At 73.1% G+C, this 57671-nt stretch carries 40 protein-coding genes and 3 pseudogenes (1 of these 43 running past the window's edge); 20 read left to right on the top strand and 23 right to left on the bottom strand.

Annotated features, from left to right (window positions below; genetic code table 11):
- Positions 1-448 precede the first annotated feature (448 nt).
- Positions 449-2089: a GAF domain-containing protein gene (locus ACH427_RS11345; protein WP_398869195.1), complete on the top strand. Its 1641-nt coding sequence runs from the start codon at positions 449-451 to the stop codon at positions 2087-2089.
- Between the two features lie 11 nt (positions 2090-2100).
- Here ACH427_RS11345 and ACH427_RS11350 read toward each other — a convergent pair whose 3' ends face one another.
- Positions 2101-2790, bottom strand: coding sequence for a response regulator (locus tag ACH427_RS11350; RefSeq protein ID WP_398869196.1), 690 nt, complete (start codon positions 2788-2790; stop codon positions 2101-2103).
- 245 nt (positions 2791-3035) lie between these two features.
- Between ACH427_RS11350 and ACH427_RS11355 the strand changes: the two genes are divergently transcribed.
- The 3 genes from ACH427_RS11355 to ACH427_RS11365 all read left to right on the top strand — a co-directional run bounded on the left by ACH427_RS11355 (position 3036) and on the right by ACH427_RS11365 (position 8470).
- Entirely contained in the window at positions 3036-4304 is a 1269-nt protein-coding gene (locus ACH427_RS11355) for a globin domain-containing protein (RefSeq protein WP_398869197.1), read from the top strand.
- A 159-nt stretch (positions 4305-4463) separates the two neighbouring features.
- On the top strand, positions 4464-6521 hold the full coding sequence (locus ACH427_RS11360) for a phosphocholine-specific phospholipase C (RefSeq protein WP_398869199.1): 2058 nt from the start codon (positions 4464-4466) through the stop codon (positions 6519-6521).
- Positions 6522-7090: 569 nt separating this feature from the next.
- Complete coding sequence (locus tag ACH427_RS11365; RefSeq protein ID WP_398869200.1) at positions 7091-8470, top strand: condensation domain-containing protein; 1380 nt, start codon at positions 7091-7093, stop codon at positions 8468-8470.
- Positions 8471-8843: 373 nt separating this feature from the next.
- On the opposite strand, the gene ACH427_RS11370 is transcribed toward ACH427_RS11365, so the two are convergent.
- The gene (locus ACH427_RS11370; protein WP_398869201.1) at positions 8844-10058 is read right to left on the bottom strand and encodes a DUF418 domain-containing protein; all 1215 of its coding nucleotides are present in this window, start codon (positions 10056-10058) and stop codon (positions 8844-8846) included.
- A 1196-nt stretch (positions 10059-11254) separates the two neighbouring features.
- On the opposite strand from ACH427_RS11370, the gene ACH427_RS11375 reads away from it, so the two are divergent.
- From ACH427_RS11375 to ACH427_RS11390, 4 genes are all read left to right on the top strand, one after another.
- Positions 11255-15202 carry a Pls/PosA family non-ribosomal peptide synthetase gene (locus ACH427_RS11375; protein ID WP_398869202.1) on the top strand — a complete coding sequence of 1316 codons (3948 nt, stop codon included), beginning with the start codon at positions 11255-11257 and terminating at the stop codon, positions 15200-15202.
- Positions 15203-15260: 58 nt separating this feature from the next.
- Positions 15261-16625, top strand: a complete 1365-nt coding sequence (locus tag ACH427_RS11380; protein WP_398869204.1) for an aspartate aminotransferase family protein — start codon at positions 15261-15263, stop codon at positions 16623-16625.
- A gap of 88 nt (positions 16626-16713) precedes the next feature.
- The gene (locus tag ACH427_RS11385; RefSeq protein ID WP_398869205.1) at positions 16714-17964 is read left to right on the top strand and encodes an aspartate kinase; all 1251 of its coding nucleotides are present in this window, start codon (positions 16714-16716) and stop codon (positions 17962-17964) included.
- Complete coding sequence (locus ACH427_RS11390) at positions 17961-19220, top strand: GNAT family N-acetyltransferase (protein WP_398869206.1); 1260 nt, start codon at positions 17961-17963, stop codon at positions 19218-19220. The genes ACH427_RS11385 and ACH427_RS11390 overlap by 4 nt, the downstream gene beginning before the upstream one ends.
- A 36-nt stretch (positions 19221-19256) precedes the next feature.
- Here ACH427_RS11390 and ACH427_RS11395 read toward each other — a convergent pair whose 3' ends face one another.
- The 5 genes and pseudogenes from ACH427_RS11395 to ACH427_RS11415 form a co-directional block, all read right to left on the bottom strand.
- Entirely contained in the window at positions 19257-20297 is a 1041-nt protein-coding gene (locus tag ACH427_RS11395) for a YncE family protein (RefSeq protein ID WP_398869452.1), read from the bottom strand.
- Between the two features lie 36 nt (positions 20298-20333).
- Positions 20334-21734: pseudogene (locus ACH427_RS11400) on the bottom strand (alkaline phosphatase family protein); the annotation flags it as partial.
- A gap of 267 nt (positions 21735-22001) precedes the next feature.
- Positions 22002-22232 (bottom strand): annotated as a pseudogene (locus ACH427_RS11405) (nuclear transport factor 2 family protein); the annotation flags it as partial.
- Between the two features lie 67 nt (positions 22233-22299).
- Complete coding sequence (locus ACH427_RS11410; protein ID WP_398869207.1) at positions 22300-23055, bottom strand: SDR family oxidoreductase; 756 nt, start codon at positions 23053-23055, stop codon at positions 22300-22302.
- A 101-nt stretch (positions 23056-23156) separates the two neighbouring features.
- Complete coding sequence (locus tag ACH427_RS11415) at positions 23157-25028, bottom strand: glycoside hydrolase family 15 protein (RefSeq protein ID WP_398869208.1); 1872 nt, start codon at positions 25026-25028, stop codon at positions 23157-23159.
- Between the two features lie 218 nt (positions 25029-25246).
- Between ACH427_RS11415 and ACH427_RS11420 the strand changes: the two genes are divergently transcribed.
- On the top strand, positions 25247-25432 hold the full coding sequence (locus ACH427_RS11420; RefSeq protein WP_398869209.1) for a hypothetical protein: 186 nt from the start codon (positions 25247-25249) through the stop codon (positions 25430-25432).
- Positions 25433-25490: 58 nt separating this feature from the next.
- Here the strand turns inward: ACH427_RS11420 and ACH427_RS11425 are convergent, their stop codons facing one another.
- Positions 25491-26087: a GNAT family N-acetyltransferase gene (locus tag ACH427_RS11425; RefSeq protein ID WP_398869210.1), complete on the bottom strand. Its 597-nt coding sequence runs from the start codon at positions 26085-26087 to the stop codon at positions 25491-25493.
- Positions 26080-28134, bottom strand: a complete 2055-nt coding sequence (locus ACH427_RS11430) for a penicillin acylase family protein (protein ID WP_398869211.1) — start codon at positions 28132-28134, stop codon at positions 26080-26082. The genes ACH427_RS11425 and ACH427_RS11430 overlap by 8 nt, the downstream gene beginning before the upstream one ends.
- Positions 28135-28352: 218 nt before the next feature.
- Between ACH427_RS11430 and ACH427_RS11435 the strand changes: the two genes are divergently transcribed.
- The 5 genes from ACH427_RS11435 to ACH427_RS11455 are packed head-to-tail and all read left to right on the top strand — an operon-like array spanning position 28353 to position 35110.
- Positions 28353-29933 (top strand): pyridoxal phosphate-dependent decarboxylase family protein, encoded by a 1581-nt coding sequence (locus ACH427_RS11435; protein ID WP_398869212.1) that lies wholly within the window; start codon positions 28353-28355, stop codon positions 29931-29933.
- A 38-nt stretch (positions 29934-29971) separates the two neighbouring features.
- A complete protein-coding gene (locus tag ACH427_RS11440) occupies positions 29972-31273 on the top strand; it encodes a lysine N(6)-hydroxylase/L-ornithine N(5)-oxygenase family protein (RefSeq protein ID WP_398869213.1) in 1302 nt (433 codons plus the stop codon).
- The gene (locus ACH427_RS11445; protein ID WP_398869214.1) at positions 31270-31851 is read left to right on the top strand and encodes a GNAT family N-acetyltransferase; all 582 of its coding nucleotides are present in this window, start codon (positions 31270-31272) and stop codon (positions 31849-31851) included. The genes ACH427_RS11440 and ACH427_RS11445 overlap by 4 nt, the downstream gene beginning before the upstream one ends.
- Positions 31848-33632 carry an IucA/IucC family protein gene (locus ACH427_RS11450; protein WP_398869215.1) on the top strand — a complete coding sequence of 595 codons (1785 nt, stop codon included), beginning with the start codon at positions 31848-31850 and terminating at the stop codon, positions 33630-33632. The genes ACH427_RS11445 and ACH427_RS11450 overlap by 4 nt, the downstream gene beginning before the upstream one ends.
- Positions 33629-35110, top strand: a complete 1482-nt coding sequence (locus tag ACH427_RS11455) for an MFS transporter (RefSeq protein WP_398869216.1) — start codon at positions 33629-33631, stop codon at positions 35108-35110. Before ACH427_RS11450 ends, ACH427_RS11455 begins: the two co-directional genes overlap by 4 nt.
- A gap of 33 nt (positions 35111-35143) precedes the next feature.
- Here ACH427_RS11455 and ACH427_RS11460 read toward each other — a convergent pair whose 3' ends face one another.
- Both ACH427_RS11460 and ACH427_RS11465 read right to left on the bottom strand, forming a co-directional pair.
- Positions 35144-36262: a DUF5954 family protein gene (locus tag ACH427_RS11460; RefSeq protein WP_398869217.1), complete on the bottom strand. Its 1119-nt coding sequence runs from the start codon at positions 36260-36262 to the stop codon at positions 35144-35146.
- A 90-nt stretch (positions 36263-36352) separates the two neighbouring features.
- The gene (locus tag ACH427_RS11465) at positions 36353-36883 is read right to left on the bottom strand and encodes a secondary thiamine-phosphate synthase enzyme YjbQ (RefSeq protein ID WP_398869218.1); all 531 of its coding nucleotides are present in this window, start codon (positions 36881-36883) and stop codon (positions 36353-36355) included.
- A gap of 235 nt (positions 36884-37118) precedes the next feature.
- On the opposite strand from ACH427_RS11465, the gene ACH427_RS11470 reads away from it, so the two are divergent.
- Positions 37119-38522, top strand: coding sequence for an amino acid permease (locus ACH427_RS11470; RefSeq protein WP_398869219.1), 1404 nt, complete (start codon positions 37119-37121; stop codon positions 38520-38522).
- Between the two features lie 62 nt (positions 38523-38584).
- Here ACH427_RS11470 and ACH427_RS11475 read toward each other — a convergent pair whose 3' ends face one another.
- Positions 38585-39760, bottom strand: coding sequence for an MFS transporter (locus tag ACH427_RS11475; RefSeq protein ID WP_398869220.1), 1176 nt, complete (start codon positions 39758-39760; stop codon positions 38585-38587).
- An 81-nt stretch (positions 39761-39841) separates the two neighbouring features.
- On the opposite strand from ACH427_RS11475, the gene ACH427_RS11480 reads away from it, so the two are divergent.
- The 3 genes from ACH427_RS11480 (at position 39842) to ACH427_RS11490 (ending at position 41973) form a co-directional block, all read left to right on the top strand.
- Positions 39842-40369: a GNAT family N-acetyltransferase gene (locus ACH427_RS11480; RefSeq protein WP_398869221.1), complete on the top strand. Its 528-nt coding sequence runs from the start codon at positions 39842-39844 to the stop codon at positions 40367-40369.
- 106 nt (positions 40370-40475) lie between these two features.
- Complete coding sequence (locus ACH427_RS11485) at positions 40476-40952, top strand: luciferase family protein (RefSeq protein ID WP_398869222.1); 477 nt, start codon at positions 40476-40478, stop codon at positions 40950-40952.
- 115 nt (positions 40953-41067) lie between these two features.
- Positions 41068-41973, top strand: coding sequence for a DMT family transporter (locus ACH427_RS11490; protein WP_398869223.1), 906 nt, complete (start codon positions 41068-41070; stop codon positions 41971-41973).
- 18 nt (positions 41974-41991) lie between these two features.
- Here the strand turns inward: ACH427_RS11490 and ACH427_RS11495 are convergent, their stop codons facing one another.
- The 3 genes from ACH427_RS11495 to ACH427_RS11505 all read right to left on the bottom strand — a co-directional run bounded on the left by ACH427_RS11495 (position 41992) and on the right by ACH427_RS11505 (position 47314).
- Positions 41992-44475: a KR domain-containing protein gene (locus tag ACH427_RS11495; protein ID WP_398869224.1), complete on the bottom strand. Its 2484-nt coding sequence runs from the start codon at positions 44473-44475 to the stop codon at positions 41992-41994.
- A 302-nt stretch (positions 44476-44777) separates the two neighbouring features.
- On the bottom strand, positions 44778-45887 hold the full coding sequence (locus ACH427_RS11500) for a S1 family peptidase (RefSeq protein ID WP_398869225.1): 1110 nt from the start codon (positions 45885-45887) through the stop codon (positions 44778-44780).
- 653 nt (positions 45888-46540) lie between these two features.
- Positions 46541-47314: a nucleotidyltransferase domain-containing protein gene (locus tag ACH427_RS11505; RefSeq protein ID WP_398869226.1), complete on the bottom strand. Its 774-nt coding sequence runs from the start codon at positions 47312-47314 to the stop codon at positions 46541-46543.
- Between the two features lie 71 nt (positions 47315-47385).
- Here ACH427_RS11505 and ACH427_RS11510 point away from each other — a divergent pair.
- Positions 47386-47601, top strand: a pseudogene (locus ACH427_RS11510) (nuclear transport factor 2 family protein); the annotation flags it as partial.
- A 3-nt stretch (positions 47602-47604) separates the two neighbouring features.
- Here ACH427_RS11510 and ACH427_RS11515 read toward each other — a convergent pair.
- Both ACH427_RS11515 and ACH427_RS11520 read right to left on the bottom strand, forming a co-directional pair.
- Positions 47605-48294, bottom strand: coding sequence for an alpha/beta hydrolase (locus tag ACH427_RS11515; protein ID WP_398869227.1), 690 nt, complete (start codon positions 48292-48294; stop codon positions 47605-47607).
- Between the two features lie 109 nt (positions 48295-48403).
- Positions 48404-49990, bottom strand: a complete 1587-nt coding sequence (locus tag ACH427_RS11520) for an MFS transporter (RefSeq protein WP_398869228.1) — start codon at positions 49988-49990, stop codon at positions 48404-48406.
- A gap of 150 nt (positions 49991-50140) precedes the next feature.
- Here ACH427_RS11520 and ACH427_RS11525 point away from each other — a divergent pair, with 150 nt between their 5' ends.
- The gene (locus ACH427_RS11525) at positions 50141-51175 is read left to right on the top strand and encodes an Lrp/AsnC family transcriptional regulator (RefSeq protein WP_398869229.1); all 1035 of its coding nucleotides are present in this window, start codon (positions 50141-50143) and stop codon (positions 51173-51175) included.
- An 8-nt stretch (positions 51176-51183) separates the two neighbouring features.
- On the opposite strand, the gene ACH427_RS11530 is transcribed toward ACH427_RS11525, so the two are convergent.
- The 6 genes from ACH427_RS11530 to ACH427_RS11555 all read right to left on the bottom strand — a co-directional run.
- Positions 51184-52242, bottom strand: a complete 1059-nt coding sequence (locus ACH427_RS11530; protein ID WP_398869230.1) for an aldo/keto reductase — start codon at positions 52240-52242, stop codon at positions 51184-51186.
- A 73-nt stretch (positions 52243-52315) separates the two neighbouring features.
- Complete coding sequence (locus ACH427_RS11535; protein ID WP_398869231.1) at positions 52316-53308, bottom strand: hypothetical protein; 993 nt, start codon at positions 53306-53308, stop codon at positions 52316-52318.
- Between the two features lie 182 nt (positions 53309-53490).
- Complete coding sequence (locus ACH427_RS11540) at positions 53491-54012, bottom strand: SixA phosphatase family protein (protein WP_398869232.1); 522 nt, start codon at positions 54010-54012, stop codon at positions 53491-53493.
- Positions 54009-54836 (bottom strand): hypothetical protein, encoded by an 828-nt coding sequence (locus ACH427_RS11545; protein ID WP_398869233.1) that lies wholly within the window; start codon positions 54834-54836, stop codon positions 54009-54011. Before ACH427_RS11545 ends, ACH427_RS11540 begins: the two co-directional genes overlap by 4 nt.
- Positions 54837-55036: 200 nt before the next feature.
- Positions 55037-56038 (bottom strand): alpha/beta hydrolase, encoded by a 1002-nt coding sequence (locus ACH427_RS11550; protein ID WP_398869234.1) that lies wholly within the window; start codon positions 56036-56038, stop codon positions 55037-55039.
- Positions 56039-56303: 265 nt separating this feature from the next.
- Positions 56304-57671, bottom strand: the 3' portion of a protein-coding gene (locus tag ACH427_RS11555; protein WP_398869453.1) for a serine/threonine-protein kinase. It continues 24 nt past the right edge of the window; the window shows 1368 of its 1392 coding nt (coding positions 25-1392); the start codon falls outside the window, past its right edge — the gene reads right to left on this strand; its stop codon occupies positions 56304-56306.

The following is a 57671-nucleotide window of genomic DNA, read 5'->3' on the forward strand; positions in this document are numbered from 1 at the left end:
CCGTCAGGCCACCCCCTTGCGGATACCTCATGGCCCTTGACGTACAGCGGCAGGCAACACATGTCAGCCGCGACAACACGCCAACAAAGTCAGTAGCGGCGGCGAAAGACGCTGGCAAAGGTGTGACGTACTACGGAGACTCGTTGCCCGGGGGTCCCCGCAGGCGGCCGGAAGGCCCGGTTCACGCCTTCGCGGGGGTACTAGCGGACGTCGTAAGTGATCTGGGCCCTATGCGCGGCCTCACACGGAGGGGCATTCCGGATCACACGGAGTGAGCGCGTATGTACGCACCGGCCACTGTCTGCACGCCTTTCCGGCACCGCGGCCGAAGAGAGGCTCCGCCCCCGCGACAGGCCCCGCACATCCCCGCACGACAGGGTCCCCGCACATCCGCTCACACGCCCTGACGTACGCTTCTGACCAGGCAACTTGGTTCCCGGGAGCAGTCATGTCCACCACCGCAGACGGCCGACTGACGGCACGTCAGCCCCAACTCCGCGAACCCGACAGGATCCGAGGGCTGCTCGACGCGGTCATGAGCATGGGGCACGGCCTCGAACTCCCCCAGGTGCTGCGGAGCATCGTCGAAGCGGCGGTCACGCTCACCGACGCCGAGTACGGGGCGCTCGGCGTGGTCGGCGACGGGCAGCGGCTGTCGGAGTTCCTGCCCGTCGGCATGTCCGACGAGCTCACGGCCCGCATCGGCCGCACCCCCTGCGGCCGGGGCATCCTCGGCGAGCTCATCCGCAACCCCGAGCCGCTCCGGCTCACCGATCTGTCCCGGCACCCGCACAGCTACGGCTTTCCCGAGCACCACCCGCCGATGCGCAGCTTCCTGGGCGTGCCGGTCCGCGTCCGTGACGAGGTCTTCGGCAACCTCTATCTCACCGAGAAGCGCGCCGGTGTCTTCGACGAGGACGACGAGGCCGTACTGACCACGCTGTCCATCGCGGCGGGCGTGGCCATCGACAACGCCCGCATGTATCACGAGAGCCGCCGCCGGGAGCGCTGGCTGGAGGCGCTCGGCGAGATCACCCGGAGCCTGCTCTCCGGCACCGAGGCCGACCGGGCGCTGGGGCCGGTCGCCGAGCGCGCGATGGAGGTCGCGGACGCCGACCGCGCCGCCGTGCTCCTCCCGGCCCCGGCGGCCGCGCCGGGCGAGCTGACGGTGGAGGTGGCCCACGGCCTCGACGCGGACCGGCTGCGCGGGCGTACGGTCCCGGCGGAGGGTTCACCGTCCGGGGCCGCCGCGCGCACCGGAAAGCCCGTGGCCGCCGCGGACGCCTCCTTCGGCGGGGCGGTCACCGGGCCCGCCATCGCCGTTCCCCTGCAGACGGGCTCCGGTGACCGCGGCGCGCTGTGGCTGGGCCGGCTGAGCGGTCGGCCCGCGTTCGACGACACCGAGGTGCGGCTGATCTCCGGCTTCGCCGACCAGGCCGCGATCGCCCTCGAACTCGCCCAGCGGCGCGCCGAGTCGGAGGAGCTGGCCGTGCTCCACGACCGGGACAGGATCGCCCGGGATCTGCACGACCTGGCGATCCAGCGGCTCTTCGCCACGGGCATGACCCTGCAGAGCGCGACCCGGCTCATCGAACGCCCCGAGGCCGCCGAGCGCGTCGGCCGCGCGGTGGACGACCTGGACACCACCATCCGCATCATCCGGTCCACCATCTTCGGGCTCCGCACGGCCGGTGACAGCGGCGGCGGTACGGGGCTGCGCCGGCGCATGACCGAGACCGTCCAGGCCGCCTCCCGCACCCTGGGCTTCCCGCCCGCGCTGCGGATCGACGGCCCGGCGGACACCGACGTGCCGGACGAACTGGCCGCGCAGATCCTGGCCGTGGCCGCCGAGGCCCTCAGCAACGCCGCGCGGCACGCGCGCGCCCGGCACGTGGACATCGTGCTGACCGTGGCCGGCCAGGTGACCTTGACGGTGGCCGACGACGGTGTGGGCATCGGCACCGGCCCGCACACGGGGGGCCTGGCCAACATGCGGTCCCGTGCCGAACTGCACGGCGGCGCGCTGTCGGTGGAGTCACCGGAGTCCGGCGGGACCAGGATCGTATGGCGCGTTCCGCTGCCGGGGTGACCGGGCGCCCGTCAGACGACGCCCCGCCCCTGCGACTGGCCGCGCGCCCGCCCGGCGATCTCCGCCGCCTGGACGCGGCGGCCCACGCCCAGCTTGGCGAGGAGGGAGGAGACGCGGTTCTTGACGGTCTTCTCCGCGAGGAACAGCCGGTCGGCTATCTGACGGTTGGTCAGCCCGTCGCCGATCAGCTCCAGGATCTGCCGCTCCCGGGGCGAGAGCCGGTCCAGCTCCGATCCCTCCGGCTCCTGCCGGGGAGCACGCAGCCGGGCCATGACGCGTGAGGCGGTGCGCGGGTCCAGCGTCGACCGGCCCGCGGCCACCGTACGGACCGCCGTCACCAGGTCCGAACCGTTGATCTGCTTGAGGACGTAGCCCGCCGCTCCGGCCATGATGGCGTCGAAGAGGGCCTCGTCGTCGTCGAAGGACGTCAGCATCAGGCAGGCGAGGTCCGGCATCCGCGCCCGCAACTCGCGGCAGACCTCGATGCCTTCGTGGTCGCCGCCGCTCTCACCGAGCCGGACGTCCAGGATCGCCACATTCGGCCGGGTGGCCGGCACCCTGGTGAAGGCGTCCTTGCCGGTGGCGGCCTCCCCCACCACCTCGATGTCCCCCTCCGCTTCGAGGAGGTCGCGCACGCCGCGGCGCACCACTTCATGGTCGTCGAGGATGAAGACGCGCAGGGGCGCGGCGTGGTTGTCCATACGTTGCTCACTCCGTGGGGCGGGATGTACGGAATCGACGCTTCACTGTAGGTGGGGGCGAGTGGGGTGGCGGCGAGCGGGGCACCCCCGGTCCAGGTGCGCGCACCCCACAGCCCACCACGCCCCCACCAGGGCCGTTCGGCCCTACCCGATAGGGCCGGACGGGCCCCGGCCCGGGTTGCCATACTGACGCCGCCCACCCGCCGTACGGCGGGCGTCGCGCCCCCTATAAGGAGTCCCCGCCCGTGACCCCCGTCAACGCCGACTACCACGCGCTGCTCGCCCGGCACGACGCCATGCGGCTGCGTCAACGGCTGCTGTCCCCCGGGCGGCAGCAGGAGGAGGGCGGTGCCGCGTACGAGGCGGACCTGTTCCACGACGGCGAGGCCGACCAGCGGGTGATCGTGCGTCACCTCGGTCTCGTGCTGCCCCTCGACACCCTGATCGCCCACCTCTACGACGCGATGTTCGCTCAGCGGCCCTTCCTGCGTTCGCTCTTCCCCCACTCGATGGAGTTCCAGCGCAGGCACCTGGAAGCGATCCTGCGGTATCTGATCGAGAACCTGCACCAGCCGGAGGAGGTGCGGTCGGTCTTCGGCCGGCTCGGGCGCGAGCACCGCAAACTCGGGGTGCGGCCCGCGCACTTCGCGACGTTCGAGGCCGCCCTGCGCGAGGCCCTGCGCCGCACGGCGGGCGTGCGGTGGAACCAGGCCATGGAGGAGGCGTGGCTGCGCATGCTGCGCTTCGCCGTCACGGCCATGGTCGAGGGCGCGGACGCCGCACTCGCCGAACCGCCCTCCTGGCAGGCCACGGTGGTCGCGCACGAGCTGCGCCGCGAGGGCCTCGCCGTCCTGCGGGTGCGGCCCCACGAGCCCTATCCGTACCAAGCCGGGCAGTACGCGTCCGTGGCGTCCCCGCTGCTGCCGCAGGCATGGCGGCAGTATTCCCTCGCCCGCGCGCCGCGGCCGGACGGCGAGCTGGAGTTCCATGTGCGGCTCACCGGCACGGGCGGCGTGAGCGAGGCCCTGGTGCTGGGCACCCGCGTCGGGGACACGCTGCGCCTGGGCCCCGCGGGCGGGACCATGACGCTCGACGACGACGTCACCCACGACCTGCTGCTCGTGGCGGGCGACGTCGGCTGGGCCGCCGCCAAGGCGCTGCTGGAGGAGCTGACGTCCCGTCGGAAGGCGGGCCGTCGCGTGCATCTCTTCCTCGGCGCCCACGATCCCTCGGGGCTCTACGGCGAGGAGCCGCCGGAGGAGCTGGGGCGCCGCCGCCCGTGGCTGCGCGTGGTCCCCGTCATCGGCGAGGGCCCCGCCACCGACCCGTACCGGCCGCTGGCCGAGGCCGTGGCGCGCCGCGGTGACTGGGCCGGGCACCTCGCCTTCGTCAGCGGCCCGCCCGCCATGGTGCGTGCCACCGTGGCGGGCCTCGCCGGTGCGCACCTGCCCGCCGGGCACATCCGGCACGACCCCCTCCCCTACGGCGGCGACGGGGTGCCGGTGATGCGCTGACGAGATGGCCGGAACCCTGGTGCACTGCCGGACCGTCCGCTACGTTCGCCTCACGTACGGCGCCGCTTCACTTCGGCGACACCTTCCCCTCGCCGGCACTCGCTGCTCTTGGATCGCACCGCAGGCTCCGACTCACTCACCCCAAGGGGTCCCCGACTCATGTCCGAACTCAATCGGCGGCGCTTCCTCCAGATCGCCGGCGCGACCGCCGGTTTCGCCGCCCTGTCGAGCAGCATCGAGCGCGCCGCCGCGATCCCCGCCAAGCGCCGTTCCGGCACGATCGAGGACGTCGAGCACATCGTCGTCCTGATGCAGGAGAACCGTTCCTTCGACCACTATTTCGGTTCGATGAAGGGGGTGCGCGGATTCGGTGACCCCCGTCCGGCCTCGCCCTCGGCGGGCAGGTCGGTGTGGCACCAGTCGGACGGCACCAAGGACGTGCTGCCGTACCACCCGGATGCCAAGGACCTCGGGATGCAGTTCATCGAGGGCCTCAACCACGACTGGGCGGGCGGCCACCAGGCGTGGAACGAGGGCAGGTACGACAAGTGGATCCCGGCCAAGGGTCCGGGCACGATGGCGTATCTCACGCGGGAGGACATCCCCTTCCACTACGCGCTCGCCGACGCGTTCACCGTGTGCGACGCCTATCACTGCTCCTTCATCGGGGCGACCGACCCGAACCGCTACTACATGTGGACGGGCCACACCGGCAACGACGGCAAGGGCGGCGGCCCGGTCCTCGGGAACGAGGAGGCCGGTTACGACTGGACGACGTACCCGGAGCGGCTGGAGGCGGCCGGGGTCTCCTGGAAGGTCTACCAGGACACGGGCGACGGCCTGGACGCCGCCGGGCACTGGGGCTGGCTCGACGACGCCTACCGCGGCAACTACGGCGACAACTCACTCCTCTACTTCAACCGCTTCCGCGAGGCCAAGCCCGGTGACCCGCTCCACGAGAAGGCGCGCACCGGCACCAGCGTCAAGAACGGCGACGGCTACTTCGACGTCCTGCGGGCCGACGTGCGGGCCGGGAAGCTGCCGAAGATCTCCTGGATAGCCGCGCCCGAGGCGTTCTCCGAGCACCCCAACTGGCCGGCGAACTACGGCGCCTGGTACATCTCCCAGGTGCTGGACGCCCTCACCTCCGACCCCGAGGTGTGGAGCAGGACAGCGCTGTTCATCACGTACGACGAGAACGACGGCTACTTCGACCACGTGCTGCCGCCGTTCCCGCCCGCCTCCGCGGCCCGGGGCGCCTCCACCGTGGACACGAAGCCCGACCTCTTCGCCGGCAACGGCCACTACGCCGCCGGGCCCTACGGCCTCGGCCAGCGCGTGCCCATGCTCGTGGTCTCCCCCTGGAGCACCGGCGGCTTCGTCTGCTCGGAGGTCTTCGACCACACCTCGATCATCCGCTTCATGGAGCGCCGCTTCGGGGTGCACGAGCCCCATGTGTCTCCCTGGCGCCGGGCCATCTGCGGCGACCTCACGTCGGCCTTCGACTTCCGGCTCCGCCACGACTCGCCCGCCGCGCTCCCGGACACCCGCGCGTACGCGCCGAAGGACCGGCTCCGGCACCCCAGCTATGTGCCCAAGCCGCCCGCCCACCCCTCGCTGCCGAAGCAGGAGCGGGGCTCCCGGCCCGCGCGCCCGCTGCCCTACGCCCCGGTCGTGGACGCGGCCGTCGCCCCCCGGACCGGGCGCGTCACGCTCGAGTTCAGCGGAGGCCCGAAGGCGGGTGTGTGCTTCACGGTGACATCCGCGAACCGCACGGACGGCCCGTGGACATACACCACCGCGGCCGGTGCCAAGCTCTCCGACACCTGGAACACGGCGTATTCACACGGCTCGTACGACCTGTCGGTGCACGGCCCGAACGGCTTCCTGCGGGCCTTCAAGGGCTCCGGCACGGCTGCCGGCCCCGAGGTGACCGCACGGCACGACGCCCGCGGCGGCCGGGTCGAGCTGACCTTCACCAACCACGGCAAGGCCGACTGCCACCTCACCGTCACCAACGCGTACGGCGGGCACGGCGAGACGATCCGGGTGCGCGCGGGCAAGCGGGTCGTGCGCGAGCTGGACCTGCGGCACACCAAGCGCTGGTACGACCTGTCCGTGGTCAGCGACACGGACAGCGCCTTCCTGCGCCGCTTCGCCGGCCACGTGGAAACGGGCGAGACGGGCGTGAGCGACCCGGCGATCATCACGGCGTGATCCGCAGGGGGCCCGGCACGTCACGATGGTGTTGGTAGACGCCGGGCCCTCGTTCGCCCCGTCGGCGTCGAACGACGGGACGGAGTCGTTCGAAACGGGAGAAGGGGTACTTCCCGGCCAACCGGGCGCTCGGGATGGTAATCCCGCGCGGGCGGTTGGCGGACGGCACCGCGCTCCGCATGAGGGCGGCGGACGCGACAGCCTCCCGAGATCTCCCGTGGCTGCGTGGGCGGTTGCGCGGTGAGCTCTTCCCGCATGGTCGTGCGCCGCAAACGGCCCTCCCGCATGGTGCGACAGCACACCGCGGCGCTCGCACCACCGCGCGCCGCGAGGGGGCGTTCACGCTCCGCCGGACCGGACCCGTCAATTCCCGCCATTCTCGGCGCCAGTACGGACATGCCGCGCCATACCGGGCGGGGGCGATGGGAGGCATTCGGTGACCTATCACCCGATATGACCCCCGTCTTGATCCGCACCGTCGTCAACCCGGGCCCACACCACACCTGCTCGCCGGTGGACATGATGTCGATCAAGGCCGTCCGCCGGAGCCCACGAGGAGAACCGACGTCATGTCACAGCAGCAGCCCGGGAAGACCGCACTCCGCCGCGAGCTCAGCCCGGTGGAGCGGTGGTACTGGACGGCCGACCGGACCTCGCCGCTCAGCGGCCTCGTCCGGACCCGGGTCCACGGATCCCTGCCGCTGCCGCTGCTGCGCCGCGCGCTGGACGTCCTCCAGGCCCGGCACCCGCTCCTGCGCGTCGCGATCACCTGCGACGAGAAGGGCGAACGGCCCGCCTTCCGGCCGGTGGACGGCGTTCCGGTCCCGCTCCGCCAGGTCGAGGTGGCGCCCGGGGACCCCGAGGCCGACACCCGGTGGGAACGCGAGGCGAATGAGCACGAGTTGGCCGAGCCCGTCGACTGGCGCACCGGTCCGCTGCTGCGCGCCGTCGTCGTCACCCGGGCCGCGGACGCCGAGCGGCCGGAGGACGTGCACGACCTGATTCTCACCGCCTCGCACTGCGTCGCCGACGGCATGACGGGCCTGTCCGTGCTCAGGGAATGGATCGAGATCGCGGCTCAGCTGGACGCGGGCGAGGAGCCGGAGCGGACGTCGCGCGAGGCGCTGCCCGCCGCGGAGGACCTGCTCCCCCGCCGGCACCGGGGCGCCGAGGGCGCCCTCGCGCTCAAGGAGCTGATGGAACGTGACGCGCGGGAGGCCGAGCGGCTGCGGCCGCGGCGCATCCTGCCCAGCGGGCCGGTCCCCTTCGAGGAGCGGCGCACCCGGATGGTGCGCCGGTCGCTCACCGCCGCGCAGGTGAAGTCGCTCGGGGACGCCTGCAAGCGGCACGGCACCACCGTGCACGGGGCCCTCGCCGCCGCGATGGTGACGGCCGTCGCCCAGGAGGCGGGGACGGCGGAGCCGGCGTACTTCTCGATCGGCACGCCGGTCGACTTCCGCCACGAGCTGGAGACCGCCGTCTCCTACGGCGATGCCGGAAGCTACGCCTCCACCCTCGCCTCCCGCGTCCGCTACGAGCCCGGCTCGGACCTGTGGCCCATGGCGCGTGCCATCAGCCAGGACCTGACCGGCCGCCGGGAGCGCGAGGAACATCTCACCATGCTCAACCTGATGGATCAGGCGGGCCCGAAGTCACTGGCCGACAGCGGGGCGTTCATGCGGTACATGGACGAGCAGGGGCCGCTCAACCTCTGCCTCTCCAACCTCGGCCGCCACGACTTCCCCGACCGGGTGGGCTCCTGGCGCGTCTCGGGCACCCAGCTCGTCGCGGCCGTCTCGGTGACGGGCGCCGTCGTGGCGACCGCCAACACCAGCCACGGCGTGCTCGCTTGGAACTTCAGCCACGTCGACGGCCTGGTCCCGGCGCCGCGCGCACGGCGGATCGCCGACGAGTCGGTGCGCATCGTGCTGTCCGCCCTCTCCGGCTGACCGCGGGGCTCCTTCCTCACTCATCTCGCTACAGGAACAACCCTGGCTGCTCAGGGCTTCTCCCGTCTCCGGCCGGACCGGCGGTCACGGAGGAGGGCGGGTCACAGTGCCTCCGGTGCCACACGGGGGGCGGCACCGATCGCCGAGAGAGGCAGAGCACGCGAACATCCACAGGAAGCTGTCCTTCGCCAACGCCGTCCCGGCCCTGGCCGCCGCCCTCCTCCTGCCACCGGCGGCGCCCGCCCCCGCCCCGGCCTCACAGCACGGCGACGCGGCGTGCGACGGCGGCCGGGCCGCGGTGAAGGCGCGGGCGACCGGCGGCACGATGTCCGAGCCGTGCCCGGCGGTGGGATCCGCCTGGGACCGCTCCTGCCTACCGCACAAGCCGCGCCGCCTTCGTCGCGCCGTTGAGCAGGTACTCCAGCGGACCCCTCCGGAAGCGGCGTGACCAGGTCAGTGCCAGAAGGGCCGCGGCCGCGATGAAGCCGAGCAGTACGGGCAGCGGCGAGCCGGGGACGTCCTTGATCCCCAGGGCCCAGATGCCGACGATGTTGAGCACATAGGCCGTCAGCGACATCGCGCCGACCGCGGTGACCGGCCTGGCCAGCCGCCGGACGCGGGGCAGTCCGTCCGCGGCGGCGACGCAGACGGCGAGGACGGCGACGGCGACGCCGGTGTTGCCCAGGATGGACAGGGTCGTCTCGCTGTGCGGGGAGGCCACCAGCAGCCACGCGGGCGTCGTGCCCGACGGGTCGCCGGCGGTGTCGGACCACCAGAGGGAGAGCGCGGAGCCGGTGCTCCCGGTCGCCTCGATGGCGGCGACGGCGCGGGGGAACAGGTGCAGCGCCAGCCAGGACCCCCCGTATCCGAGGATCGCGAGCGCGCCTCCGGTGAGGGCCAGCCGGAGCCGGACGGTGGCGGAGGCCAGGTCGAGCCGGGCGACGGCCATGCCCGCGATGACGAACGGCATCCAGGTGAGTACCGGATAGGCGCCGGTGAAGAGGAGTTCGAGGAAGCCGCCCGTGCCGCTGATCCGCGCGAGCGGGTCGTCATGGATCACGGCCGGCGCCCAGCCGCCCGTCCTGATCGACCGCTGTATCGGATAGAGGAGTTGCGGCAGGACGAGTGCGGCGACGGCGGCGATGACGGCGAGCGTCCTGGCGCGCAGCCGGCGCAGCGGGAGGGCGAGTACGAAATAGAGCGCGTAGAAGGCCAGGATCACATCGACCGGGGTGCCGGTCATCGTGAGCGCGGTGCCCAGCGGGAGCAGGACGGCGGAGCGGATCAGGATCCTGACGACGGCCTGCCGGCCCGCGCGTCCGGTCCTGGGCGTGCGGCGGCCGGTGACGAGCAGGAGCGAGAAGCCGGCGAGGAAGGCGAAGAGCGCCGAGGCCCGGCCGTGGGACAGCTCCATGAGGAAGCCGACGGGGCCGCCGTCGGCCGGGTCGGGTCCGACGTGCGCGGCGTACATGCCGAGGACCGCCAGGCCGCGTGCGAGGTCCACCCCGATCAGCCGGCCCGTGGGCGGCGACGCGGCACCGGCGAGGTCCCGGTCCGTCCGTCCGGCGAGGGAAGCGTTCTGCGTCATGGCTCCAGCGTCGGCTGTGCGGGGGCCCGGGCGGTAACGCTTCCCGGTTGTTTTGACGGCAAGTTGAGGGAAAAACGGCCCCCTCGTGGACCGGCCCTCGCGGCATCGTGGCGGCGTCCTCGGGGAGCGTGCTCCGGAGGCCCCATTGACAAGGGAACAGCAAGGTACGGGAAAGCATAGAGGTAATCGAGAGCCAGACTTTGCACGGCTGAAACGCCCCACGAAGGCATCGGGCGAGGCCGCGCCCAAGAGGAACGGCCGGATTTCCGGCTTGACTTGGCGCACCATCGATGTGTTCGCAGCGCCGCGCGGCCCCTGCCCGGTCGGTGGTGCGGCACCCGTACGCACCCCCAGGGCGATCACCGGCCGGGCAGTGGTACACGGACGCCGGGTCGCGATATGCGGACAGAAGGCCGCGTCGGGAGGCACCGGGTCCGGCTGCCGCGACGGCGCGGTCGCATTGGTCCAGGGGGCACGGCCGCGCCGGGTTCCGGGCGGAGTCAGCGGCTCCGAAAGGCGGCGTGCCCGACGGGAGGCGCCGCACAGCGGTGACGTTCCGTGGGCACGCCGATGGCAACGGGCCAGGCCACGTTGGCGCATATCCAACTGTTCGCCCCGGCTGGCCGAACCTAGTTTTCGTTTCGCCTAAACGTGTGGCCGACGCGAAATGGGCAGTGGCCGGAACCTCGTAACAGGCAGGAGAGCGTGATGCTCTGAGTGGTAATGATCACGACGCCCCGCCGGTGATTGCCGGGACCGTATTCATCGGGATATCCGGACATCGGCGACGAAGACCGAGGCGACTTGCCTCCACCGGACCTCGCGCGGTCCCGCCGTCACCGACGGCTACGCGCAGAGCGGGGGAATTCATCGGCCCTGCACCACTCCCGGGGTGTCGACGCGGGTTCGCCGCACCACCGCACATGGGGCACTACATGCGGGTTTACCCGGCATACAAGGCATCAACCGGCACTTCGCCCAGCCCGCACGGGGCGTCGGCGCCGACCCGGAGCAGGCCCGTCCGACAGCGCACTCCATTTGATCCACGAGAAGAAATTAAGCAACCAGACTGCAAAAGTCCGGAACAGGGAGAGCTTATGCCAGAGGTGAGATCGGCACCCGGTCCCGCACAGCCGGACAGCTTTCCGGGCCCGTCCTCGTCGGCTTCCGCAATCGACGATCCATCCGTCCGGACGTTGTCCCAGTATTTCGAACGGACTTGTGACATCCACCCGGACCGCACCGCTGTCGTCTGCGAAGGCGAGCAGCTCGCCTACGCGGAGCTCGACCGCCGCGCCAACCGGCTGGCGCACCTGCTGCGTTCACGCGGTGTGATCCAGGGCAGCGCGGTGGGCATCCTGCTCGAACGGTCCCTGGACACCTACGTCGCGCTGCTCGGAGTGATCAAGACCGGGGCGGCCTATGTCCCGCTCGACCCGTCGTTCCCCGCCGAACGGCTGGCCTTCATCGCGGAGGACGCACAGCTGCGCGACCTCGTGACGGTCTCGGCGATGCGCGGACGCACCCGACAGCTGCCCTGTCAGGTGCTGGAACTCGATGAGGTTCACTCGGAATTGGCCATTCAGCCCCAGGGCCGCGTCGGAGCCGACATCCCGCCATCATCGGTCGCCTACATCATCTACACCTCCGGCACCACCGGCCGACCCAAGGGCGTGGCCGTGTCCCATGCCAATATCGCCAACTTCCTGCGCGTGGCCACGCCGGTCTACCAGGTGCGCGGTGAGGACCGCGTCTATCAGGGGCTGTCGATCGCCTTCGACTTCTCGGTCGAGGAGATCTGGCCCGCCTGGATCGCGGGCGCCACCCTGGTGGCAGGGCCCACCGACGCGCGCCGCGTCGGGCAGGGGCTGGCCGACTTCCTCACCGAGCAGGCGATCACCGTCCTGTGCTGCGTGCCGACCCTGCTGACGACGCTCGAGACCGAAGTGCCGTCCCTGCGGAGCCTGCTCGTCAGCGGTGAGGCGTGCCCGCCCGACCTGGTGCGCCGCTGGTCGCGCCCGGGACGGCGCATCCTCAACGCCTACGGCCCCACCGAGACCACGGTCACCGCCACCTGCGGCGAGCTCGTCCCCCACCGGCCGGTCACGATCGGCACGCCCCTGCCGAGCTACCGCGTCTACATCCTCGACGACCAATTGCGACCCGTCGCCGAGGGCGGGAGCGGCGAGATCTGCGTCGGCGGGCCCGGCGTGGCGATCGGCTACGTCAACCGCCCCGACCTGACCACCGAACGGTTCGTGCCCAACCCCGTCGAGGCGGACCGCGCGGAGATCCCGCGCGTCTACCGCACGGGCGACCTCGGGAAATTCACCGCCTCGGGAGAGATCGAGTACCTCGGCCGCGTCGACACCCAGGTCAAGATCCGCGGCTATCGGATCGAGCTCGCCGAGATCGAGGAGGTGCTCCGGGAGGACGACGCGGTCGAGAACGCGGTCGTCACACCACTCGAACGGGACGGCGTGGTGCAGGACCTCGTCGGCTACATCACCCGCACCGCCCGCGCGGAGCGGGACACCGAGGACGGCCTGCGCGAACGGCTGCGCGACAGCCTCCGGCGCAGGCTGCCCGACTACATGATCCCCTCGTTCATCGAGGTGCTCCCCGCCTTCCCGCTGCTGGCCGCCGACAAGGTCGACCGCGCCGCCCTGCCCGCCCCCGCCTCGCCGCCCCTGGGCCGCCGCGCCCGGCAGCACGTACCGCCTCGTACGCCGCTGGAGCGGCAACTTGCCGCGGAATGGCGGGAGATCCTCGGCGGTGCAGAGGTCTCCGTCGAGGACGACTTCTTCTGCGACCTGGGGGGCCACTCCATGGCGGCCGCCCGGCTGATGTCGCGGCTGCGCAGGCAACCGCGGTTCCAGGGGCTGGCCATGGGCGACCTCTACGCCCGGCCCACCGTCCGCGGCCTCGCCGCCCGCGTCGAGGCCGGCGCCACCGCGCCCGCCCCCGAGCCCGAAGGCACCCCGGCGCCCCCGGCCCGGCGCCACTCCACCGCCCGCGTCCTGGCCTGCGGCGCCGCCCAACTCGCCGGCCTGTACGGCTGGCTGCTGCTGATCGGCCTCCCGGCCGTCGTCCTCCTCTACCGGCTGCTCCTCGCCTGGCACGTCCCGGTGAGCGGCCTGGCCTCCGGCGGGCCGGTGAACCGCCTCGCGCGCATGGGCCTGCCCGGCTTCGTGCTCCTGGAAGCCGCGTGGCTGGTGGTGAGCCTCGTGCCGCTGCCCCTGCTCGCCGGCCGGCTGCTGATGCTCGGCGTCCGGCCGGGCTGGTATCCGCTGTGGGGCCTCACCTATCTGCGCTTCTGGCTCCAGGGGAAGGTGCTCGCCTTCTCCCCGCTGGCGGTGCTGACCGGCTCACCGCTGCTCGCTCCCTTCCTGCGGCTGCTGGGCGCCCGCGTCGGCCGCGGCTGCCACCTCTCCGCCGTCCTCGGGCTCCCCGCCTTCGTGGAGATCGGCGACGGCACGAGCATCGGCTACGGCGTGCGCCTCCAGCCGTACGTGATCGAAGGAGGGCACATCCGGCTCGCACCGGTCCGCATCGGCTCCGGCGCCTTCGTCGGCACCAACAGCGTCGTCATGGCCGGCGCCGAGATCGGCGACCGCGCCTCGGTGGGCGAGCAGTCCCTCGTACCCGCCGACCGGAGCGTGCCGGCCGGCGAACACTGGGCCGGTTCACCGGCCGCCCGCAGCGACGGCGTGCCACCGCTGCTGGAGACCATGGCGGAGGGCGCCGACGACCGGCCCTGGACCGCCCGCCTGCTCGCGGGGTACGCGGCGGGGGCACTGCTGCTCACGCTCGTCCCGCTGCTGGTGGCCGCGGTCGGTTCGGCGCCCGTGGCATACGTGGTGTGGCGGTACGGCTTCGCCTGGGCGCTGGTGGCCACGGCCGCGGCCGGGCCGCTCGTGGTGCTGACCACCTGTGCCCTGGTGCTGCTCGTCAAGCGCGCCGTGCTGCCGCGCGTCCGCGCCGGGATCCATCCCGAGCGCAGCGGCTTCGGCCTCCGCAAGTGGATCGGCGACGGCATGATGACCACGAGCCTGACACTGACGCACTCCCTCTACTCCACGCTCTACCTCGTGCCGTTCCTGCGGCTCCTCGGCGCGCGCACCGGCCGCTGGTCCGAGGTGGCGACGGTCAGCTTCGTCGACCCGGACATGCTCGTCATCGGCGAGGAGAGCTTCGTCGCGGACGTCTGTGTCGTCGGGCCCGCCGTCTTCCACCGGGGGCGCATCGCGGTGGCGCCGGCGGAGGTCGGGCGGCGCAGCTTCGTCGGCAACGGCGCGCTGGTCCCCGGCTCCGCCCGGCTGGGCGAGAACAGCCTCCTCGGCGTCCACTCCCTGGCCCCGAGCCGTCCGATCGACCCCGAGACGACCTGGCTCGGCTCCCCGGCCATCTTCCTGCCGCGCCGCGAGGCCAGCCAGGACTTCCCCCCGAAGTTCCTCTACAGCCCCAGCCGTGGGCTGATCGCGGCGCGGCTGGCCATCGAGTATTTCCGGGTGACGCTGCCGGGGACGCTCGCGGCGCTCGGCGCCCTCGGCAGCCTGTGGGTCTCGGTCCGGCTGTCCGAATCCCTGCCGCCGTGGGCGCTGCTGCTCCTCGGCCCGGCCCTGTTCCTCGGGATCGGTGTGACCTGCACGCTGGCCGTCGTCGGGCTCAAGTGGCTGGTCATCGGCCGCTACCGGCCGCGGGTGGAGCCGCTGTGGGGCGTGTGGGTGCGGCGTACGGAGCTCATCACCGGCCTGTTCGAGAACCTCGTCGTCCCGTCCCTGGTGAACTACCTGACCGGCACTCCCTGGATGGCCCCGGTCATGCGCCTCTTCGGCGCCCGGATCGGCCGGAGGGTGTGGCTGTCCACGACGTACATGACCGAGTTCGACCTGGTCGAGGTGGGTGACGACGCGGCCGTCGCCGAGGTCACGTCCGTGCAGACCCATCTGTTCGAGGACCGGGTGATGAAGATGTCCCACGTCAGGGTCGGCGCTTCGAGTTCGGTGGGCACCCGCTCCGTCGTGCTCTACGACGCGGAGGTCGGTGACGGCGCCCGCCTGGACGCGCTGTCCCTGGTCATGAAGGGCGAGCGCCTGCCCGACCGGTCCCGCTGGCGCGGTATCCCCGCCCGCCCCTGCTGAACACCACGGGGCGGCGGCCCCGCCGCCCCCTTCCGCTCACGACCTTTCGGAGACAGTCATGGCACCCCTCGTACAGCGTGGTACGCGGACCGAGCCGCACGTCGCCGGCGCTCTGCCCGGCCCCTGCTCCACCGAGCTGCTCGGCAGGCAGCAGCAGCGGGAGTCCAACGCCCGCACCTACTCCCGGCACTTGCCGATCGCCCTCGCGGAGGGGTCCGGCAGCTTCGTCGAGGACGTCGACGGCAACGTCTTCATCGACTTCCTCACCGGCGCCGGGGTCCTCTCGCTCGGCCACAACCACCCCGAGCTCGTCGAGGCCGTGACCGCCCAGCTCGGCCTGCTCACCCATGGCCTGGACTTCCCCACCCCGGCCAAGGACGCCTTCATCGAGGCCCAGTTGTCGATGCTGCCGTCCTCCATGCGCGACCGGGTGAAGATGCACTTCTGCGGGCCGACCGGGGCCAACGCGGTGGAGGCGGCGATCAAACTCTGCAAGATCGCCACCGGCCGGGGCGACATCGTGTCGTTCCAGGGCGGGTTCCACGGCAGCAGCCACGCCACGCTGGCGCTCAGCGGGCTCGTGGCACAGAAGCGCCACGTGCCCAACACCATGCCCGGCGTCCACTTCTTCCCGTACTCCTCCTGCGCCAGGTGCCCGGTCGGCCTCTCGCCGGACACCTGCGCGACCAACTGCGTCGAGTATCTGGAGCGCGCGCTCGGCGACGCCAACGGCGGCATCCCCCTGCCCGCCGCGGTCCTGCTGGAGCTGGTCCAGGGCGAGGGCGGCATCGTGCCCGCCCGCGCCGACTTCGTGCGGCGGGTGCGGAAGCTGACCCGTGAGCTGGACATCCCCCTCGTGGTCGACGAGGTGCAGACCGGCTGCGGGCGCACCGGCAGCTGGTTCGCCTTCGAGCAGTACGACATCGAGCCGGACGTCATCGTCGCGTCCAAGGCGCTGAGCGGGATCGGCACCCCGATCGCGGTCATCATCTACGACGCGAAGCTCGACACCTGGGCACCGGGAGCGCACATCGGCACGTTCCGGGGCAACCAACTGGCCTTCGCCGCAGGCGCGGAGGCGGTGCGCATCGTCCGCCGCGACGACATCCTCGGCAACGTGCGCCGGCGCGGCGAGCAGATCGCGGACAGGCTCACCGCGCTGCTGGTCAACCCCTGGGTGCACGAGGTGCGCGGCCGCGGCCTGATGTGGGGCATCGAGCTGGCCGACCCCGCGACCGGGCGGCCCGCCTCCGCCTTCGCGGCCGAGGTCCAGAGCCGCGCGCTGCGCGGCGGGCTGATCGTCGAACTCGGCGGGCGCGACGACTGCGTGGTGCGGATCATGCCGCCGCTCAACGTCACCGCCGATGTCGTGGACACCGCCTGCTCGATCCTCGTCGACGCCGTCGAGGCCGGTCACCCGTAACCCCGGTCCGCCCCGGGGCGGCCGACACCGGCCGCCCCACACCGAGCGGCCGCCCCGTCCGGGGCGGCCGCTGAGGAGGCCCACCCTCATGGCTCTCATCGTCCAGAAGTACGGCGGCTCGTCGGTGCGCTCCACCGAGCTCGTCAAGCGTGTCGCCGAACGCGTCGTCGCCACCCGCGCGGAGGGCCACGACGTCGTGGTCGTCCTCTCCGCCATGGGCGACACCACCGACCGGCTCCTCGACCTGGCCCGGCAGGTCAGCGACCTCCCCTCGCCCCGCGAGCTGGACATGCTGCTCACCACGGGCGAGCGCATGGCCAACGCGCTGGCCGCCATGGCGATCCAGGCGCTCGGCGCCGAGGCGTGCTCCCTCTCCGGCCCGCAGGCCGGGGTGCTCACCACCTCCGCGTACGGCAAGGCGCGGATCGTGGACGTCGCGCCGCGCCGGGTCCGGCAGGCGCTCGACCGCGGCGCGATCGTCCTGGTCGCCGGCTTCCAGGGGCTCAACCCGGAGACCGAGGACATCACCACGCTGGGCCGCGGCGGTTCCGACACCACGGCCATCGCGCTGGCCGCGGCCCTCAAGGCCGACATCTGCGAGATCTGCACCGACGTCGACGGCGTCTACACCGCCGACCCCAGGATCGTGCCGGAGGCCAGGCGCCTGGACCACCTCACCTTCGAGGCGATGCAGGAGATGGCGGCGAGCGGTGCGAAGGTCCTGGCGCTGCGCAGTGTGGAGTACGCGAGGCGGTGCGGCGTGACCGTGCTCGTCCGCTCCTCCTCCGGCACGGGGCCCGGCACCACGGTCTCCGCCTCGGCGGACGACGGCCACGGGGAGGGCGGCGCGATCACCGGCGTCGCGCACGACGTGAGCTGCGCCAAGGTCACCGTCACCGGCGTGCCGGACCTTCCCGGCACCGTCGCGCGCGTCTTCCGGGCCGTGGCCGACGCCGGGTGCGAGATCGACACGGCCGTGCAGAATGTGCCGGGCCCGGAAGCCGGGGTCACCGACGTCACCTTCCTGCTGCCCGGCGAGGGCGCGCCCGCCGCGGTGGCCGCGCTCCGGGGGATCCGCGCGGAGACCGGCTTCACCGAGGTGAGCCAGGACGACGACGTCGCCAAGGTCTCCGTGGTCGGCAGCGGCATGCGCGCCCGCCCCGGGGCGGCGGCGACCTTCTGCGAGGCCCTGGCCGAGGCGGGGGTGAACATCGAGATCATGTCGACGGCGGAGATCCGGATCTCCGCCGTCTGCCGCACCGCACGGCTCCACGACGCGCTACGCGCCCTGCACCGGGCCTTCGGCCTCGACAAGCCGGCGGTGGGGTCCGGGGCATGAGCACACCGCCCGCACCAGGGCATGGCCGGACCGGGAACCTCCCGCTCTTCCGGGAGGTTCCCGAGAGGGACATCGGCCGCGCCCTCGACCACGCCTCCCTCGTCTTCCACGAGACCTACGACGACGAGCTGCGGCGGCGCCACCGCCGGACTCTCCTGCGCTGCGACCGCCTCGGCGCCTACGACGAGGGCCGGCTCGTGGGCCTGCTCGCCGCGCACCGCCTCCAGTTGTCCGTGCCGGGCGGCCAGCTGCCCTGCGCAGGGCTCACCTTCATCTCCGTGGCACCGACCCACCGCCGCCGCGGAGTGCTCTCCGGCCTGCTGGAGGAGCTGTGGCGGCACTGTGCCGCGACCGCCCGGCCGCTCGCCGCCCTGTGGGCCTCCGAGGCCGCCATCTACGGCCGCCACGGGTTCGGAGCCGCGACGTCCCTGTGCGCCGTCGAGATCGACTCGCGGCGGCCGCTCGCCCTGCGCGTCACCCCCGACCCCGGCCCGCCGCGCCTCGTCGACCCGGCCAGGGCGCCCGCGCTCCTCGGCCCGCTCCATGAGGCGGCCCGCGCCCGCCGGGCCGGGTGGCCCGCCCGCGACCGGCGCTGGTGGCGGGAGCAGGTCCTGCCCGAGGAGGACGAGGACGACGACGAACTCGGCCCGCCCCGCGTCGTCGTGCTGGGCGACGGCACGCCCACGGGCTACGCCGTCTACCGCACCCGCGGCGCTGACGACGACGGCACGCCCGGCCTCGTCCAGGTCGACGAACTGGAGGCCCGGACCGCGCCCGCCGCGGCGGCCCTGTGGGGCTATCTCGCCTCCATCGACCTCACCGGCCGGGTACGGGCCTGGGGCCGTCCCGCCGACGACCCGCTGCTGCTGATGGCGGCGGACCGTGACCAGGTGCGCGTCACCGGGCAGTTCCCGGCGCTGTGGCTGCGCCTGGTGGACGTGCGGGCCGCGCTGACCGCCCGCTCCTGGGCGGCCGCCGCCGACGTCGTCCTCGACGTGCGGGACACCCGGATCGCCGCCAACCACGGCCGGTTCCGCCTGCTGGCGGCGCCGGGCGGCGGCACGTACGAGGCGACCACCGCCCCGGCCGGCCTCGCCCTCGACGTGTGCGACCTGGCCGCCTGCTATCTCGGCGGCACCTCTGTCACCCACCTGGTGCGCGCGGGGCTCGTCACCGAGCACACGGCGGGCGCGGCCGCGGCGCTCGACGCCGCGTTGCGTACCGAGTATCTGCCGTTCGCCGGCGACGAGTTCTGAGCGGTGCGCCGGTCCGGCGTCCGCCGTGGGCGGCCGTCAGGCGACCGCCAGCCCGCTGGGCGAGGTCGCCAGGCCCAAGGGGGTGCTGCCGACGACCTTCAGGGTCCTCGCGTCGATCGCGTCGACGGTGCTGGAGGCGTTCGTGGACACCCAGACGGTGTCACCGGCCACCGTGACAGCGGTCGGTACGTGCTTCACCCGCACCGTGCCGATCCGGCCGCCGTTCGCGTCGAGCACGGTGACGGTGTCGTCGTTGGCGCCCGTGACGTACACGCGCGAGCCGTCCGGGCTGACCGCGACCTGCCACGGGCTCCTGCCGACGCGGATCCGCGCGCCGACCCGCAGGCTGCCGCTGTCGATGACCGCCAGGGTGCCCTGCCGGGTGTCGACCACATAGACGCGGCTGCCGTCCGGGTGCGCCGCGACACCGTTCGCCCGCGCCAGGCCGGGCAGGGTCCGTTTGGTGCCGCCGTCGCCGGTGTCCAGGACGGACAGGCCGTCGGTGCAGGTCACATAGAGGGTCGTGCCGTCCGGGCTGAGCGCGACACAGCGCGGCGCGAGGCCGGTCCGCCAGGTGTCGTCGGTCTTGTCGCTCCCGGTGTCGATCACCGACAGGGAGCGCGATCCGTCGGCGCCGGGGTCCGGGCCGGTGTCGGCGACGTAGACGTACGCGCCGTCGGGGGACGTCACCAGCCCGTGCGGGTAGAGGCCCACGCGGACGGTGGAGACGATCTTGCCCTGGGTGGTGTCGAACACCGAGACGTCGCCCGCGCCGGAGTTGCTGATGTAGAGCTTGCGGCCGTCGGGGGTGCGGGTGATACCGAAGGGGTTGATGCCCGCGTCGACGCTCGCGACCAGGGTGTGGTTCGAGGGGTCGACGACCGAGATGGTGTTGCTGACGATCCCCGCCGCGTAGACGTGCGTGCCGGTGGTGGGGCCGGTCTTCGGGGCGTTGTCCTGGATGCCGGGGAAGTTCGTGCCGGCCGTGCCGTGCGGGAAGTCGCCCTTGTGGGTGGTGTCGTTCTCGACGATGCGGCTTCTGGCGTACGGGCGGCCGCCGGGCGTGCCGGGCGCCACGGGCGATACGGTCGCCGGTCCGCGGTCCGCCTCGGAGTCCTGGTGCGGCGGGGTCTGGTCCGCGCCCGGGAACTGTACGGGCGGCAGGGTGGCGACGTCGTGTTCCGCTCTCCACAACTCGTCCCTGGTGCCGGGCAGTTGCGGGAAGGGCCGGGGGCTGGGGAAGCCGAGCGCCGAGGTGAGGTCGCCGAAGGTTCTGCGTCTCCACTCGCTGATGTTCGGCTCGCGCACCCCGGTGACGCGCTCCAGGAAGCGCAGGACCGAGGTGTGGTCGAAGGGCTCGCTCGCCACGAATCCACCCTGCGTCCAGGGCGACACGATCAGGCACGGCACACGGATGCCGCCGCCGATCGGGAGGCCGCCGACGAACTCGTCCGCGGTGCCCGGCGCCGGCATCGGCGGTACGACGTGGTCGAACAGTCCGTCGTTCTCGTCGTAGTTGATGATGAAGACGGTCTTGCGCCAGGCGTCCTGGTTCGCGGCGACCGCGTCCAGCTGCTGCGCGAGGAAGTCGGCGCCCGAGGCCGGGAGGTAGTCCGGGTGCTCGCACTGCGGCGAGGGCGGGATGATCCAGGAGACGGTGGGCAGCCGGCCGGCCCGCGCGTCGCGCGCGAACTGGTCCGCCGGGGCGATGGTCATGCCGTGTTCGTACAGCGGGTCACCGGGCCCGGAGTCCTGGAAGGACTGGAAGAACTCCAGGGGATTGCAGCCGTAGTCGTCCTCCTGCTGGTACACGTGCCAGGAGACGCCCGCCTTGGTGAGGCGCTCGGGATAGGTCGTCCAGCGGAAGGGCCGCGGGATCTCGTTGCTGATGATGGGCCCGCCGAACCGGCCGCCCGGGTCGACCGTCCCGGTCCAGTGGTAGAGCCGGTTGGGCCAGGTCGGCCCGAGCACGGAGCAGTGGTACGCGTCGCAGAGCGTGAAGGACTCGGCGAGCGCGAAGTGGAAGGGGATGTCGTCGCGTTCGTAATAGCCCATGACGTACGGGCCGTTCCGCTCGCCGTCGGCCTTGCGGTGCGCGGGGAGCCAGTTGTCCATCCGGCCGCCGTTCACGGCCGCGTGCTGCACCTTCCAGGCGTGGCTGGTGGACGGGATGGCCTGCGAGCTCGTGGTCGTGGTGTCGAGGTGGAACGGCAGGAGGTAGCCATCGGGGTTGACCGGGTCCGGCTGATAGAAGACGGATCGCCCGCCGGGCAGTTTCACCGCGTGCGGGTCGTCGAACCCCCGCACCCCGCGCATGGTGCCGAAGTAGTGGTCGAAGGAGCGGTTCTCCTGCATGACGATCACCACGTGCTCGATGTCGTCCAGGCTTCCGGGGTTCCGTACCGGCTCCGCCATCGCGCGCCGGAGATTGGGCGGCAGCACGGACGCCGCGGCGGTGAGCCCGCCGATTCCCAGGGCCGTTCCGAGCAGCCGCCGACGGGAGAGCTCAGCCATGGTCCACCTCGGTGCCGAAGGGGAGGGAACGCGCGACAGCACACACCATGCGGCCCGCGGGCACAAGGGGGATCACCCATCTCAGGCGGTCCTGAACATGAATTCGGCCGGAAGCGGCCACGGCCCCGGCGTGGGGGCGGCGTCCGGGGCGGGGCTTGCCGTCAAGTGCGCGTGGCCCCTTCCCCACCACCGCTGCGCGGGCGGTGCCCTCCATCGCCGGACAGGCTGGACACGGCTGGCGCAAAGGGCATTTCAGCCGACACGCTCGCGGCGCGAGAGCCGGTCGGCGGGCCGGAAGCCGAAGTAGTCGCGGAGCGCCTCCCGTCCCTCGATCCGGCGGTCGCCCGCCGGCCACTCCCGGACTCCGTCGGCCGTGAACAGCTCAGCCACCGTACCCGGGTCACCCAGGTCGAGGCGGTGGACGAACTCGATGATCAGGCGCTCGCAGGCTCGCCCGGCGATCAGGCGGTCCATGGGGTCAACGGTTTCAGTCACCATCTCCCCTGCCTACCAGCACAGCACCCCACAGCACGATCACTTTTGTCACCGAGACCGGCAGAGGCGCTCAGCGGAGGGTGTAGCCCCCGTCCGGGTACAGGGTCGCGCCCGTGGTGAAGCCGTTGGTGAAGAGGAAGAGCACGGTCTGGGCGACCTCGTCCTCCGTGCCGAGGCGGTGCAGGAGGGTGTCGCGGCGGTACTGCGCGAACGCGGCCTCGCGGTCGTCCGCCGGGCGGTGCGACCACAGGTTGCCGTCGATGGTGCCGGGCGAGACGACGTTGACACGGACCGGTGCCAGTTCGACGGCCAGCCCCCGGCCCAGGCCCTCGACCGCCGCGTTGCAGGCGGCGTAGGCGGGCGCGGGAGCGGGCGGGCGCGCCCCGGCGGCACCGGCCATCAGGACCACCGAGCCGTCCGGGGAGAGCTTCGGAGCGGCGTGCCTGACCGCGTGGTACTGGCCCCAGAACTTGGAGACGAAGGGGCTTTCGGCGTCCTCGTCGCTCAACTCCCGCATCGGGCCGACCCGGTAGGAGGCGGCGGAGGTGAACAGGTGGTCGACGCGGTCGAGTCCCGAGAAGAAGCCGTCGAGCGACGGCCGGTCCGCGGTGTCCACGGTCCGCCAGGTCGCGCGGTCGCCCAGCTCTCCCGAGGCGGCGGCCAGGCGTTCCGGGGTGCGGCCGCCGAGGACGACGTGCGCGCCCGCCGCGACCGCCTGGTGCGCGACGCGCAGTCCGATGCCCGACCCACCGCCGATGAGCACGACCGTCCGCCCCCGCAGGGGCCCGTCGCCAGCGGAAGAGGCGGCGGGGGAAGGCGCGTTCATGTCGGCTCCGTGCTCTGCTCTGGGGCGTCCGGGACAGCTGGTCACCCCATCACAGCGCGCGTGCCGATCATGCTATTCCCGCATCCCGCGTCCCGCGCCGCTCAGCTCGCGTCCCAGTACCGGGCCGCCACCCCGCGGTGGGCGCTCACCGCGCGGTCCAGGTTGGTGGCGGCGCTGATCAGCGCGAGGTGGGTGAATGCCTGGGGGAAGTTGCCCAGGGCCTCGCCCGCGGCGCCGATCTCCTCGGCGTAGAGGCCGAGGTGGTTGGCGTGCGTGATCATCTTTTCGAAGATGTAGCGGGCCTCGCCGACCCGTCCCGCGCGGGCCAGGGCCTCGACGTACCAGAAGGAGCACAGGTTGAAGGTGCCCTCCTGACCGGTCATCCCGTCGGAGCCGTCCGACTGGTAGCGGTGCACGAGGCTGTCGCTGACGAGTTCGTCGGCGATGCGGCGCACGGTGGAAAGGAACCGCGGGTCCTTGGGCCCGGTGAACTTCACCAGCGGCATCACCAGCAGCGAGGCGTCCAGCACCGTGCTGTCCGGGTACTGGCAGTACGCCCCGATGTCCGGCGAGTAGCAGTGCTCCTGGACGTAGCGGTAGGCGGAGGCGGCCGTGTCGCGCCACCGCTCGATGGGGGCGGGCATGCCGCAGTGCCGGGCGATGCGGATCGCCCGCTCGAAGGCGACCCACGTCATCAGCGCGGAATAGGTGAAGCGCTGCCGCCCGCCGCGGGTCTCCCAGATCCCGTCGTCCGGTTCCTCCCAGTGCTTCTCCAGCCACTCCAACTGCCGTGCCAGCGCTTCCCACAATTCATAGGAAATCGGCTCACCGTGCTTGTTGTAGAGGTAGACCGAGTCCATCAGCTCGCCGTGGATGTCGAGTTGGACCTGCCGCGCGGCGGCGTTGCCGATGCGGACGGGGCGGGCGCCGCAGTAGCCCGAGAGGTGTTCCAGCACGGTTTCCGGCAGGTCGGCCCGCCCGTCGATGCCGTACAGGACCTGGAGCCCCGTGCCCGGCGGCGCGTCCGCGCAGCGCTGGTGGAGCCAGTCGACGAAGGCGGCGGCCTCCTCGGTGAAGCCCAGCCGCATCAGCGCGTAGAGAGTGAAGGCCGCATCGCGGATCCAGGTGTAGCGGTAGTCCCAGTTGCGTCCGCCGCCGGGCGACTCGGGCAGTGACGTGGTGGCCGCGGCGACGAGGGCGCCGGTGGGCTGGTGGACGAGGAGTTTCAGGGCGAGCGCCGAGCGTTCGACCATTTCCCGGTAGCGGCCCTGGTAGTGGGAGTGGCGCAGCCAGCCGTCCCAGTAGCGCAGCGTGTCGTAGAGCAGCCGGGTCGCCTCCGCGCAGTCGATGGGCCGCAGGGTGTCCCCGTCGAGAGGGCCGTCGCCGACCCACTGGACGGCGAGTTCGAGCGACTGCCCGGCCTCCAGGACCACCGTCGCGCGGGCCGCGTCGCCGTCGGCCCGCAGGGGGACGGAGGAGCGCAGCACCAGGCTTCCGGCGGAGCTCGTGAAGACGGCTCCGGCCCCTTCCACGACGGTCACCTCGTGCGGGGCGCGGGCGTAGTCGAAGGCCGGGCGGCAGCACACGTCGACAGTGCCCCGGCCGCGCAGGACCCGCACGTGCCGGACGATCTGCCGGATGCCCGCGAAGGGGCAGGATTCGTGATCGGGCACCATGAAGTCGTAGAGCTCGGCGACCGACTGCTGTGCCAGAAACCGTGTGAGCAGCACATTGGAGTCCGGCATGTAGAGCTGTTTGGTGCGTTCCACTTCCCGGACGGCGACGGAGAAGGCGCCGCCGCGTTCGGCGTCGAGGAGGGAGCCGAAGACCGAGGGTGCGTCGAAGCGGGGCAGGCAGCACCAGTCGATCGTGCCGTCGACCCCGACCAGTGCCACCGTGTGCAGGTCGCCGATGATCCCGTGGTCCTCGATCGGCAGGTAGGCGGAGCGTCGCGTTCCGGCCTCGTGCTTCATCTGTCCCTCCTCGCCGGGACATCACCCCCACCACACCACCCGTTATACGCCGGTAACGGTGCGACCGCCCGGGCCCGCCGCCCCGCGCACAGCAAGCGTCCGCGCGAACACTGTCAGTGACCATCGCGCAAAGGGCCCGAGCGGCCGCCTTTCCCTCGACTCCGCGCCTGACGTGCTGATTTGAGCTGTTGTCAGTGGCCCGGCGTAGCGTAGTACGCATGCCCCCTGCGTCTTCCCCCGGTCCTGTGCGCGTGGATGCCGCCGATCTCAACGAGGCGATCCGCGCCTTCCTGGTCGCGCGCCGAGGGCGGGCGTTGTCGCGTGAGGAGCGGGGGGTGTACGAGGAGCTGCGGGCGCGGTGGGTGGCCGCGACCCGGCGGGACCGCTATGGGACGGCGGCGTAGGCGAGGGGGCCCACGCATTCAGCGGCCCCGGACCCGGCGGCGGTGCCCCTCACAGGGCTCACAGGGGAAGGAGCGCCTCCCGGTCGAGGAACATCAGTTGAGCCCGCTTCTCGGGGAGTTCGATCTCGGGGCCGCGGACGAAACCGGCGCCGGTGAGGCGGGCGACGGCCTTCGCGTTGCGGGCGTCGGGTTCGGCCACGATCCGCAGCCGGCCGGGGTCGGCTGCCAGGACATAGGTGAGGAAGACGGAGAGCAGGGTCGCGGTGAAGCCCCGCTCCGTGCCGCCCGTCGGGGGGCCGATCATCAGGTGGATGCCGAAGTCCCCGGGCCGCACGTCGTAGCACTCGCCGACGGGGTCGGCCTCCGGCTCGTACGTCTGGAAGAGGGCGACGGGCAGGCCGTCCCGTTCGAGGAGGTAGGCGTGGTGGGTGGGCAGGGAGTCGATATAGGTGTAGATCTCCAGGACCCGCTCGCGGTCGGCGTCCCCCATGCCCCAGAACCTGGCGCGTTCCTGGGTGACCCAGCCGTGGATCAGTCCGGCGTCGGCGGCGGGGTCGACGGGGACGACCCGTACGGTCCCGAAGCCGTCGACCTCTTGCTCGTGCACGGCCGTCCGCTCCGCTGTGGACAGGGGCTGTGCGGTGGATTCAGGCATCGTCGCGCTCCTCGGTGAGCTGGTTCCAGTCGGTGATCACGGGGACGCGTCCGCCGCGCAGCCACAGGGGCAGCTGGTCCCGGTGGTGGGCGTCGCCGGGCACGCCGGAGGCTCCGAACGGCACCACCCAGAGGCTGTCCTCGCGGCGCGCGAGGTCCCATACGTAGCGGGCGGCGGGCCCGCGCGCGCTGTGGTCGGTGATGCCGGGGACGCTGGAGGTGGACAGCACGCAGTCGTGGTCGCCCGACAGGCCCGGCCAGTCCTCGCGCGTCACGCCGGGCAGCGACTGCCAGGGCGCGAGCCGGTGCGCCTCACCCCATGGGACGGACGGATCCGCCTCCGCCGCCACGTCCTCGAGTGCCGCGCGGACGAGTCCGGCGCGGTCCACACCGGGCAGCAGGTCGTCCCGCAGCAGGTGTTCCAGGGCGAAGGCGATCCGGGGGGCCAGGGCGAGCCACGGCAGGAAGACGTCGGGATACGCGGGCGGCTCGGCCAGGCCGGCGAGCGCCGGGTGTGCCGCGAAGCGGCGTACGACGGCCGACCGCAGCGTGGCGTACGCGGTGGCGTCGGTGCTCTCGGCGTCCATCCGGCGGTCCCAGCGCAGCAGCCGGTCCCGTAGCCGTCGCGCGTCCGGACTCAGGTCGTCCAGGTGGGAGAGCAGGTCCAGCAGGGGTCCGGCGGAGGCGAGATGGGTGTCGGTGTGGACGGCGGCCATGTCCCCGGCGGACCACTTCCGTGACGCGTCGAGCAGGTGGCGGATGCGGTCGGCGCGGTGCGGGGCGGCGAATTCGACGCCGAGCGGTGCGGCCAGGCCGCGCTGGTTGGCCATCACCGCGATGCCGTCGACATCGGCGCGCGGCATCGGATCGTGCCAGCCCTGCCAGGTGTGTCCGGGCTCCCAGGCGGGCACGACGCGCAGCCGGTTGTCGTGGTGGCGCAGCGGTACGCGGCCCGCGACGCGGTGCAGGAGGCCGCCCTCGGTGTCGGCGGCCTGGACGACGTTGACGGGTTCGGCCCAGTGGTCGAAGGCCCGGTCGACGTCGGCGACGGTGGTGGCCCTCAGCAGGGCGGGCAGGGTGGCGAAGCCGAGGTCCTCGCTCACGCGCGGGGGGACGCGCAGGCTGATGGCCCGGGGCGCGTCCGGGCCGCCGATCACGACGGGGCCGCGGTCGGTCTCGATCACCTCGACGTCGACCGGATCGCCCCCGGCGACCTCGACGGTCTCGGTGTGGACGGCGGCGGGCCGCCAGCCGTCGGGGCCGAGTGCCTCCACGGCGGTGCCGCGGCGGCGGAGCTTCTCGTCGTAGAGGTCCTGGTAGTCGGCCATGGCGTTGGTGATGGCCCAGGCGACCGTGCCGGTGTGGCCGAAGTGGGCGATGCCCGGGACGCCGGGCACGGCGAGGCCCACCACGTCGTACTCCGGGCAGTTGAGGTGGATCTGCTGGTAGATGCCCGGGTCCTCGATGAAGCGGTGCGGGTCGCCGGCGATGACGGGGGCTCCGGTGGCGGTGCGGTCGCCGGTGACGAGCCAGCCGTTGCTGCCGGAGGTGGCGGGGCCGTCGGTGGCGAACAGCTCGGCCATTCCCGGGCCGAGCACGCGGGCGGCCTCCTCGCGCCACAGCTTGGCGGGGAAGCCGGCGAAGAGGATGTGGTGGGAGAGCCAGATCCCGAGCGGGGTCCAGGGCCGCCACTGTCCGGGTTCGAGGGCGGCGGCCGCGAATTCCGGTGCGCGGCGCGCGCCCGCGGCGAGGCCGGAGTTGACGCCGTCGACATAGGCCGTGACCCATGCCCTGGTGCCGTCGTCGAGACGCTCGAAGCAGCGGCGGGCGGTGTCGTCGAGGCGGGCCTGCCGGGCGAGCCGGTCCCAGCCGACGGCGCCGGGCCCGAGGAAGGCGGCCGTGGTGCCCTGGGAGCGGTGCCGCTCCACCTCGATCTGCCAGGCCCGGTCGAGGGCGGCGTTGCGCCCTTGGGCACGGGCGAGTTCGTCCGGGCTCGCGGCCCGGAGGTGGGGGATGCCCCAGGCGTCCCGGTGGACCTCGATGCTCACAAAGTCTCCTTGTTCCGCGGCAGGTTGGCGCAGGTCACGGCGGGTGTCCGGGGTGCGGGGGCACTCCCGCCCGACAAAAACTTAGGTTAGGTTAACCTAATCCCCACCCCCCTTGGTGATCACCCTCCCCCTTGGGCGAAGCCCGCACTTCCGCCCCATGGATTAGGTTAGGCTCACCTAAGTTGATCGCAGTCAGCGACCGGAAGGACACCACGCTCATGAGTTTCCCGGGGCACACCGCCGAGGCCGAAGCCCCTTCGGCGGGCGAGACATCGGCAGCCCCCACATCCGGCGCGGCGCACGCCCGGCCGCACCTCTTCAACCACCTCACGGTCGACAGCTACCGGCGTTCCCTCGCCGCCGGGATCGACCGGGTGGCGAGCCGGATAGCGGGCACCGAGCGCCCCTTCACCGGGATGTCCCCCGCCCGGCTCGCCCCGGAGATATCCGGCATCGACCTGGACCGCCCTCTCGAGGACCCCGCCGCCGCCCTCGACGAGCTCGAGGACGTCTATCTGCGGGACGCCGTCTACTTCCACCACCCCCGCTACCTCGCCCACCTCAACTGCCCCGTGGTGATCCCGGCGCTGCTCGGCGAGGCCGTCCTGACCGCCGTCAACTCCTCCCTCGACACCTGGGACCAGAGCGCGGGCGGCACCCTCATCGAGCGCCGCCTGGTCGACTGGACGGCCGAGCGCATCGGCCTCGGCCCGGACGCCGACGGCATCTTCACCAGCGGCGGCACCCAGTCCAACTTCCAGGCACTGCTGCTGGCCCGCGAGGAGGCCCTGACGCTCGCGGCCAAGAACGCCCCCACCCCGCTCGAACGCCACGAGATCCTGCCGCGGCTGCGCATCATCACCTCCGAGGCCAGCCACTTCAGCGTCCAGAAGTCCGCCAAGCTGCTCGGCCTCGGCCCGGACGCGGTCATCTCCGTGGAGACCGGACCCGAGCGGCGCATGCGGCCCGCCGGCCTCGCCCGCGAGATCGAGCGCTGCCGCGCCGACGACCTGGTGATCATGGCAGTCGTGGCCACGGCCGGCACCACCGACTTCGGTTCCATCGACCCGCTCCCCAAGATCGCCGACCTGTGCCGGTGGGCCGGGCTGTGGTTCCACGTGGACGCCGCGTACGGCTGCGGCCTGCTGGTCTCCCCCACCCGGCGGCACCTGCTCGACGGCATCGAGCGCGCCGACTCGGTGACCGTCGACTACCACAAGTCCTTCTTCCAGCCCGTCAGTTCCAGCGCGGTGCTGGTGCGCGACCGTGCCACCCTGCGGCACGCCACCTACCACGCCGACTACCTCAACCCGGCCCGCATGGCCGAGCAGCGCATCCCCAACCAGGTCGACAAGAGCATCCAGACCACCCGCCGCTTCGACGCGCTGAAGCTCTGGCTGACCCTGCGCATCATGGGCGCGGACGCCATCGGCTCGCTCTTCGACGAGGTCGTGGACCGCGCGGCCGAGGCGTGGGAACTGCTGACCGAGGACCCCCGCTTCGAGGTCGTCACCAAATCCCAGCTGAGCACCGTCGTCTTCCGCTATGTGCCGGCGGACGAGCGCGGCCGGGACCTGGCCGACGGGGCCAACCTGCACGCCCGCGAGGCGCTGGCCGCCTCCGGCGAGGCCGTGGTCGCGGGCACCAAGGTCGACGGCAAGCACTATCTGAAATTCACCCTGCTCAACCCGGAGACCTCGCTGGACGACATCGCGCACGTCCTCGACCTCCTCGCCGGGCACGCGGGCCGGTATGTGGACGAGCGGCTCACCGCCGAGCTCCTCCACCACGCCGGCTGAACCACCCTCACCCCCGCCCCCTCGAACGGGAGACCTCCATGTCCGCCCATGACTTCATCGCGATCGGCCTCGGGCCCTACAACCTGGGTCTCGCCTGCCTGACCGAGCCCCTCGACGAGCTCGACGGCCTCTTCCTGGAGAGCAAGCCGGACTTCGACTGGCACCCGGGAATGCTCCTGGACGCGGCCACCCTCCAGACCCCCTTCATGGCCGACCTCGTCACACTGGCCGACCCCACCTCGCCGTACTCCTTCCTCAGCTACCTCAAGGAGTCCGGACGGCTGTACTCCTTCTACATCCGCGAGATCTTCTACCCCCTGCGCAAGGAGTACAACGACTACTGCCGCTGGGCCGCCGGCAAGCTCCGCAGCGTCCGCTTCGGCCACGAGGTGACCTCCGTGGCGTACGACGAGGGCACCGGGCTCTACACCGTGCACGCGGTGCGGACGGCCACCGGGGAGACGACCACGCACCAGGCCCGGCACCTCGTCCTCGGCACCGGCACCCCGCCCTACGTCCCGGACGCCTGCCAGGGTCTCGGCGGCGACGTGCTGCACAACTCCCGCTATCTGGACGGCAAGGCCGCCCTCCAGGCCAAGGACAGCATCACCGTCGTCGGCAGCGGCCAGAGCGCGGCCGAGATCTACTACGACCTGCTGGCCGACGCCGGCACCCACGGCTACCGCCTCGACTGGGTGACCCGCTCCCCCCGGTTCTTCCCGCTGGAATACACCAAGCTCACCCTGGAGATGACCTCCCCGGAGTACGTGGACTACTTCCACGCGCTGCCGGAGGACACCCGCTACCGCATGGAGTCCGAGCAGAAGGGTCTGTTCAAGGGCATCGACGCGGAGCTCGTCAACAGCATCTTCGACCTGCTCTACCAGCAGAGCGTCACGGGCCCCGTCCCCACCCGGCTGCTGACCAACACCGCGCTGGAGAGCGCCTCCTACGACGACATTTCCGGGACGTACACCCTCGGCCTGCGCCAGGTGGAGCAGGAGCGGGACTTCTCGCTCACCACGCAGGGCCTGGTCCTGGCCACCGGCTACCGCTACCGCACGCCCGCGTTCCTGGAGCCCGTACGCGACCGGATCCGCTGGGACCGGCACGGGCGCTTCGACGTCGCCCGCAACTACAGCATCGACACCACCGGCCGGGGCATCTTCCTCCAGAACGCCGGCACCCACACGCACAGCATCACCTCCCCCGACCTGGGCATGGGCCCGTACCGCAACTCGTGGATCATCCGCGAGCTGCTGGGCCGCGAGGTCTACCCGATCGAGAAGTCCATCGCCTTCCAGCAGTTCGGCGCCCCCGAGGGCGGTGTCCTGCGATGAGCGAGACCGTCTTCTCCCGCACCGACGAGCGGCTCGGCGAGTTCACCGTACGGCCGCTCGACCCGGACGCCGATGCCACGATGCTGCACCGCTGGATCACCCACCCCAAGGCGGCGTTCTGGATGATGCAGGACGCCGATGTGGCCGAGGTGGCCCGGGTCTACCGCGAGATCGCCGAACACCCGCACCACGACGCCTTCATCGGACTGCTGGACGGCCGCCCCGTCTTCCTGGCCGAGCGCTACGACCCTGCGCACGTCGAACTGGTGGGGCTGTACGAGCCGGAGGAGGGCGACGTCGGCATGCACTTCCTGTGCGCGCCGAGCGACACCCCGCTCCACGGCTTCACCCGTGGTGTGATCACCACGGTCATGGCCTGGCTCTTCGCCGACCCGGCGACCCGGCGCGTCGTGGTCGAACCCGACGTGAACAACACAGCGGTGCACGCGCTCAACGCGGCCGTCGGCTTCGTGACCGTGCGCACCATCGAGAAGCCCGAGAAGGACGCCCTGCTCAGCGTCTGCACCCGCGACCGGTTCCACAGCAGCCCGGCCGCAACCCGAGGAGTGACCGCGTGAACCCCCGTGAAGCCGTCTCCCACCTGACCCCGGCCCACTGGGCGGCCGCCAACCGGCAGCTGATCCGCAAGGCGCTCGCGGAGTTCTCCCACGAGCGGCTGCTCGCCCCCGAGCCGACCGCACCCGGCCACTTCGTCGTCCGCGGCGACGACGGCACGCAGGAGTACCGGTTCGCCGCCCGGCTCCTGTCACTCGACCACTGGCAGATCGACGCCGACAGCATCACCCGCCACAGTCAGGGCGAGGAACTCCCCCTGGACGCGCTGGACTTCCTCATCCAGCTGCGGGGCACGCTCGGCCTCTCCGACGAGATCCTCCCGGTCTATCTGGAGGAGATCAGCTCCACCCTCTCCGGCACGGCCTACAAGCTCGCGAAGAAGCCGGTGAGCGCGGCGGAGCTCGCCGACGCGGACTTCCAGGCCATCGAGACCGGCATGACCGAGGGCCACCCGGGCTTCGTCGCCAACAACGGGCGCCTGGGCTTCGGGGTGCACGAATACCACGCGTACGCCCCCGAGGCCGCGAGCCCCGTCCGGCTGATCTGGCTGGCCGCCCACCGCGACCACTCCACCTTCACCTCGGGCGCGGGCCTCGACCACGACCGGCTGATGCGCGACGAGCTGGGCGAGACGCTCCTCGGCCGCTTCGCGGACACCATGTCCGGACTCGGCCTCGACCTCGCCGACTACCACCTCATCCCCGTCCACCCCTGGCAGTGGTGGAACAAGCTGTCCGTGACCTTCGCCGCCGAGGTCGCCCAGCAGCGGCTGGTGTGCCTCGGGCCCGGCGAGGACGACTACCTCGCCCAGCAGTCGGTCCGTACGTTCTTCAACACCAGCGCACCGGCCAAGCACTATGTGAAGACCGCGCTGTCCGTGCTGAACATGGGCTTCATGCGGGGCCTCTCGGCCGCCTATATGGAGGCGACCCCGGCCATCAACGACTGGCTCGCCGACCTCGTCGCCAAGGACGAGGTCCTCCAGGCGGCACGCCTGTCGATCATCCGGGAGCGGGCGGCCGTCGGCTACCACCACCGGCAGTACGAGGCGGCCACCGACCGCCACTCCCCCTACCGCAAGATGCTCGCCGCCCTGTGGCGCGAGAGCCCCGTCGACGGCCTGGAGCCTGGCCGGCGCCTGGCCACGATGGCCTCCCTGCTCCACACCGACCACGAGGGCCGCTCCTTCGCGGCCGCGCTCATCGAGCGGTCGGGGCTCGCCCCCGAGGTGTGGCTGCGGCGCTACCTCGACGCCTACCTCACGCCCCTGCTGCACAGCTTCTACGCCTACGACCTGGCCTTCATGCCGCACGGCGAGAACGTCATCATGGTGCTCGACGGCGGCACGGTCGAGCGGGTGATCTTCAAGGACATCGCCGAGGAGATCGTCGTCATGGACCCCCTGGCGGATCTCCCCCCGGAGGTCCGGCGCGTGCGGGCGGACGTCCCCGAGGACATGAAGCTGCTGTCGGTCTTCACCGACGTCTTCGACTGCTTCTTCCGCTATCTCAACGCGGTCCTGGTCACCGAGGGCGTCCTCGACGAGGAGACGTTCTGGCGGACGGTCGCCGCCTGTGTGACGGACTATCAGGCATCGGCACCGCACCTCGCGGACAAGTTCAAGCAGTACGACATGTTCGCCGAGGAGTTCGCGCTCTCCTGCCTCAACCGGCTCCAGCTGCGGAACAACCAGCAGATGGTCGACCTCGCCGACCCCTCGGGCGCCCTCCAGCTCGTGGGCAGCCTGCGCAACCCCATCGCGCGTTACGCCCCTCCGGCATGAGCGTGACCGCCGACGCCACCCGGGCCGGGCCCAGGCTCCCCACCCGGTGGCTGATCCTGGGCGTGACCTGTCTCGCCCAGCTCACCGTGGTGCTGGACAACACCGTCCTGAACGTGGCGGTGCCCTCCCTCACCCGGGAGCTGGGCGCGACGACCGCGGACGTCCAGTGGATGATCAACGCCTACTCGCTCGTGCAGTCCGGCCTGCTCCTCGCCGGGGGCAGCGCCGCCGACCGCTACGGCCGCAAGAAGATGCTGCTCACGGGGCTCGCCCTCTTCGGCATCGGTTCGCTCGCGGCCGGCCTCGCCGGCTCCACCGGTCAACTGATCGCCGCCCGCGCGGGCATGGGCGTCGGCGGGGCCCTGCTGCTGACGACCACCCTCGCGGTCGTCATGCAGGTCTTCGACGCCGAGGAGCGCCTGCGGGCGATCGGGATCTGGGCGGCGGTGAACGCCCTCGGCTTCGCCGCCGGCCCGCTGATCGGCGGTCTCGTGCTCGGCCACTTCCGGTGGGGCGCGATCTTCCTGATCAACATCCCCGTGGTGCTGCTCGGCCTCGTCGCCGCCTGGAAGCTGGTGCCCGAGTCGAAGAACCCCGAGGGGCACCGGCCCGACCTGCTCGGCGCCCTGCTGTCCACCGTCGGCATGTCGGCCCTCGTCCTCGCGGTCGTCTCCGGGCCCGAGCACGGCTGGGGCACGGCCCGGGTGGTGTTCCCCGCGCTGGGCGGGGTGCTCGTCCTCGGGGCGTTCGCACTCTGGGAGAGCCGCGTCCCGCACCCCATGCTGGACATGGGCTTCTTCCGCGACCGCCGGTTCGTGGGGGCCGTCGTGGGCGTGGTGCTGATCACCTTCGGCAGCGCGGGCGCGCTGTTCCTGCTGTCCCAGCAGTTGCAGTTCGTCCGCGGCTACTCCCCGCTCGAAGCGGGTCTGCGCACGGCCCCGTTCGCGCTCACCGTCGTCGCCCTCAACTTCACCGGGATCTCGACCAGGCTGCTGCGGCGGCTGCGGCTGCCGCTCGCGGTCGCCGTCGGTGTGGGCCTGCTGGCGGCCGGGTTCGCGGTCGTCGCGGCCTTCGCCTCGGACGGCTACGGCGTGCTGCTCCTCGGCCTCGTCCTCATGGGCACGGGCTGCGCGCTCGCCAACCCCGCGATCGCCGAGGCGGTCATGGGGGCGATCCCGCCCGAGAAGGCCGGGGCGGGCGCCGGGGTCGACGGCACGATGTCGGAGCTGGGCGGCAGCCTGGGCGTCGCCGTCCTGGGCGCGGTCATGAACTCCCGCTTCACGGGCCTGCTCCCGGCGGCGGCCACCGGCGCGGCGTCCCTCCCCGCCGCCCTCGCGCAAGCGCCCACGGAAGGCGACCGGGCGGCGGTGCTGGACGCCTTCGCCTCCGGCGTCGAGACCAGCCAGCTGGCGGGCGCGGCGGCGGTGCTCCTCGGCGGCTGCGCGTCGGCGTGGCTGCTGCGAAGAGCGGAGCGATGACCAGGGGCGCTGTCGCCGGGGATGGAGACCGGGTCAGCGCCCCCGCGCACGCGCGTCCCGCCTGGCCTCCTCCTCCCGGAAGAGGTCGGCCAGCCGCTGTGTGTGCTCGTCGAGTTCGATGGGCGCGTCCTCGTCCTCGTCGCCGGTGATGACGCCCTGCTCGCGCAGCTGCCGGTCCTGCACCATCACGGGCGGCTGCGGATCGGGGTCGGAGGGGCGCGGGCCCTCGGGCCCGTCCGGCCCGATGCGCACCAGCCGTTCGATGCGCACCACCTTGAACCGGCGCCCCGCCACCTCAAGTTCGTCGCCGCGCTCCGCGTCGAGCCGGTCGGCGGCGGCCATATAGGGGGCGCGCTGCTCCGGGGTGAGGCCGAGGTGCCACGGGATCATCACCCGCAGGCCCATGGCGAGGGTGTCCCGCGCGCCCTGCGGTGTGGTGGCGGTGCCGGCGGAGTCGGGCCGCCAGTGGCCGTACTCCTTCTCGGCCGTCCCGAAGGTCGCGGGCAGCAGTACTCCCCCGGGGTGCGTCTGCGCGGCGCGCAGTGAGTCGTCGCGGACGTCCCGGGGCCCGGCGCCGGCCTTGCGCACGAGGGCGAGCAGCTCGACCTTGAGGATGCCCTCGGACATGCCGGTGACGGTGAACGGGTCGATGACCAGGCCGCGTTCGGCGTCCCGCGCCTTGTACGACTCGCCCGGCACGGCCGGGTCCGGGTCGCTGGGCCGGGGCGGCTCGGGCCCCTGCTCGCCGGAGCGGATGAAGCGCTCCGCCCGCGCGACGCGGTAGCGCGCGCCCAGCACGGTCATCTCGTCGACGGTCTCCCAGTCGGTGCGCTTCGCCGCCCGCACGCACTCCTCGTACGCGGCCGTGTCCCCGTCCTTCTCCGCCTCCTGCGCCAGCTTGCGGAACTGGCAGCCCATGTCGTCGCGGGCGTCCTGGGGAGCGAGGCCGGAGAAGGACGAGACGATCTCCCAGCCGCCCTCCTCGCGCTCGCGCACCACGCCGAAGACAGGCCCGCCGGCCAGGAGGATCTCGGGGTACGCCTCCCGGGCCCGCCACGCCTCCACGTCCGCCAGCGCCGCCACCGGCGCCTCGGGCGCGGTCACCCGGACCATCCGGTACGCGGGCACGTTCTCACCATCGAGCTCAGCCATGCCCACAGGATGCCCGTTGCCACGCGGCTCCCGCAGGCGAACGGGCCGCCCCGTCCGCCCGCGTGGAACGGGCTGCCGGGCGGCCGGGGTTCAGGTGACCGGCAGGGCCGTGTGGACGCGGGCCAGCAGCTCTCGGCTGCGCGGCCCGTCGAACTCGGCGAGCATGACGGCCTGCCACCGGCCCAGGTGGAGCTCGCCGGCCGTGACCGGAATGCTCAGCTCGGGGTGGGTGGCCAGCCAGGCGCGCGCGTGGGAATGGCCGTTGTCGCGTTCGGCGCCGTGCTCCAGCCGCTCGGCGGGCGTGCGCAGTTTGTCGTGGGCGTAGGGGTGGTGGGCGCTGTGCGGGACGAGCCGCTCCAGCAGGTGCTCCATGTCGCTCTCCAGGCCCGGGTCCCGCTCGTTGACGACGAGGCCGCAGGTGGTGTGGCCGCAGTACACGTGCAGGGTGCCCTCCGCCACACCCGAGCCCTCGACGAGCCGGCGGAGCTCGCCGGTCAGGTCGGCCACGCCTTCGGGGGCCCCGACGGTGACGGAGAGCCGGGCGGACACCGCGATCGTGCTGCCCGGCGGCGGCACATCGCGGGAGAGCACCTCGACGCGCGTGCCGGAGACGGTGGTCATGACACCTCCTCGCGCGGCCGCGAGGGGCGGTCGCACGGTGCACGGTGACAGGCCGGTGCGGCGTCGGTAACGGGCCGTTCCGGCCGTTCTCCCGGCGGCGGCCCCGCGTGGCGCTCCCGCACCGTTTCGATCACTCTGCGTGAAGTGAACGTCCGGATATCGGACGGCCGGGCCGGGCTTTCACCGACTTGCTCATACTCGTACCTTCGTTCTCGCATATTGGACAGGTACGACCATGAGCCGGACACTCGCGTCTCCTCCCCCACTGCGGGAGGACGCTCCCCAGCAGGATTCCCCGCTGTCGAACGGACTCAAGCAGCGGCACCTCTCGATGATCGCCCTCGGCGGAGTCATCGGCGCGGGCCTCTTCGTGGGCTCCGGTGCCGGCATCGCGGCCGCGGGCCCCGCGATCGTGCTGGCCTACGCCGCCTCCGGGCTGCTCGTGATGTTCGTGATGCGCATGCTCGGCGAGATGTCCGCCGCGAACCCGGCCTCCGGCTCCTTCTCCGTGCACGCCGACCGCGCGATCGGCCGGTGGGCGGGCTTCACCGCCGGCTGGATGTTCTGGACCCTGCTGGTCGTGGGCGTGGCGATCGAGGCGATCGGCGCCGCCCACATCGTGCAGGGCTGGCTGCCCGGCACCCCGTCCTGGCTGTGGGTGCTGGTCTTCATGGCGCTCTTCTGCGGCACCAACCTGGGCGCGGTCTCCCACTTCGGTGAGTTCGAGTTCTGGTTCGCCGCCCTGAAGATCGGCGCCATCGCCCTCTTCCTGATCCTCGGCACCCTCGCCGTCCTGGGCGTGCTGCCCGGCAGCGACTCCCCCGGCGGCGCCCACCTCCTCCACGACGGCGGCTTCCTGCCCAACGGCGCGAACGGGCTGATGATCGGGCTCCTGGCCTCGCTGGCGGCGTACGGCGGCCTGGAGACGGTGACCATCGCGGCCGCCGAGTCCGAGAACCCGGTGCGCGGCGTGGCCAAGGCCGTGCGGACGACGATGTGGCGGATCGGCATCGTCTACGTCGGATCCATGCTGGTGATCGTCACGCTGATCCCCTGGAACGACAAGGCCGTCACGGAGGACGGCCCGTACGCGGCCGTGCTCGACCGCCTCGGCGTCCCCGGCGGCGGCCAGATCATGAACGTCGTCGTCCTGATCGCCCTGCTGTCGGCGATGAACGCCAACATCTACGGCTCCTCGCGCATGGCCTACTCACTGGTCTCGCGCGGCCAGGGGCCCAAGGCCCTGGGCAAGGTCTCCGGCCGGGTGCCGCGCCGCGCGGTGCTCTCCTCCTGCGCGTTCGGCTTCTTCGCCGTCCTGCTGTCGTACTGGTACCCCACCACCGTCTTCGCCTGGCTGCTGAACATGGTCGGCGGCGTCGTGCTGGTGGTGTGGGGCTTCATCGCCGCCTCGCAGCTGCTGCTGCGCCGCCGGCTGGAGCGCGAGGCGCCCGAGCGGCTGGTGGTGCGGATGTGGGCCTTCCCGTATCTGACCTGGGTGACGCTGGCCGGTGTGGTGGGGGCGCTGGTGCTCATGACCCTGAACGCCGACACCCGGGTGCAGCTGTACTTCACCGGCGGCCTGGCACTGGCGCTGGCCCTGACCGGCTACGTACGGCAGCGGGCCGCGGCGACGCGCTGACCGCACACGGCGGGACGCACGGTGGCGCAGGCTCTCGAAGCCTGCGCCACCGTGCTTTTCCGTCAGCCCGTCCGCGGGGGCCCGCGCAGCAGGAAGACGCCCACCCCGGCCGACAGCAGGATCACGCAGCCCGCGAAGACCAGGCCCGCCCCGCGCAGCCCCAGCGCGAGGGTGAGGGCACCGACCCCGACCACCGGCAGCGAGATGCCGACGTAGGCGACGACGAAGAAGGCCGAGATCGTCGCGCCGCGGTGCTGATCCGGGGCGACCTCGCTCACGCTCACCATGGCCGCGCGGAAGCCCAGGCCCTGGCCCAGGCCCCCGACGACCGCGCCCACGATCAGCACCGGCAGGGACTCCCCCAGGAGAGAGGCCCCCACCAGCGCCATTCCGCACGTCAGCACCAGGCAGCCGGCGGGCAGCGCGCGCCGGACGCCCATCCGGCCCATCAGGAACTGGCCCGCCGTGGAGGCGCAGAACACCGAGAAGACGACCGCGCCGGTGACCGCCAGGTTGCGCACCCCCAGGGTCTGGGCGACGAAGCTGGGCGCCACCGCGGTGAACAGCCCCATCAGCGAGAAGCCGGCGAACGCCACCAGCCCCGCCGGCACGAACGCCCCGCGCGCCTCCTCGGGCACGGCCATGCCCTGAGGGCGGAGCGGCGGCCGGGGAGTACGGCGCGCCACGGTCTCCGGCAGTCCCCAGGTGACGGCGAGGGCCGCCAGAAGCAGGCCGATGTGGGCGAGGAAGGGCAGCCGGAGCGGCCACGGCGCGTACTGCGCCAAGGTCCCCGCCAGCAGCGGACCGCAGCCCAGGCCGCCCATGTTGGCGGCCGTGGCGGCGAACCCCGCCCGCCCGCGCGACTCCGGGGGCGCCAGCTCCAGCACGGCGGCCGTCGCGGTCCCGCTGAGCAGCCCGGCGGAGAAACCCGAGAGCAGCCGCCCCGCGAACAGCAGCGGCAGCCCGTCCTCGCACAGGAAGCACACCGCGCTCATCAGCGACAGCACCAGAGCGGCCAGCAGCACCGGGCGCCGCCCCAGGACGTCGGAGAAGTCACCGGCGACGAGCAGCGCGGCGATCACACCGAGCGCGTAGACCGCGAAGACGACCGTCACCATCAGCTCGGAGAAGCCGATCCGCTCCCGGTAGAGCCCGTACAGCGGCGTCGGCAGCGTGGTCCCCGCCATCCCGACCGCGAACACCCCGGCGGCCGCGAGATACCGGCCTCGGGCAGTCATGGCTCCAAATTAACGACGCGGCGGGCAACTCTCACCTCGAAATCGTTGGACGCCTCCGGCCCGGTCGGCGAACATCCACGGATGACCGATGAACCCCGCATCCGCTTCGTCGAGCTGTCCGGCGAGGCGATGTCCGCTCTGCTCGGCGGAGACCTGGCCGCGGCCGGCACCATCGCCGGTGTCGCGCTGAGCGACTATTTCCTGACCGACAGAGCACGGTGGCTGTGGCGGTACCGGCTCGGCCAGATGGCCGCCGACCCCGGCCGCGCGCGGTGGATGGCGCGGCAGGCGGTCGTCGGCGACGGGGGCCTCGTCGTCGGCCACGCGGGCTTCCACGGCCCGCCCGACGAGGCGGGCACGGTCGAGATCGGCTACTCGATCGCTCCCGCTTTCCGCCGCCGAGGCTACGCCCGCGCCACCCTGACCGAGCTCCTCCGCCGGGCAGCGGCCGAACCCACGGTCGCCACCGTGCGAGCGACGATCAGCCCCGGCAACACGGCCTCCCTGGCCACGATCGCGGGCTTCGGCTTCACCGAGACCGGGGAGCAGTGGGACGAGGAGGACGGCCTGGAGCTCGTCTTCGAGGTCCCGGCCCGTCCAGGGGCCTGAGGAGGGAGCGGCTGCGGTCCGGGGCGGTTCCTCAAGCCCCGGTATGAATGCCCGGAACGCGTCCCACGGGGTGTTCGCCCGTCAGTGCGCGCGCGAGGATGGGGGTATGACCGCGGCTCACCGTGCCATGGCCCAGCTGGAGACCTGGCCGGACCTCGCGCGAGGCAGACCCAGTTGTCGCGTCGGCGACGCCTTGCTCACAGCGGAGTCCGAGGTGGTGCACTTCCACTCCGGACGGGAGGCCGACCTCCACCTCACCCGTGCCGTCCTGGCGGATTTGCTGCCCGTCCTCCGGCAGAGCAGCGCCATCCGGCCGTATCCCGGAGCGGCGTGGGTCACCGTCCTCCTGGAGTGCGACGCGGACGTGGAGCTCCTGCTCGCCCTGGTCAGCCTCGCGCTCAAGGCACTTGTCGACACCTGGCCGCATCCGGCCGCGCAGCCCTGCAACGGACACCGCGTCCTGCTCGTGCCGAGGGAGCCGGTCGTGGCGGAGGCCGCGCCACCGCTCCTCGCGGCGCTCCTCGGGTCCGTACGGAAGGCCGCGGGCGGGCGGCCGGTGCCCCGGCTGCGCCCGTCGGCCTGAGGCGAACGGGCCCGCTCACGTGTGTCGGCGGCGGTCCTGACGCGGCGTCGGCCGCAGGATGGTCGGTGTCCGCAGGCCCGCTGCGGGCGGGGATTCCGGCACCGGGAGGCGGCCCGTGAACACGGTGGCGGCTGTGCTGTTCGCGTTGCTCACCACCACCTGCAACGCGCTGGCCACGGTGTTGCAGCGCAAGGCCGCCGGCCGGGTGCCCGTGGAGGAGGGCCTGCGGTGGACCCTGATCGCCCGGCTGGCCCGGCAGCGGGTCTGGCTGGCGGGCATCGCGACCGTCGTCGCGGCGGCCTGCTTCCAGGCGCTGGCGCTGAGCTACGGGCCGCTGTCGGTCGTGCAGCCGGTGTTCGTGCTGGAACTGCCCTCGGCGCTGCTGCTCGCCGGGGTGATCCTGCGCCGGCGACTGCCCGCCGAGGTGTGGCGGGCGGCGGCGTGCATCACGGCGGGGCTCGGCATCGCGCTGTGGGCGGCCGCGCCGGGCGCCGGGCACACGGCCGTTCCCCCGGGCCGCTGGCCGCTGGTCCTGGCCTGCTGTCTGGCCGTGACCGCGGCTCTGATCGCCGTGGCGGCGGCGCGGGCCCCCGGTCCCGTCCGGGCCTCCTGCCTCGCGATGGCCGCCGCGATCTGCTACGCGCTGACGGCGGCCCTGCTCAAGACCGCGGTGCTGCGCTGGGACGCGGCGGGCGCCGGCGGCTTCTTCTCCGCCTGGCAGACGTACGGATTCGCGGCGACGGGCGTGACCGCGCTCTTCCTGCTGCAGAACGCCCTCCAGTCCGGCTCCCTGGTCTTCTCCCAGCCGGCCCTGACCCTGGGCGACGCCGGTACGAGCGTGGCGCTGGGCGTGGCCCTCTACAGGGAGCGGATCCGCGGCGGCTGGTGGACGGTGGCCGAACTGGCCGGCGTGGCGCTGATCCTCACCGGGCTCATCCTGCTCAGCCGGTCGTCCCTTGCACGCGAACTCACCGGGGCGGGGGCCCTGCCCGGACAGCGTGCCGACGCGGTGCGCCGCTGAACGCCCCCGCGCCCCCGGTCATGACCGAGCGGCCCCCTCGTCCAGGCGGAACACGCCCGTCCAGGTGCGGCCGTGAGTCAGCAGTTGTTCGAGCGCCCGGAAGCCCTCGTCGACGCCGATGGCCGCGTATGCCTCATCGGTGACGCGCCGTACCGCGCCGCCGCACCGCCACGGGCCCCAGCTCACGCTGAGGGCGGGAAGTCCCCGGGCCCGGCGCCAGGCCGCGAAGGCGTCGAGCCACGCGTCGGCCGCGGCGCCGGCGGCCTGACCGGGGGTACCGGCCAGGGTGGCGGCGGAGGAGAAGGCCACCCACCAGTCGGGCCGGTGGTCGAGTGTGGCGAGGTGCAGCCGCCAGGCGCCCTCCGCCTTGGGCCGCCACACGTTCCCGACACGCTCGTCGGTGAGCCCGGAGGCGAGGCCGTCGTCGGGCACACCGGCGGTGTGCAGCACTCCCGCCGGCCGTCGGCCGCCGTCGACCGCCGCGGCCACGAGGCGTCCGGCGGTGCGGTCGGCGGCGATGTCGCCGAGCACGATGCGGATCTCGGTCCCGGCCGCCCGTACGCGGTCGAGCCGGGCAGCCGCCTCCGGCCGCGGATGTGAGCGCCCGCCGAGGACGATCCGTCCGGCACCGTGCCGGGCCAGCCATTCGGCGGCCTCCAGGCCCAGCCCGCGCAGGCCGCCGGAGATGATGTACGAAGCGCCGGGGCGGACGAGGGGTGAACTGCCGCGCGGCGGCAGGGCCCGGGCCGTGCCGCTGGTCGGCACGGTGAGGACCAGTCGGCCGATGTGCTCGGCCGCGGCCATGGCACGCATGGCCTCCACGGCCTGTTCCAGCGGGAATTCGCGGTACGGGAGCATCGGCAGCCGGTCCGCCGCCACGTCGTCCAGGATCGACCCCAGCCGCGCGGCCATGAAGTCCGGGTGCTCCTCGAGCATCTCGTCGAGCAGCACGCGGCTGGTCGTGACGCCGTCCTTGAGCCTGGGCAGCGGGGTGACGTCCTGGTCGCCGAGCTCGACGAAGTGCCCGCCGGGCGCGAGGAGGCCGGGTCCGGCCCGGCGGGCCGCTCCGGTGAGGGAGCTGAGCACGGCGTCCACCCCACGGCCGCCGGTGATCCGGCGGACGTCGTCCACGAAGGCGAGGGTGCGGGAGTCCATGACGTGCTCGACGCCGAGGTCACGCAGCCACCGCCGCTTCTTCTCGCTGCCCGCCGTGGCGAGCACCAGGGCGCCGCAGCGGCGGGCCAGGGCGACGGCGGCCAGACCGGCCCCGCCCGTCGCCGCGTGCACGAGCACGCTCCGTCCGGGAGCGAGCCGCGCCGGATGGCACAGGGCATACCAGGCGGTGAGATACGCGGTCGGGAGAGCCGCGGCCTGTGCCGCCGTCATCCCGTCCGGGAGCGCGCGGAGCAGGGTCGCGGGGGTGACGACGAACGATCCGGCCGTTCCGTCCCCGATCCCCACCACCCGGTCGCCCGGCCCGAACTCTTCGACGTCCGGCCCGACCGCGGTGACCGTACCGGCGAAGTCGCTGCCCAGCTCTCGCCGCTCGCTCCCGGCCGGCAGCAGGCCGAGGGCGTTCATGACGTCCCGGAGGTTCAGGCTCGCGGCGCTCACTCGGACCTCCACCCGGCCGGGGCCGGGCGCCCGGCGCTCCTCCCGCACCAGGCGGAGGCCGTCGAGGGTGCCGTCGCCACCGGGCCGTAGCCTGAAGACATCCTCCCCGTACGCGACCGGCTCCGGGACCGGCCACGTCTGCCCACCGGGTGCCGGCGGGGCGGGGACCAGCCGGGCCACGTAGCGGACGCCGCCGCGCCAGGCCACCTCCTCGCCCGCCGGTCCGGCGGCCAGTTCGGGGAGCAACTGCTCGGCCCCGGCGGCCGGATCGGCGTCGGCCTGGGTCAGGCGCAGACCGGGGCACTCCCGCGTGACCACGCGCGCGAAGCCGCCCAGGGCGGCGGCGTCCGGGTGCCCCGCGTCGCCCGGCGACACGGCCCTGGCGCCCCGGGTGAGCAGCCATACGGGGCAGGGTGCGGGTGTGCGTACGACGGCCAGGGTGTTCTGCACGAGCCGCAGCGACAGTCCCGGTGACAGGTCGGGCCCGGCGGCCGGGTCGGCGCACAGCGCGAGGCCACCGGCGCCCGCGCAGGCGGCCGCGGTGAGGTGCTCGGGGGTGAGGAGCTCGCACCGCGCCCCGGCGGCGGTGAGGGCTCCGGCGAGCTCCGTGGCGAGAGCGCCGCCCGAGCCGAGGTCGGCGACGAGCCAGCGGACGTCGGCCAGGGGCACGGGCTCCCGCCCTGCGGGCAGCGGCTGCTCGTGCCAGGCGATCTCGAAGAAGCGCTCCGGGAGCGTCTCCCGCGCGGCGCCACGCCGCTGTCCGATCAGGCCCCGCGCCTGCCGGCTCCCGGGGGAAAGCGGCGGCCCGGCGTCCGGGGACGCGTCAGCGGTGAGGCCGGTGCCGGCGGCGTCGGGCCGCGAGAAGGGCGTGGAATGCCGAGCGGCCACTTGGGAGCTCCCTCACGTCATCGCTGAACTTGAGAAAAGAGCATCCCCACTTCCGCATCCAGCATTCGTGATGTTCTTCCCATAACGGCGGACGGCCGGTGCGCCCCTGTAAACCACCGCCGGTGCACGGCCCCGGAGGTCAGCCCGTGGACGCCGGGGATTCCCCGGCCACCCGCGCGGCCCCGTGGGCGAGGAGTCGGCCCGGCGGTACGGACGCAAGGCCGCGTGCGGCACGAGCCGGCCCCCGGACACCGTGGAGGTGCGTCCGGGGACCGGCTCGTGCCGCACGCGGGGAGCGCCCGTCAACCGCCGCCGACCGACGCGCCGTACGCGTTGAGGGCCGCCACCACCGGCTGGAAGAAGGTGGTCCCGCCCATCATGCAGTCGCCGTCGCCGCCGGAGGTGATGCCCAGGGCGGGCGCACTGGCCGTCGGCTTCTGCGGGTCGTACGCGAAGAAGGCGCCGCCGCTGTCGCCCGGCTGGGCGCAGACGTCGGTCTTGACCAGGCCGGTGACCTGCCCTTCCTGGTAGTTCACCGTCTGGTTGACCGCGGTGACGGTGCCGTAGTGGACGTTCGTGGTGGAGCCGCTGCGGCCGACCTTGTCGCCCACGACCGCGTCGCGGGCCCCGTTGACGGTCAGCGACTGGCCGTTGTAGAGGTTCACGGCGCTCGGGTGGCCGACGGTGGCGGTGTATTCCGCGAGGGAGAAGTCGGTGCCGGGGAACTTCGAGTCGACGGTCTTCGCGGTCTCGGGGCCGCCCTGCTTCTCGGCCCAGCTCTTGATCACGTTGCCGCAGTGCCCCGCGGTGAGGAAGCCGTCCGGCTTGCCGGGCCGCTTGACGTTGAAGCCGACGGAGCAGCGGGCGGAGAAATCGCGGCCCCAGATGGCGTCGCCGCCCGCGATGAACCGGGTGAGCTTCGTGGCCGTTCTCCGCATGAGCACGGTGTCACCGAAGGAGCCGACGGTCTTCTTGAGCCGGGCCAGCTTCGTTCCCGTGACCGTGGGGTCGGCGGTGACGACGACCCGGTTCGTCCGCGGATCCGGCCCCCAGGTGGTGCCGGGGATCGCGGGCGTGGCGTCCAACGCCGCCTTCGTGGAGTCGAGTTCGGCCTGGGAGTACGTCACGAGCCTGGGCTCGGCGCCCGCCGCGCGGACCACGCTCTCCGCAGCCCGGTCCACGACGTCGACGACGAGTCTGTGCGAGCCCTCGTCGTAATACGCCCCCGCGTCCTGCCCCTTCAGTCGGCCGAGGAGCGTCCGGGCCAGCTGTCCGGCCGAGACCGCGGTGAGCTGACGAGGAGCCGCCGCGCCCTGCGCCCCGGCGCTCTGCGGCGCGAGGGTCACGGCCGCGAGCGCGGCCGTCGCGCTGGCGGCCAGGGCGGCACGCGCACGAATCCGGGAAGGCTTCAACTGACACCTCCAGTGGGGGGACGGACCCGGTGGTGGGGCACTCAGGGCCCGAAGGGCTGAGGCATGGCCGCCGGCCCTCTTGACAAAAGCCGCGTCCATGCCAACTTCTTGTCGAGTATCCCGACCCCAAGAGGGCGTGTACAAGGCGTACTTGGCGTTGCACGCTCACTCATGTGCTCCCCCGTACGGGCCGTACGGGGCAGCTGTCACCGGAGGTGCCGGGTGTCGCTCCCTGCGCGTGAACGGATCCGGGCCGCGCGTCCCCCCGTCCGCCGTTCACGCCACTGCTCATGGGCTTCCTCGAAGATCGGGAGCGGGATGGAACGGCTTCAGCATTACAGACTCCGTCCCGGTCCGCCTCTCCCGCGCGTCCGGCCCGTACGAACGGTAGGGCACGCGGGGGCCCGCCACCGGAGCCTTCCCGACCGGCTACAGCCGTGTGGGTGACCGCGGCTGACGGCCATGCGGGTGGCGTACGCGGCTTCGGCCGATCGGAGCAGCCGACCGCGCGTCACCGTATGCGGCTGGACGTCCGGGCCGGCACGCCGCTGTCGAGGGCGCGCACACCGCGCTCGCCCTCCGCCTCACCATGACCGGCCCGCTGCCGGAGATGCTCCCCGGCACCGGACCCGGCCGGCTCGTGGAAACGGTCGTCACGCGCGTGCCGCCGCGACCGCTTCCTCCAGCAGGGCCGCGGCCTCGTCGATCGCGGTGCTCAGCGCCCGCGGCTGGGGGGTCAGGCCGCCGAGGACTCTGTCGATGTGCCGGAGCCCGGCCTGATCCACCAGCGTCTTCTCGTTGGTGACCCACTGGCCGCGAGCCGCCAGCACCGCGTGTGCCGCCTGGCAGGCGGCGGTGGCGATCGCTCCGGCGCAGTCGGCGAGATGCCCGCGTCCGGCGTGGGCCGCGCGGGCGTAGGCGAGCGTGTGCCGGGCGTCGTTGGACCAGCGCTGGGGCGCGTGGCGCCGCAGCGCTCCGGGATAGCCGGGGCGCGGGAGCTCACCGTGGAGCACGCGGTTGACGGCCAGTTCGGCGACGACGAGGTAGGTCGGGATGCCGGCCAGGTGGAACATCAGCTTCTCGACCCGGAAGCGCCCCTCGCGCGCCTCCGCGAGCTGGAACTCGACGTCGTCCAGGTCCCGGTAGTGCACATCGACGCGCCGCCCGTCGACGTCCAGCCAGGCACCCCCGTTGAACACTCCCCCGCCCCACTCCCCGATCCCGGACACCTCCCCGGGCCACCCGAGAGCCCGGACCCCCGCCACGTCGAACGCCCCGCGGTAATAGACGGCGAAGTCCCAGTCACTGTCGGGCCCATGCGTCCCGCCGGCCCGCGACCCTCCCAGGGCCACGGCCTCCACGTGGGGCAACGCGGCGAGGCGCGTGGTGATATGGGCCGGAAACGTCGCGTCATCGAGCGTGGGCATGGGGGCGAGCGTAGACGGACCTCCCTCCCGGCGCCGCTGCTTTTCCCGGGCGGTTCGCCGAGATCGTGGGGCGGGTGATGGGGGACGGCGCCGAGGACATCGCCTTCGAGTCCACCCGCACCCCCGTCTTCCTCGGCCCCGCGATCGCCGTGGTCTTCACGGGTCCGGTGATGACTGCCCAGGGACACACCCGGCGGCTCCGCTACGCGGACATCCTGTTCAGGCGCGACGGCTCCCGGGCGTTCCAGACGATGGTCCAGGGCCGCTGGTGCGACCAGTTGGGGTGAGCCTCAGCCGAACTTGCCCAGCAGCGCGGCCAGTTCCCTCGGGGCGGAGAGGAAAGGGGAGTGGCCGGTGGTGAGGCGTTCCACGTGGGTGGCACGGGTGGACATCTTTTCCTGGAGGGCGGGCGGAAGGGCCCGGTCGCGTGCGCAGATCACGTACGTGGAGGGCACGGTGCGCCACGCCGCCCGGGTCACCCGCTGCTGGAACGACCGCAGGCTCTGCTCGACGAGCTGCCCGATGGCGCGCTCGGCCTCCTCCTCGGGCATGTCGCCGTACAGCGCCGTGCGGGGGTCGAAGAAGACGGGAGAGGTGCCGCTGAGATCCTCGGGTCCGGTGGTGTCGCGGCCGTGGATGCCGTGGAGGGACTCCCCCTCCGTCGGCATGTAGGCCGCGAGATAGACGGCGTGGACGACGTTTGACCCTTCGGTGACCGCCTGGGCGGCCGGGATGCCGCCGTAGGAGTGGGCGACGAGGACGACAGGGCCGTCGATCTGCCGTAGTTGGGCGGATATCGCCTCAGCGTCGTCGTACACACCGGCGGTGGGCGTGCCTTGCGGGCCCGCGCTGGGCAGGTCGACCGTGCGGGACCGCAGGCCGTCCGCGGCGAGGGCAGCCCGCAGAGCCGCCCAGCACGTGGACCGGTGCCAGGCTCCGTGGACCAGGAGGAACGTCGGGCGGGCTGCCGTGGCGGACATGGCGGTGCTCCTTACGATCTGACGAGGTGTAGGGCAAGTCTGCGGTCGGGGCGGGCCGTGGCGCCACACGCGCCGCCCCCGCCCCGACCGCCGCACATCGCTGAGGACGTCACATCGCCGAGGACACCGAGTCCCGCCGGGGACGCCGCGCCGGCCCGGCCGGCGCGTCGCCGCCCGGGGCGGCCGTCCGGTTCGGCGGCCGCACCAGAGCCAGCACGATCAGCCCGCCGAGCGCCGCCGCGAGGGACGACAGGAGGAAGACCCGGTCGAGCCCCGCGGCGAACGCCTGGTGCACCACGTGCCGGGCCGCGTCCCGGTGGGCCGGGGGTGCCGCGTCCAGCACGTGCCGCGCCTGCCCGGCGGCCAGCGCGGCGGCGCTCTTGTCGGCGTCCGGGACCGTCCCGGACCCGGCGAGCGCGGTGGCCGTCCGGCTGGTGAAGACCGCACCGAGGACGGCGATGGCCAGCGTCATGCCCAGCTGGCGGAAGGTGTTGACCGCCCCGCCGGCCATCCCCGCCCGCCGCGGCGGCACGGTGGAGGTGGCGGCCGAGACCAGCACCGGCGTGGCCAGGCCCACGCCGATCCCGGTGACCACGAGTCCCCCTATGAGGGAGGCCCGCCCCGCGTCGGCCGTCATGCCGGCGCGCAGCGACAGCATGCCCGCCGCGACGAACAGCAGCCCGACGCCGATCGGCAGCCGCGGTGCGAGCCGCTGGATGTGCCGCCCGGCCACCGCGGAGACGAGGAACGACGCCCCTGCCAGCGGCGTCAGGGCGAGGCCCGCCGCGACCGGGCCGAGGCCCAGGACGGACTGCAGCCACAGGGACACCAGCACCAGACAGCCGAAGGCGCTGCCCTGGAGCAGCAGCGCACCGCTCATCAGGCCCGCGAACGACGGGCGCCGCAGCAGCGCCAGGTCCAGCATCGGGACACCACCGCGCCGCGCCGCGCGGTGCTCGATCACCACGAAGGCCGCGAGCGCCAGGACGGTGACGGCGAAGGCCGCCAGGATCTCGGCCGAGGCCCACCCCGCGTCCCCGCCGCGGATGAGTCCGTAGGTGAGGGTGGCCGCGGCGACGGTGAAGGCGGTCGCGCCGGGGACGTCGATACGGGCCGGCGCGCCGCTGCCGGACGGCTCGCGCGGCTGGTCGGCGCGGACCACGCGCAGCGTCATGGCGATGGCGACGGCGGCGACCGGCAGGTTGACCCAGAAGATCGTGGGCCAGCTGATCTGCTCGGTGAGCAGGCCGCCGAGCAGGGGCCCCGCCGCGGCGGCGGCGCCGTTGGCCGCGCCCCACACGCCGAAGGCCGTACCCCGGTCCCTGCCCTGGTAGGAGGTGAGCAGGAGCGCGGGGGCCGTGGCGAACATGGCGGCGCCTCCGGCACCCTGCACCACGCGGGCGGCGATCAGCACGCCCGCGTCGGGCGCCAGGCCGCACACGAGCGAGGCCAGGGCGAAGAGCCCCAGGCCGTAGACGTAGCACCGCCGGTGGCCGAAGCGGTCCGCGAGGGAGCCGGAGGCCAGGAGGAGGGCGGCGAGCGCCAGGGCATAGCCGTCGATCACCCATTGCAGCGAGGTGAAGGAGGCATCGAGGTCGTCAGCCATGCTGGGCAGCGCGACGTTCACGATGGTCACGTCGACCAGCAGGATGAAGGCGCCAAGGCAGACCGCCGTCAGCGGCCACCACTTGCGCATGTCAGGTTCTCCGTTCGGATCGGGCTGGATGTCCGGGACCGGAAGCGAGCTCATGGTCTCGGCGCGATCCCTCCGGCGAGTGTGGGACGCCACGGGTGATTCCATGAGCCATCGCCGCTGTTCCGCGCAGATCCGACATGATGGGGCGCCATGAAGACGTATCTCGACATCCCCGGCCGCGTCGACCGTGATCTGTCGGAGGAGGACCTGGCGCTCGCCCACGCCCTGCAGATCAACGGGCGGGCCTCGTTCCGGGAGCTCGCGGACGCCCTCGGGGTGTCCGACCAGACCGCGGCCCGCCGCTGGTCACGGCTGCGGTCCACGGGCAGGCTCCGGGTCCTGGGCCTGACGGATCCGCTGCGGTTGGGGGACTCCCCCTGGATCATCCGCGTCCGGTGCACGCCCGACGCCGCCGTCTCCATCGGGGAGGCGATGGCGCGGCGTACGGACACCAGCTGGGTCAGCCTCAGCTCCGGCGGCACGGAGATCTCCTGCTCGATGCGCACGCGCGGCCCCGGCCTGGAGGAACCGATGCTCCTGCAGAAGCTGCCGCGCACTCCCCAGGTGGTGGACGTCTCGGCGCACTGCCTCCTGCACATCTTCTTCGGCCAGGACCTCAGCGCGATCAACAAGAGCGGGCCGCTGACGGCCGCGCAGGTCGCGGCGCTCACACCCCCGGCCGTGCCGGGGCCCGCCACCGGCGCCGCCGCTCCGGTGGCCTTGGACGACGGCGACCGGCACCTGCTCGACCTGCTGGCCCGGGACGGCCGGGCGGCGCCCGCCGAACTGGCGGCCGCGACGGGCCTGTCCCCCTCGACCGTGCGCCGCCGCATCACCGAGCTGAGATCGGCCGGCGTGCTGTACTTCGACGTCGATTACCACCCGGACGTCATGCACCGGAACTTCCGGGCCGCCCTGTGGCTGGAGATCGACCCGTCCCGCCTCGCCGAGGCGGGGGCGGTGCTGGCCGGACACCCCGAGGTGGCCTTCGCCGCCGCCGTGACCGGCACGGCCAACCTCTACGCCAGCATCGACGTCACGTCCGCCCAGCTCTTCTACCGCTACCTCACCGAATCGGTGGCCGCCCTGCCGGGCCTGCGTCACACGGCGACCGCCCCCATCCACCGCACCCTGAAGGGCCCCGGCCCCTATCTCCCCACCGGCCGGGCGCCGTCGGCCCGTTGAGGAAGCCGCTACCGGATGTCGGTCGCCGTGCGGCGGTACGTCGAGCGCCGGTCCACGATGGCTTGGCGGCGGTCGCCGTAGACGGTCTCCTGGGTGCCCTCCTCGCGGAGGAAGGCGTGGGGGAAGCCCAGCGGCACCGCGCTCACCTCGTCGAGCCGCCGGACGGCGTCCGCGTCCAGCTCCACCCGCGTGGCGGCGAGGTTGTCGGCGAGCTGGCTCTCCTTCGTCGCGGCGATGATCGGGACGATGTTGCCGGGCCGGCCCAGGAGCCACGCCAGCGCCACCTGGGCGGGGCTCCAGCCGCCCTGCTCGGCGACCTCCAGCACCGCGGTGATCACCTCGTCCTCGTTGGCCGGCCCGGCGTAGCCCCTGGGCTCGGTGACCAGACGGCCCGGCTCGCCGCGGCGGTACTTCCCGGTGAGCTTGCCGCCCGCGAGCGGGCCCCAGGCGAGCACGGCCTGGTCGAAGGCCCGGGCCTGCGGGAGCAGTTCGCGCTCCGGGGTCCGCTCCAGCAGGTTGTAGTACAGCTGCGAGCCCGCGAAGGAGGTCCAGCCCCGCAGCTCCGCCAGCGTATTGGCCTGCGCGATCTCCCACGCGGGCCAGTCGGAGACCCCGACGTAGAGCACCTTCCCGGCCCGCACGAGGTCGTCGAGGGCCCGCATGACCTCCTCGACCGGGGTGAAGTTGTCCCGCGCGTGCACCCACAGCACGTCGACGCGGTCGGTGCGCAGCCGCTTCAGGCTCGCCTCGACCGACTGCACGAGGTTCTTGCGGTGGTTGCCCGCGGAGTTGACATCGCCCTTGCGCGTCGCGCCGGTGTACTTGGTGGCCAGGACGAATTCCTCCCGGCGCCCTTCGAGGAGTTCGCCGAGGATCGTCTCCGAGCTGCCGTCGGTGTAGATGTCGGCCGTGTCGACGAAGTTGCCGCCCGCGTCCGCGTAGGCGTCGAGGATGCGGCCGCTCGTCTCCTTCGAGGCGCCCCACCCCCAGTCCTCACCGATGGTCATGGCGCCGAGGCTCAGCTCGCTCACCCGCAGGCCGGTCCTGCCGAACAGTGTGTATCGCACGAGATCCCCTTCGATCGGGTCGATGTCCTTGGGCGGCAGACGCTACGAGCTGGAGCACACTCCAGCGCAAGCGTCACCTGTCGAAGCCGATGTGCACGTGGTCGTGGTGGGTGTCGTCGGAGAAGAACTGGTTCGCCGTGGCCCCGCCCGCCAGCGGCAGCGGCCCGCCGACGTTGTACGAACCGGCCGCCGCGGCGTCCCGCATGAAGGACTCGGTCAGCGCGCGCGGTGTCGCCGGATCGACCACGGCCTTGCCGTCGATCCGCCAGACGTCGACGGCGCGGCCCGGCGGATGGTCGCTGGGCCGGTCGGTGCCGAAGACGTCAAGGGGGTGGCCCGACCTCAGGACCGTGACCTCCATGCGGTAGCCGCCCGCCAGTCGGAGAAGCGCGGTGAGCACACTGGCGTGCACACCACCGCCGCGGATGTCCGCCTCGGCCGCGGGCGGCAGGCTGATGCGGGTGTCGCCGAGCACGCGGCGCGCCTCGTCGGACAGCGAGGACGCGGCCGGGCCGGGGGCGGCCGGGTGGAGCGCGGTGACCGACCAGCGCGGCCGGGCGCGGGAGAGCCGCACGTCGACCGTCGTACCGCCGGGCCTGACGGGGCCGCCTCCCGTACGCGTCCACTGACGGCAGACCACGAGCACGCTCGCCGTGTCCGCCAGGATCCCGCCGTACTGCGCGTCGACGACCCGCGTGACGGATTCGTCCGCCGCCGTCAGCAGGGGGCCCGCCTGCTCGGCGAGCGCGGCGGACAGACCGAGCGCCGTGGTCCGCTCCCGGGCCTTCGCCGCGCCCCCGCCGCCGGGCCGCCAGGTGCCGAGCGCCTCGACGAGCTGGGCGGCGCGCAGTTTCACGTCCGGCTGGATGTCCGACGCGTTCGGCCGCCACGGCGTGGCGTGGGGCAGCGCGGTGCCTCCCGGTGACGCGGAGCCGGAACCGCCGCCCCCGCTCTTCTTCCCGGACGAGCAGCCGGACGCGCCGACCACGAGACCGGCGGCGCCGGACAGCAGGGTCCGGCGGCTCACGCCCGTACGGCCGGCCATGGGTTCGATCTCGCTGGGCACGGCCGGCCTCCTCGGGCTGTGGCTTCACGTCGGCACCGGGCGCCGGGCGCGCCACCCGTCCAGTCTCGCCGGGCCCCCGCCCGGACGCACGCGGCCGGACGCCGGCCGGCGGGCCGCGGCCGGACCGGGCCGTCACCGTCGCCACCGCCGCGTACCGGAGGCGGCGCCCGCCTTCAGGGGCTTCAGGGCTTCTTGCCCCGCGGCACGGCGAGGTCGGTCAGCAGGGCGGTGCCCGGGCGGAGGTCCGTCCAGGAGCCGTGCCAGGTGAGCACCGCGATCGCGGAGGTCGGGAACTTCGTCCCGGCTCGCCGCCGGGCATCGCCGACGGCGTCACCGGCCAGCGCGAGGACCAGCTCCTGGAGACCCGGGTTGTGCCCAAGGATCAGCAACGTCCCGATGTCCGCGGGCACTTCACGGACGGCTTCCAGCAGACCGGTCGCGCTCGCCCCGTAGAGGCGCGGTTCATGGCGTACGGGCGGCGGGGTGCCCAGCTGCCCGGCCGCCAGCTCCCACGTCTGCCGGGCGCGCCGGGCGGTGGAGCACAGGACGAGATCGGGCAGGCAGTCGGCCTCGCACAGCCACCGCCCCGCCGCGGGCGCGTCGCGAAGGCCGCGTGGGCCGAGCGGCCGTTCGTGGTCGGCGGCGTCCGGCGGCCACGCGGACTTGGCGTGCCGCAGCACGAGCAGCCGTCGGCGGGCGTTCACGTCAGCGGGTCGCGCGGGGTCGCGTGGCCGATCTCGCGGGTGAGTTCCAGGGCCAGGACGCGGTCCAGGTACGTGAACGTCTCGAACTTCGTCCCGTCGGGCAGCCCGGTGTCCGCCTCCAGCCGGTTCAGCGCGTCCAGGACCACCGGCACGTCCAGATCCTCCTCCAGACCCGCCAGGGCCTGGCCGAGAATCTCGGCGCACATCGGCTTCGACGGTGCCTGTGCCCAGTGGGCCACCGCACGCCGCCACCGCTCCAGCGTGCGGTGCGCCGCCGCGAGCTCCTCGGGCGTGAAGGCGACAGGCTGGTGGTGCGGGTGGGTCAGCAGCGCCAGCCGCAGGGCCAGGGCGTCGAGACCGGCCGGGGACGGCCGCTCGTAGGGGCGCACCTCGCCCACCCGCACGGTGACGCCCTGCTCCGCCGGTTCCCGGCCGGCCGTGACGTACACATCGGCCCGGCCGCCCAGCGCCCGGGCGACCTCGTCTAGCGTCCCGGACGCCGCGGGCGGGCGGATGCCGAGCACGGCCGCCCGCGTCTCGTGGGTCTCCCGCGTGGCACCGGTGCCGACGAGACCGAGGAGCGCCTGCCCGCCGTGCAGTTCGGCGGTGCGGACGAGGACGTCGGCGACCAGGCGCGCCCGCAGGCCGGACGGCTCCGCGGCGGCACCGGCCCGCGTCTCCTCGACGAAGACGCGCAACGGGCTCCGGTGTCCCGTCCCGATGTCGACCTGCCCGCCGGAGCGGGCATCGAGAACGCGCAGCGCCGCTCCCGGCCGCTCGGGCCGCTCCACCGGCACCGCGCGCAGGCCGTCCACTCCGGGCATCGGGTGCCCCTCTCGTACGCGTGACGGCCGCGGGCCGGGCCGGTGGCCGCCGTCGACTGGGGCCACCACGCAACCGCCCGGAGCCCGCCACGTCAACCCTGCCACGCATGTCACGCCCCGGCCCAGCCAACCCCCGTACGGCTGGGCTCCCCGTGGAGCGGTCCGGCCCGTCGGCGCGGGCCGGGCGCGCGCCGAGGGGGCTACGCCTTGCGGAGGCGGTCGACGATGCCGTCGAGGTCCTCCCTGAAGCGGTTCTCGCGGACGAAGTGGCCGCCCGGCTCCTCGTGCCACTCGTGGGGGATGCCGGCCCTGTCGAGGAAGCCGCGCCATTCGCGCTGGGTGTCGAGGACGGCGGTCTCGTTGAACCTGTCCCAGAAGGTGGGTTCGGGGCTGGTGCCGGCGACCATGTAGACGCGCTTGTCGCGGTAGCTCTCGACGCGCTCGCAGGGGTTGTCCATGCTGACCCTGTTCTGGTCCCACGGCACGCCGTAGACGGTGCCGCCGCCCAGTTCGATGGCCGCGGAGGACGCGTTGGCCCAGTGGACGACCCCGCCCGGGATCCCGCCGGCCGGACCGCGCAGGCCGGCCGGGCCGGAGTGGGAGCTCACGGAGGCGAAGTGGCCCCAGTATTTGGCCGCGTACTTCAGCGCGCCGAAGCCGCCCATCGAGAACCCGGAGACGGCGCGGCCGTCGAATTCGGCGAAGGTCCGGAAGTTCGCGTCGATCCACGGGATCAGCTGGTTGATGTGGAAGTTCTCCCAGTTCCGGGGCCCGGCGAAGGAGTTGACCGGGTTGGAGTACCAGCCCGCGTGCCCGCCGTCGGGCATCACCACGATGAGCGGCTTCCCGGCGGTCCAGGCGCGGATGTTCAGGGGCGGGCGGTCGAAGGTGATGAAGTCCTGGCCGTCACCGCCCCCGTGGAGCAGGTAGAGGACGGGGTACGTGCGTCCGCTGGTGTGGTAGTCGTCGGGGAGCAGGACGTTGACGGCGGGGTTCCAGCCGATCTCGGCGGTCGCGAACCGGTAGTACCACATGCGCGGGTCGCCCTCGTTACGGTCCACGACGCGCAGCCCGTTGCCGTCACCGGCCGCACGGGCGGCCCCCGCCGCCGCGAGGACGGTGCCGCCGCCCAGGGCCAGCGCCGCGGAGATTCCTCCGGCGGTCTTCAGGACACCTCTGCGGGTGGGGCGGTGCTCGCTCAACTCGGCCTCCTGGTCGTCATGGCTCCTCGGCCGGCCCGTGCGGCGCCCGCCTCGGGCCGCGGGCCGACGGCCCGCAAGGTAGTCGCCGAGTGCCGGGCCACGGCATCCGGAACGATCCGGAGTGACAGCGCCCGGCGGTTCCCTGTAGAGCTGGGGGTGCCGTGAATTCCCGGCATCCACCGCCGCGTCGAGGGGGTAGGCGTGCATGCGTGACGCACGGGAACACGGGCAGCGCCGCCCCGCGCGAACCGCGGCGCCCGTGGGCTCACCGCACCGGCGTGGGCCGCGGGCACCGGGGGACCGCGGGGCGGTCCTTCGTCCGCACGGCGGGCAGCCACGCGGTGCGCCGCGCGGAGCCGGCCGGGAGCCGGACGCGGAACCACCCGTCGGACCGGGCACCCGTCTCGTCGATGATGGTCATCCCGCCGGGGAGCCGGCAGTCGACGGCGAGGACGTCACCGTGCCACACCCGTGTCGGTACGACGTTGTCGATGGTGTAGGGCCGCAGCGGATCGATGGCCAGGCCGAGGCTGCAGTCCGGCTGCCGGTCCGTGCGGTCGCCGCAGCGCTGCTCGACGTTGAACACCCGGACGCTGCCCGCGGCGTCGGCCACGGTGGCGGCGGGCTCGCCGGACCGGGCCGTCGAGGCGGGGCCTGAGCCGTGGGCGGCGTACGCCCAGACCGCCGCGGCCGCCCCGCACACCGCGACGGCCACGAGGGCGGCGCGGACCCCGCGGCGCCGCCCTGCCGCCGGGCGCCCCGCTGCCCCGGAAGAGTCCGCTCCCTGCCGGGCGTCGACGCGCGCCAGCAGACTCCCGGCGGTGTGCGCGGCGCGGCCGTCGTGGGTCGGGGCGAGGCAGTCGGCGGCCAGCTCGCACCAGAAGGGCGGTACGGCGTTGTCCATGCGCAGCGGTGCGCGCCCCTCGGCGTACTCCTGTGCCGCGGCGGCGCGCGAGACGGGAGTGGCACCGGGGAACGGCGAGGCGCCGGACGCGAACACCTCGTGGATCATGATGCCCAGCGCCCAGATGTCGGCGCTCTGCCGGACCCGCACCCCTTGCTCGCCGAGCGGGGCCTTCCAGCGCTCGGGCGGGAGATAGTCGAAGGTGCCCATCGGGGGCGCGTAGGCGTGGGTGCCGGTCAGTTCCGTGGCGAGGCCGAAGTCCGAGAGCTTGACCGAACCGTCCGGCATGAGCAGGACGTTGTCCGGTTTGAGGTCGCCGTGCAGCCAGCCCGCGCCGTGCAGATGGGCCAGGCCCTCGCAGATCTCGGTGATCAGCCGGGCGCCTTCGGCCTCGGTCACCCCCTCGCCGAGCCGGTCCCGCAGGCTGCCCGCGGCGCGCTCCATGACCAGCACGGTCGCCCCGTCCAGGAGCGGCCGGTCCGGTTCGTCGAGCACGACGGAGTCCAGCAGGCGGATCAGCCTCGGGTGGCGGTTGCGGTGGCCGAACTCCACCTCGCGCCGGGCACTTTCGGCGACCTTGTGAGCCTGCCGGGGCGCGAGCCCGCCGGTCGTCAGGACCTTGAGCGCGACGTCCTCCGGGCCCGTACCGGCACCGGCCGGCCGTCCCGCGTAGACCGTCGCCCAGCCGCCGGACGCGATCGGCTCGGTGACCTCCCAATCGCCGACGCG

This window comes from Streptomyces sp. NPDC020379 (genome assembly GCF_044387105.1).
Classification (GTDB): Bacteria; Actinomycetota; Actinomycetes; order Streptomycetales; family Streptomycetaceae; genus Streptomyces.

Coding starts and splice junctions, on each gene's coding strand:
- ACH427_RS11470 (WP_398869219.1), top strand. CDS start 37,119: ATGAGCCGGACACTCGCGTCTCCTCCCCCACTGCGGGAGGACGCTCCC.
- ACH427_RS11545 (WP_398869233.1), bottom strand. CDS start 54,836: ATGCCCGGAGTGGACGGCCTGCGCGCGGTGCCGGTGGAGCGGCCCGAG.
- ACH427_RS11460 (WP_398869217.1), bottom strand. CDS start 36,262: ATGGCTGAGCTCGATGGTGAGAACGTGCCCGCGTACCGGATGGTCCGG.
- ACH427_RS11455 (WP_398869216.1), top strand. CDS start 33,629: ATGAGCGTGACCGCCGACGCCACCCGGGCCGGGCCCAGGCTCCCCACC.
- ACH427_RS11465 (WP_398869218.1), bottom strand. CDS start 36,883: ATGACCACCGTCTCCGGCACGCGCGTCGAGGTGCTCTCCCGCGATGTG.
- ACH427_RS11420 (WP_398869209.1), top strand. CDS start 25,247: ATGCCCCCTGCGTCTTCCCCCGGTCCTGTGCGCGTGGATGCCGCCGAT.
- ACH427_RS11365 (WP_398869200.1), top strand. CDS start 7,091: ATGTCACAGCAGCAGCCCGGGAAGACCGCACTCCGCCGCGAGCTCAGC.
- ACH427_RS11390 (WP_398869206.1), top strand. CDS start 17,961: ATGAGCACACCGCCCGCACCAGGGCATGGCCGGACCGGGAACCTCCCG.
- ACH427_RS11435 (WP_398869212.1), top strand. CDS start 28,353: ATGAGTTTCCCGGGGCACACCGCCGAGGCCGAAGCCCCTTCGGCGGGC.
- ACH427_RS11480 (WP_398869221.1), top strand. CDS start 39,842: ATGACCGATGAACCCCGCATCCGCTTCGTCGAGCTGTCCGGCGAGGCG.
- ACH427_RS11380 (WP_398869204.1), top strand. CDS start 15,261: ATGGCACCCCTCGTACAGCGTGGTACGCGGACCGAGCCGCACGTCGCC.
- ACH427_RS11360 (WP_398869199.1), top strand. CDS start 4,464: ATGTCCGAACTCAATCGGCGGCGCTTCCTCCAGATCGCCGGCGCGACC.
- ACH427_RS11515 (WP_398869227.1), bottom strand. CDS start 48,294: ATGTCCGCCACGGCAGCCCGCCCGACGTTCCTCCTGGTCCACGGAGCC.
- ACH427_RS11475 (WP_398869220.1), bottom strand. CDS start 39,760: ATGACTGCCCGAGGCCGGTATCTCGCGGCCGCCGGGGTGTTCGCGGTC.
- ACH427_RS11505 (WP_398869226.1), bottom strand. CDS start 47,314: ATGCCCACGCTCGATGACGCGACGTTTCCGGCCCATATCACCACGCGC.
- ACH427_RS11425 (WP_398869210.1), bottom strand. CDS start 26,087: ATGCCTGAATCCACCGCACAGCCCCTGTCCACAGCGGAGCGGACGGCC.
- ACH427_RS11410 (WP_398869207.1), bottom strand. CDS start 23,055: ATGAACGCGCCTTCCCCCGCCGCCTCTTCCGCTGGCGACGGGCCCCTG.
- ACH427_RS11445 (WP_398869214.1), top strand. CDS start 31,270: ATGAGCGAGACCGTCTTCTCCCGCACCGACGAGCGGCTCGGCGAGTTC.
- ACH427_RS11440 (WP_398869213.1), top strand. CDS start 29,972: ATGTCCGCCCATGACTTCATCGCGATCGGCCTCGGGCCCTACAACCTG.
- ACH427_RS11520 (WP_398869228.1), bottom strand. CDS start 49,990: ATGCGCAAGTGGTGGCCGCTGACGGCGGTCTGCCTTGGCGCCTTCATC.
- ACH427_RS11350 (WP_398869196.1), bottom strand. CDS start 2,790: ATGGACAACCACGCCGCGCCCCTGCGCGTCTTCATCCTCGACGACCAT.
- ACH427_RS11370 (WP_398869201.1), bottom strand. CDS start 10,058: ATGACGCAGAACGCTTCCCTCGCCGGACGGACGGACCGGGACCTCGCC.
- ACH427_RS11415 (WP_398869208.1), bottom strand. CDS start 25,028: ATGAAGCACGAGGCCGGAACGCGACGCTCCGCCTACCTGCCGATCGAG.
- ACH427_RS11485 (WP_398869222.1), top strand. CDS start 40,476: ATGACCGCGGCTCACCGTGCCATGGCCCAGCTGGAGACCTGGCCGGAC.
- ACH427_RS11385 (WP_398869205.1), top strand. CDS start 16,714: ATGGCTCTCATCGTCCAGAAGTACGGCGGCTCGTCGGTGCGCTCCACC.
- ACH427_RS11345 (WP_398869195.1), top strand. CDS start 449: ATGTCCACCACCGCAGACGGCCGACTGACGGCACGTCAGCCCCAACTC.
- ACH427_RS11525 (WP_398869229.1), top strand. CDS start 50,141: ATGAAGACGTATCTCGACATCCCCGGCCGCGTCGACCGTGATCTGTCG.